The sequence below is a fragment of the Nitrospira sp. CR1.1 genome, from assembly GCA_014055465.1.
Taxonomy (GTDB): domain Bacteria; phylum Nitrospirota; class Nitrospiria; order Nitrospirales; family Nitrospiraceae; genus Nitrospira_A.
Genome location: WIAF01000001.1, coordinates 227412 through 282993, shown reverse-complemented (window position 1 = coordinate 282993; position 55582 = coordinate 227412). Strand labels below are relative to the sequence as shown.

Genomic DNA, 55582 nt, shown 5'->3' with positions numbered 1-55582 from the left:
GCCTGCGCGCCTGCGCTGGCGCAGTGCGTTGAACAGCCTTCGGCTCGACGGGGTCAATGCCCTGCCGATTACCGGGCTGCTGACGTTTCTGATCGGGGTCGTGATCGCCTACCAGGGTGCCGAGCAATTACGGAAGTTCGGCACCAATATTTTTATCGTGGATCTGGTGGGGATTTCGTTGCTGCGCGAAATTGCGCCGCTGATCGCAGCCATTTTGATCGCCGGACGGTCAGGGTCGGCCTATGCGGCACACATCGGCACGATGAAGGTGACGGAAGAGCTGGACGCGTTGCGCACGTTCGGGTTGTCGCCCACCGAACTGCTGGTCTTGCCGCGGATGCTCGCGTTGGTCGTGGCGTTGCCGTTGCTGACCGTCTATGCCGATGTGCTGGGTGTGTTCGGCGGCATGTTGATCGCGTCGAATCAGCTGAACGTGAGCTTCACGGCGTTTCTTGAACGGTTCGAGGAGGCGGTGGCCTTGCGGCATTTTCTGATCGGCATCGGCAAGGCGCCGTTTTTTGCCGTCATCATTGCGATGGCCGGCTGTTATCAGGGCTTTCAGATCCGAGGCGGCGTGGATGATGTGGGGCGGCATACGACGATCAGCGTGGTGCAGAGCATTTTTCTGGTGATCATTTTCGACGCGATGTGCAGCATTTTGCTGAACTGGTGGAACCTGTAGCCCGGACCACTCATGAATACCTGCTGCGGCATCCGATACTTTCGTCCGGCAGGGCGTTTCTCGTTCGGCCTCCTCAACGTATCGCGGATACGCCTGCGTCGGCCTCGCTTGCGAGACGCCCTGGCGGACTTCGGTCTCGGATGCCTCGCGACGGCATTCATGAGTAGTCCGGGCTACCAAGATGTTGAAATCCGTTCTCCGGCCCGACCTAATCTTGGGGAGTGACAGGTGTCATGTCTGTAGCTGTGCAAACTGAGGCTCCCGTGATCGAGGTCAGCCATGTCTCGACGCAATTCGGGCCGGCGGTTGTGCATCAGGATGTGAGCCTCACCGTTGTGAAAGGCGAGGTCTTCGCCATTGCGGGCGGCAACGGTTGCGGAAAATCCACGCTCTTGCGCGAAATCATCGGACTGCTGACTCCTGCTGCCGGAACGATCAGCCTGCTGGGCTGCGACAGCCGCGAGCTTCAACAGATCGACGGGGGCTCCTTGCATCGCCGCTTCGGCGTGATGTTCCAACATGGGGCGTTGTTCAGTTCCATGACGTTGGCGGACAACGTTGCCGTGCCCTTACGGGAGCACACGTCGCTGAGTGCCGGGCTCATCCGGGAGATCGTGGCCTTAAAAATCGCCCTGGTCGGCTTAACGCCTGACAGTGCCGCGAAATTCCCGCGCGAACTCAGCGGCGGCATGAGGCGGCGCGCCGCGTTGGCCCGCGCTATTGTCATGGACCCTGAGCTGTTGTTCCTCGACGAACCCACGGCCGGGTTGGATCCGATGATCGCCGCCGGCTTTGATGAGTTGGTGCTTGACCTGAAGCGATTGTTAGGGCTGACCGTCGTGATGGTCACCCATGATCTTGATTCGTTGTGGCGCATCGCGGATCGAGTGGCGGTGCTGGGAGAGGGGCATGTGCTGGGTATGGGGACCATGGAGCATCTGGCGGCCTCGGACGACCCGGCCGTCCGGAATTATTTTCACGGTCCGCGGGGGCGCGCCGCGAATCTGAACCACAACGGGAGGGCGCTGCCTCGCGAATGAGAGGTGCCGGATGGAACCGAAGGTCAACTATATCGTCGTCGGCGCATTCGTCCTCTTGCTGGGCGCCACGGTGCTCGGCGCGGTTCTCTGGCTGGGAAAGACGGATTACCGCGGCGTCTATGACCGGTATGTTGTCTATACGAGGGAATCCGTCGCCGGACTCGGCGTCGATTCGACCGTGAAGTATCGCGGAGTGGACGTCGGGCGGGTGAAGGAAGTCATTCTCAATCCCGAGAATTCCGAAGAGGTTCGAATTCTACTGGACATTGTCGGCGGCACGCCTGTCAAAACGGATACCCAAGCAGTTCTGGTGACGCAAGGACTCACGGGATTGGTCACGCTCAATCTGACAGGAGGAACGAGAGACGCGCCGCCGTTGATGCCCGTTGCGGGACAGATGCATCCGGTCATCCAGAGCGTTCCCTCCTTGTTCGGCCGTCTGGACGGGGCGCTGGCCAAACTCTTGGCGGACCAGGGACTGGCGAATCTGGCGGCCAATTTGAATGGCCTCGCACAGAATGCGTCTCTCGTCTTGGATGAAGAGAATCGCGCGCGCTTCGGGCAGATCCTGAAAGACGTGGCAGAGGTCACGAAGGTGCTGGCGGCCCGGAGCGGTCAGGTGGACCGCGGAGCGCAGCACGCAGCGGAGGCGGCCGAGCGGACCGCACGCCTGACGGAGCACCTGGGAACACAGGTGCCGGCGCTCCTGGATCGCATGGGCAAAAGCGCCGCCGCGCTGCAACAGATGACGGCGGAGGTGGCGCGAACGAGCCGTGAAGTCGGGGAGACGGTCGTTGCCAGCAAGCCGGGTATTGAGCAATTCTCCCGGGAGACGCTGGCAGACGCAGGGCTTCTGGTCAGTGAATTACGGCAACTCACGGCCACGATGAATCGAGTGGCGCAACAAGTCGAACGTCAGCCGAATGTGTTGGTGCTCGGCCGACAGGGGCAGCGCAAGGGACCTGGCGAATAGAGGACACGTCGTGCGCCTTCGTCGCGTGGTGGCATGGTTGGGCATGGTGATGGCGGCCTGCGCAGCCAGCGCCTGTGTGCTGCCGGGGTCGGAAGACAAACCGGTCCGCACCTTTGTGTTGATGAAAGAGGCGGTGGATCGGGAAGCGGCCTCACGCGGCGCACAGACCGGCATTCATGGGGTGTTGGTCGTCGGGGTGCCGCAGGCAGCGGCCGGATTCGAGCAGCCGCGCATCGCCTATCTGCGGCAGCCGTCTGAAGTGAGTTACTACGCCACCCATGTGTGGGTCGACACGCTCTCACGCATGGTGATGCCCCTGGTGGTTCGGTCCCTGGAAAGCACGGGCTTCTGGCGGGTCGTGGCGCCGATGCCCACCGGGATCAGGGGCGACTATCACCTGGATCTCTCCGGTCTGCTCGTGCAGCAGGAGTTTCTGCAGCAGCCCAGCCGGAGTCGGGTGCAGTTGCGGGCACAGTTACTGGATGTCAAAGCGCAGCGTGTCCTGGGCGCCAGGAATTTTGAGGCAGTCGAGCCGGCCCCGACCGAGGATGCCTATGGCGGGGTGCTGGCAGCAGATCGTGCGGTGGCAACTGTGTTGGCCACGGTGAACGAATGGGTAACGTCCTGTCTCCGAGGATCGGGGCGAGAACCCTGTTGATCGCCCCGCCGCCGGCAGGACATGGTGATGGAGCCGTATAGACAGAACGGGTCTCGGGTATGCGCACCGCGCTGAGGGTTGGATTCAGCTTCGGACTGACCTCCGGTGTGATCACCACGCTCGGCTTGATGGTCGGGCTGCACGCGGGCACCCGTTCCATGCCTGCGGTGTTGGGCGGGATTCTCACCATCGCGCTGGCCGATGCCATGTCCGACGCATTGGGTATCCATGTGGCGGAAGAATCCAAAAACCATGGGAACACGCAGGACATCTGGGCGTCGACGGTGGCGACGTTTGTGGCCAAGTTCATCATCGCCGCGACCTTCGCCGTTCCCGTGCTGCTCATGCCGTTGGATCTTGCCGTTGCGGCCAGCCTTCTCTGGGGGCTGACGCTCTTGGCGGTGCTCAGTTATGTCCTGGCGCGCGCGCAACGGGTGCCTCCCTGGAAAGTGATTGGAGAGCATGTGGTCATCGGCCTCGCGGTCGTGGCCATGACGCATTATCTCGGTGTTTGGGTCCGGTTGACGTTCGGGTGAGGCCTGATCATGAAGGGGATTCGGTCAGCATGGACATGGAGACGCCATGGCCTAAAGCGGGAATCGACCGCCGTTGCGGTGCGATCGAAGCCAACCTCGGCGGCTACCGCAGTCTCATGACCGGCGAGGCGTATGAGGAATTGGCCTCGCTGGCACAACGGTGACAGGCAGGCGGACGGTATGGTTCGGGAAAGACCAGGCAGGACCTGTATCTGAAGGTCAATGAATGCTGTGCCAAGGCGCTGGGCAGCGAGTGCGTCATCTGCTCCGCCACCCCGGCGAGCGCGGGGAGTTCGCCGGGCCGGACGCGACCAGGTGCGCCGGCATGTTCTGATGGCCCGCCGATGCGCGATGAACTGCGGTTGATCACACAGGTCCTGAACGCCCGATGATCCATTCACACAGCCATACGCGGGTGGTCTATTTTTCGATGGAGATCGGCCTCAGTCCCGTCATGCCCACCTATGCCGGAGGATTGGGCGTGCTGGCAGGCGACACGATCCGCAGCGCCGCCGACCTGGGCGTGCCGATGGTCGGAGTGACGCTGTTGCATCGGCGCGGATATTTCTACCAACGTCTCGATCGAGCGGGATGGCAGTCGGAAGAGCCGGTGGCCTGGACGATCAATGATTTTGCCGAGCCGTTGGAACCGCGCGTGTCCGTCGAGATCGAGGGGCGAGTGGTGCAAATCCGTGCCTGGCGCTATCCCGTCACCGGCATGTCCTGCCATACCGTTCCCGTCTACTTGCTCGACACGGATCTTCCGGACAACAGCCCCTGGGACAGGACCATCACGGATTCGCTCTACGGGGGCGATGCGCACTATCGATTGTGTCAGGAAATGGTGCTCGGGTTCGGCGGGTTTGCGATGTTGCAAGCTCTGGGGCACGACCACGTCGATCGCTACCACCTCAACGAAGGGCATGCAGCCTTGCTGGTACTGGCCTTGATCGAAGCCGAGATCGGCGCCCAGCCGCGAAACGGAGAAGTGCCTCCGGAAGTGATCGAGAAAGTGCGGGAGCGCTGCGTGTTCACTACCCATACGCCGGTGCCGGCCGGCCACGATCAATTCTCCGCCGAGCTGGCGCGCCGGATATTGGGGCAACGCCGCTGCGACCTGCTCCAGGCCTGCCAACATCAAAGCGCGTTGAACATGACGTTGCTGGCCCTGCGCGGCTCGCGATATATCAACGGCGTGGCCATGCGGCATGGCGAGGTGTCCCATTCCCTGTATCCCGGCTACCCGATCCATTCGATTACGAACGGAGTGCATGCCGTCGCCTGGGCGGCCCCGGCTTTTCAGAATCTGTACGACCGCCACCTGCCTGACTGGCGGTACGACCACCTCTCGCTTCGTTACGCCATCAGTATTTCCGAGACGGAAATTTGGAGCGCCCATCGGGAGGCCAAACTGGCGTTGGTCGATGAGGTCAATCGCGAGACCAACGCCGGTTTCGATCGGGATGTGTTCACGATCGGCTTCGCTCGGCGGGCCACCGCGTACAAGCGGGGGATGTTGTTGTTTCGCGATGTCGAACGGTTGCAGCGCTTGGGAAAACAGGTGGGCCCGATCCAATTCGTCTTCGCGGGCAAGGCGCATCCGCAGGACCAGGACGGGAAGGAGATGATCCGGCGCATTCATGCCATGCGCGGGCAACTCTCGGTGGCGTATCTGGCCAATTACGATATGACATTGGCCAGGTTGTTGTGCGCGGGCGTCGACGTGTGGCTGAACACGCCGCTCCCGCCGATGGAAGCGTCAGGCACCAGCGGAATGAAGGCGGCGATGAACGGCGTTCCGAGCCTGAGTGTTCTGGATGGCTGGTGGGTCGAGGGGCATATCGAAGGGGTGACCGGCTGGTCGATCGGGGAGAAAGTCGAAACCTGCGCCTCCCCGCCGGAACAGATGGAGGCCTGCCATGCCGCCGCTCTGTATGACAAACTCGAACAGCACGTCCTGCCCTGCTTCTACAAGGATCGGGACAGATTCATCGACATCATGAAGCACGCGATTGCGATCAACGGGGCGTTTTTCAACACGCAGCGCATGGTCGGACAATACCTGCGCAATGCCTATCGATTGGTGGATCAGGCCGGCAGTGGAGCATAGCCGCATGGCTCAGAATCACGACACCATGCAGTCCGACTACAATCATCTCTTGACGCTCTGGACCTCCGGCGTGCGGGATTACCACACCATGTTGTCGGATTATCTGACGGCCAATTCCATTTTTGTCGCCGTCATCGGGTTACTCGTGTCGCGTGAATCCCTGGCCTTGCCCTTCACGCTGGTCATTGTGTTGCTGAGCACCATCGGCATTCTTATGAGCGCGCAGATGGCGATTGTCCTGGGCCGGTTTTCCGGGCAGAACGCCTTGTGGGAATGGCAACTGCGGGGCATTGAATCCATGCCGGACTGGCAGGACCGGAAACCGGTCAGCAGTCTCTACCGGCTGCGCGAACATCGTGAAACGATTGTGGATGAAACGAATGAGCCGCGCACGTTCGCGCCCTCCTGGGCGTTCCGTCAACATCGCCAGTGGTGGGCGCATCGGGCGATCAGCTTCCCCTGGTTTTTCGGCACGGTCTATGGCCTCTTTCTGTTGTGGGGCGTGACACAGATGGCGAGGTCGAGCATGACATTCTGGTAATCCCCCGCCTTGCGTCCGGTCGTGTGTGCGGCCTCCTCCCGTTCTGCCGCGGCAGTCGTCATCGCCCGCCTCCTCGATCGGATCCGCACATGAGATATGGATGAAGACCACATGAAGAAGTCTTCATGAAGGCGAAACCGCCGCTTGCTCCCTGATATGATGGCGCTATTGCGCGGGACGAGGGTCCCTGTTCGGGCCGGAGGGATGCGCAGGACACGAGGCATGCATGCGAATTCTGGTCATCGAAGACGACGCCGATCTGGCGCAATTCCTTCGTAAGGGACTGGAAGAGGAGCGGCATACGGTGGAGATGGCCGCCGACGGCGAAACAGGATTCATGTTGGCCGCGGATGACAGTTACGATCTGTTGATCGTGGACGTGATGTTGCCCAAGGTGGACGGGTTGGCCCTGTGCCGGCGACTTCGTGAACGCGGGAACCGTTGTCCGATTCTTTTGCTGACCGCGCGCGATTCGGTGGAGGATAAGGTCGCCGGCCTGGATGCCGGTGCGGATGATTATTTGACGAAACCGTTTGCGTTTACGGAGCTGGTCGCACGCATCAGAGCTCTGCTGCGGCGAGGGGGGCCGCATATCGGCAGCCGTCTGAAGGCTCACGATCTCGAGATGGACCCGGCCTCCCGACGGGTGTGGCGGGGCGGGAAGGAAATTGCGCTCACGAGCAAAGAATTTTCCCTGTTGGAATTTCTTCTGCGGAACCGCGATATCGTGCTCACCCGCACGGCGATTCTGGAGCGTGTGTGGGGATTGAACTATGATCCGATGACGAATGTGGTGGATGTGTACATCCGCTCCTTGCGCGTCAAGATCGACCGGGATTTCGCCCTGCCGTTGATCGCCACGGTGCGCGGGGTGGGCTACAAGCTGGAGGCGAGTGAATGAGCAGCTTTCGCGCCCAGTTCCGGTTGTATACGGTGGCCTTGATCGCGGCCTTGCTGGGCGGATTCAACGTGGCCGTCTACACAGGATTTCATAGTCTGCTGCAGCAATACGTGGACGGCCGATTGTTCGGCTTCGCTGATACCCTGGCCGAGTTGATCGAGCAACGACCGGAACTTCTGACGCGGTCTGACCATGAGATCGTGGTCCCGCGCGGCGCGCAAGTGGCCGACGACCGGATGAAGGAACTCCGCGAGGTCTCGCACTCCGTCCATATCCTGGGCCTCGATGGCACGGTCGTCTGGCAGGGCAGCGCCGTGGTGCCAAGACCGTCGGTGGAGGAGGGGGTGCTGGCGCGGGGCAAACGGGGCGAAGTGGTGTATGAGACGGTCGAGATGGACTCGGGGGCGTTGGTGCGACGGGTGTTTGTTCCGATCCGGCAGCAGGCCGATGTGCGATACCTGCTGCAGGCCGAAGAATCCCTGGCGTTTTTTCGCAGAACCCATCGGAGTCTTATGGGGTTGCTCATGCTCGGATCGGTCGCCGTCCTGGTCACATCCTGGTTCGGCAGCGGTTGGCTGGCCCGGAAAGTGCTCGGTCCGGTGGAAGCCTTGAGTCGCACCGCTGAGAGTATTTCCGTGTCGGCCCTGCGCTCGCGAGTCAATCTGAATGCGCCGTTTGAAGAATTCGAGCGGCTGGCCCAGGCATTTAATGCCATGCTGGACCGGTTGCAGCGGGCCTCCGAGAGCCAGCGACGCTTTACCGATTATGCCGCGCATGAGATGAAAACCCCGCTGACAGTGATGCAGGGCAACCTCGAAGTTGCGTTGCAGCGCTCGCGATCGGCCGACGACTATCGTGACGTACTGGTTTCGAATCTCGAACAAGTGCAACGCCTCATCGTCCTGACCCGTTCGCTGCTGACGCTCGCCCGATTTGCCGGCGAGCGGCCGCCGGTAGAGCTGTCGGTCCTGACGCTCCAGCCGCTGCTGAAAGAATTGATCGATGACCTCACTCCGGTCGCGGAGGATCGGCGGCTGACATTGGTGCTGGAAGAAGAACCGGTGCAGCCGGTGTTGGGTGATGCCGAACGGCTCAAGCAGGTCTTCATCAATCTGCTGGATAACGCCTTGCGGTACACCGATCCGGGAGGCACCGTGGCGTTATGCCTCAGCGGCGCGCAAAATCACGTGCATGTCGCGATTCGAGACACCGGGCAGGGAATTGCCCGCGAACACCTGCCGCATCTCTTTGAACCTTTTTACCGGACCGACCCGGCTCGCGCCAGGGATTCAGGCGGGCATGGTCTCGGCCTCCCCCTCGTGAAAGAAATTGTGGAGGCTCACCATGGCGCCATCGCCGTGGAGAGCGAAGTGGGCAAGGGGTCGGTCTTCATGTTGACGTTCCCCGCCATCCACGCATAGCCGTTCATCCGGACTGGTCGTCTTCTGCGTTCTCGCGCCCTGTCTGATTCCTCTATTCCCCTCGTCCATCGGCGCCGCGCTTCAGCATGAAGAATTCTTCATGCTCTGTTCATCAGCCATTCATCTTGTCCGGCTAAAGTATGGTGACGGAATGGAATTGGTGTGGCTCCACGAAAGACCACCTACAGAAAGGAGGATGCGATGAAACAGATCCTCACCTTGGCGCCGGCTCTGTTGCTGATGGTGGTCGTCATGGCCGCGATTGGGAGCATGGTCTTCTGGGGCCTGTCCCTGCTCGATTTATCCGAGTAAGCCATCTCATTGATCGGGAGTGACATGGGCCGCGCCCGTCAGGTCCTTTGTGTGGCAGACAGGAACAATCCGGGCTGCGAACGATCGGTTTGGAGACCGGCAGGAGGTCATCATGCGAGAGGGAAGGGATCAACTCGGACGGCGGTGGTCGATCGTACTTGCGGGAGGAGACGGAGTCCGGATGCAGCCGGCCGTGAAGAGGTGGGTAGGCCGGACGATTCCGAACCACTATTGTCGATTTTTGGGGACGAGGTCTGTCTTCCAGCATACGCTCGACCGTACGTTCAGCGTCACGAGCCCTGCCCGCACGCTGGTGGTGGTCGGGCGCGGTCATCAGGAGGCCTGGCCGCAAATCGGCGAACGGAATCCGGGCATGGTCCTGGTGCAGCCGCGCAATGCCGGCACAGCGGCCGGATTATTCCTGCCCTTGACCTATATCCGCGCGCGCGATCCGGAGGGGACGGTGCTGATTGCTCCGGCCAATCAGTTTGTCTACCCCGAGGAACGGTTTCTCGGGGAGACACTGTATGCGATCCGTGCAGCCGAGAAGCTGCCGGAGAAAGTGGTCGTGCTCGCCGCGCGCCCGGATGCACCGGACACAGAGTATGGCTGGATCACCTCCGGTCAGGAATTGGTCAGGCTCGGCCTCCGCTCAGTCCGGGCGGTCAACACGTTCTTGCACAACCCGGAGCCTCAATTGGCGCGGCTGGCCTATGCGTCGGGGGCAGTGTGGAGCACCTGCGTCATGGCCGGACATGTCGAACTGTTGTGGCGCCTGGGGCATCGAGTCCTGCCGGAGATGATGACACTCTTCGAACGGCTCGCCCAGGTGATCAATACGCCGAAGGAGCCGCAAGTCCTTCGCGACATTTACGAGCGCATGCCGGTCCGTAGCCTCGCGCGCGATCTCCTGGCTCCCGCGCCCGCTTCGGCCGCGGTGATGGAAATGCGGGGGGTGTGGTGGAGCGAGTGGAGCGGTCCGGATCGAGTCATGAAGACACTCGCGCGTCTGGGTCGGGATACAGCGTCGGTCACGCAGTATCTGAATGCTGCAGCGGCTGAATTCCAGTCGGCGCGTTCCCTCGATGTCGCCATGGCGCAACATGGGATGGGCGGCCGCTGAGGGCGCCCCCGTGTTCGGGCGAATGGACGGCCGACCGGAGGCCAGGCCTCCTCTCCGTCACAGCGGGGTGTATCGCCTCACCAGGCAAGGAGGTGTTGCTGCAAATGGCAACAATGAAACAGGATCGCGGCCGGACAACCTCGTAGAAACGCAGCCTCGATTGCGGACTTCCGTTGACCTGTGACTGGAAAAGACGTGGCACCTATCTTGCGTGAACAACCACATCAATCGTTCACGATCGTCTCTCTTAGTGCCATGAGCCCCGCGCTCCGTTCGTCTCTTGCCCGGCGTCTCCTCCGCGGGAAACCGCCGGGCGTCCCAAACAATCGTCCAACTGTCTGAAGGAGCAGCCATGACGACGCCACTATTGAAGCGCATCTTGTTCGCCACGGACTTTTCGGCGGATGCCCGCCGCGCTCAGGAGTATGCGATTCACCTCGCCGGCGCCTGGGATGCGGAGTTGGAGATCTTGCATGTGATCGAGATGCCTCACGAGTTACGGGCGGATATGGAGTCTTTCGCCACGGTGGGGCGGTCGCGGACAGCCGCAGCGCGACAGTTGGAAGAGGTGCGGGACGACCTGGCACGCCGGGGTATTCCAGCCAGGGTCCGGCTGCTGCTGGGGAACGCGGGCGAGCACATTCACCAGGCCGCCAGGGAAAAAGATATGGACCTCATTGTGGTGGGCGCACAGGGACGGCACAACCTGCTCTACGGGCTGATCGGCACGACGGCTGAGCAATTGGTCCATGAAGGGCCCTGTCCGGTTCTCGCGGTCCCAGGGGTGCGGAAAGAAGCCGTCGAATCTCTGCTGGCCGACCGGCCTGCCGTGATTCAGCGTATTCTGGCGCCAGTGGATTTTTCGGCCCCTTCCTTGGATGCGGTCGAGTATGGTGTTCACCTGGCCCAAGGTGTCGGCGCTGCCGTGACGCTGGTGCACGTGCTGGAGCCGGCCGGGTATGACCTGGACTGCGGTCTCGGGGTGATTGAAGACGAGTCGTCGAAGCGGGACTACTGGAATCGGCAGTTGATGGAACTCCGGGACGTCGTCACTGCCTTCGGACTTCCGGCAGAGGTGGAAATCTGCGGCGGCCTGCCTTCCGATGCCATTCTGGCCTGCGCATTGCGGCGTCACACCGACGTTATCGTGATGGGGACGCATGGGCGTCGCGGAAGGTCGTCGGAGCGATGCGGGAGTGTTGCAGAGGCGGTGTTGCGCCGGGCGACCTGTCCAGTGTTGACCGTGAACAGGGCGAGGTTCGAACCGGGCCATCGCCGGGTGGTTCCGAGCGTGCTGGATCGACAAGTTATCAAAGGAGAGGAGGCATGAATTCCCAGAGTATTGCTATGACTGCCCTCGACCTGTCTCGCCTGAGAGATGTGCTGAAGGCCCGCACGAGCATCGGTCGGGATCGGGACCATTTGGCGAGCCTGGCGCATGAGCTTGATCGTGCGCATATCGTGGACCCGTCCGCCATTCCTCATGACGTGGTGACCATGAATTCACAAGTCAGGATCGAGGATGTGGATACCGGCCAGGAAAGCGTTTATACGGTGGTGTTTCCTTCGGATGCCAGCCTCCCTGAGAAGAAAATTTCGGTGCTCGCGCCGATCGGAACCGCCTTGTTGGGTTCGCGGGCAGGTGAGATGGTCGATTGGCCGGTGCCGGCGGGCAGGCGAACCGTGCGCATCAAGGATGTCCTGTACCAACCCGAGGCTGCAGGCGACTACCATCTGTAGCAAGCTGCGAAAAAAGTCCGCCAGCGGCGTTCTCGCGGCGCTCAGAGCCTCGCCGTACTGCGCGAGTACGATTCGCCTCTTCGCTTGCTGCGGCCTTGCTGGACAGTCTTTTAGCGCAGCCTGCTAGGGCCGGCGATGAAGGCTCGGGCTTGCTCATCCGCTGAGTAGAACTGAAGATGTTCGGGTATCCTTCGTGGCTCCAGGCGAGGAGAGTTGCGGCGAGTCGTCACTCAAACATGCATTACCCCAATGTCGGAGGGATCAATGGAAGCTCGCAGTAAGGTGTATACGTATCGAACGGCGGTCAAATGGACTGAGCAGAAGAAAGGGACGATCACCAGCGAGGGCAAGCCTGAGATTCAGGTCGCGACACCTCCTGAATTCAAAGGGCATGCAGGAATCTGGTCGCCGGAGGATTTGTACGTGGCGGCGGCCAACATCTGCCTCATGACCACGTTTCTGGCCGTTGCGGAGCGCGGCGGCCTGGCGTTCACCGCATATCACTGTGACGCGGAAGGTCGCCTGGAACTCGTGGATGGAAAGTTTCAGGTCACGGTGATTACTTTGCGACCCCACATCACACTTTCCTCAGGAGGTGATGCCGCAAGAGCCAGGGAACTGATCGAAAAAGCGGAAGCCAACTGCCTGATCTCCAATTCGATGAAAACACGCATCACCCTGGAGCCCACGATCGTGTGACGTTTGTGGCTGTGGCATCTTGCGCCAGGACGCCGCGTACGATGGGGTGATTCTCTCCAGCCTCCTGCGAGCTGCCCTGTATCTGTGTGCGGTAACCCGGCGTCTCTCGCGGCTGTTCTCGTCCGTTTTTCGACACGTGTGATTGGCACGAGGATCGCATTCTCCCTGGCATTGCTCTGCGACCTTTCCGATGGCGGGCGCCGAGAAAGGAGCAACCCATGAATCTACGAGCCGGAGTGATTGGTGTTTTGCCACTGCTCCTCTTCTCGGCGATGGCGGGCGGCGTGTATGCGGGCAACGGGGGTGCCAGCAAAGGGAAGATGCTCTATGCCAATCTCTGCATCCGTTGCCATGGTGTGGAAGGGAAAGGGAACGGCGCGATGACGTTCACGCCGCCTGTTGCTGATCTCACCGCTCCCTCCGCGCAAGCCAAGTTGGATGCGACCTTGTTAAAAACGATTCACGATGGGCGCAGGGACACGGCAATGGGGGCCTGGAAGTTTGTGTTATCCGAAGAGGAAATGCGCGAGGTGACGGCCTATCTGCGGCAGTTGGGCAGTGGGGCTGGCCGGGGGGCTCCCTAACCCGCCTGATTCATGAGTACGCCTGCTGCACTCGCCGATTCACCGCTGCGACGGGCCTTCGGCCGGCGGGTTTGCCCCTCGGCCCTTCAACCTTCTGCACGAGTAGGCCACGGGTCCTGCCGGCTCCGCGCGCCGGTCTCGCACCGTGACCCGGCGAATGCACGAGGACCCGTCATGAATAGGGCGAGCTAAATGAATGGGAGCCGTCATCTTATGAATTGGCGCATCTTTGGTTGGGGAATTGCGGCGCTGTGGATACTGACGATCGGCATCATGTCGACGTTTCTCGTGCAAGGCCATACCAGACCGGGGAGTGACGGCCGCACAGAGATTATCCTTGCGCCGTCGGAAAGAGAGATGGTGTTGGCGGAAATGCGAGGTTTACTGAAGGCCGTGCACGGTGTCGTTACAGTGCTGGGGACCACGGATCAACCGCTCAAGGCGGCTGAAGACTCAGCCCGCGCGGCCGGCATGGCGATGGCGGCGGACGTCAACCCGGCCATCATGTTGAAACTTCCCCTGGCGTTTAAGCAAATGGGGATGTCGATTCACAAAGACATGGATCATCTGGCGGACGGCATCGCGCAGGGTGAATCTTCGGTTCAAATCCTCCATCGCCTTTCGAGCATGACGGCTCGGTGCACCACCTGCCACGATATGTATCGTTTTGCGACAGATAAGTAAGCGTCAGCCGGCTCTTGAGCCTGCCGACGGGCGCGTCTTCCAGAGAAGATGAATCCATTTCGACGTCGAGGACTCACATAGGTAACGGGCTTGACTGAGTGGCCGCCCGTGGAGCAAGAGTAGAAAGCTGATGCGTCACGGCGAGTCGCGCGGTCGCAACGAAGGAGGTGCAGTGATGGCCTGCAATGTCGGTGGTATTGAGCGGCCGGTCCGGATTGTCCTGGGTGTCCTGTTGATCGGTATTGGAGCCGTTGCCGGGCTTCCGCCTATTGGTACGGGAGTGACCCTGGCGGTAGGAACCATCGCGTTGGTGACGGGAGCGATCGGATATTGTCCGGTGTGGACGCTGTTCGGCGTCAACACCTGCCACATCGAAGCGGGCAAAAAACTCTGACTCGTTCGGCGGGGGAGCCGGGTTCGTTCCTGAACGGGCAGAACGAGGTCCCGTTGGAGTGAAGCGGTGCGGTCTGTGGCTTGAAGACCGTCTGCGAAGTGCCAGTGACAATTCCGTCACTGGAATATCGCGAAGGAGGCAATGATGCCCAAGATGGTGAGAGAGGGTATACCGGCAGGCGGTTTTAAGACTGTCGGACAGATTGTGGGAACGAACCAAACACTCGTGAATCGTAACCAAAACGCGATGGAAGTCGCGGCTGATTTGCTGGCGACTCATACGCCCGGGGCGCCTGTGGTCGATGACGCGGGGCAATATGTCGGGTTCATCAGTGAATTCGATTTTTTGAAAGCGCTCGACTCGAATGTGGATCTGAATCAGGTGACCGTGGACCAGATCATGATCAAGCAGCGGATCATCGTGACGGCGAATACCTCGATTGATGAGGCGGTTCGGATCATGGAAGAAAAGCACCTGCTCAATCTTCCCGTCGAACGGGACGGCGCCATCGTCTATACGCTGACCCGGCACGATTTGCTGCGCGCCAGAATTGGTCTGGGATTGGACATCGAGAGCTAGATGGTCTGAGGGAGTGTCTCAGCGTTGGTGATGTCAGAGGACACGGGAGTGGATCTACTCCCGTGTCCCCGCCCCTCCGAGAGCAGCCCTTACGACGGAAAGTGAACGTGAGTCATTCAGACGAAAACACGAGCAGTGGCGGGGAAGGATTTTCGACGCCGGTTGGGTCGCGTCGGACATTTTTTCAATGGGTGACCGCGGCGGCGGCGGCCGTGGTGGCCGTAGGGTTGGCCGTTCCGCTCCTTGGCTCGTTGGTGTCCCCAGCGTTCATGCGGAGACGACAGGAATGGGTCGACATCGGTCCGATCGATGCCTTGTCGGCTGGACGCCCCACGCAATTGGACCATGTGACGACCGTGCGCGATGGCTGGCTGGAAGCGAAATCCGAGAAGGCGGTGTGGGCGGTCAAACAGTCGCAGGGCGACATCAAGGTATTTTCGCCGATCTGTACCCATTTGGGCTGCGGGTATCGCTGGGACGAGACAGAACGCAAGTTCCTGTGTCCGTGTCACGGGAGCTCCTACGACATCAATGGTCTCGTCCTCGGAGGGCCGGCGCCGCGTCCGTTGGATGTCTTGCCGTCGAAGGTGCAGGATGGCCGCCTCCTGGTTATGTATAAAGACTTCAAATCGGGACTTTCACGCAGCGTAGAAGTGTAACTACCCGCGGGGACCAGGCGTGAATGATCACACGTCTGAACCGGCGTGACGGTGCACGATTCACGTCCGACAAGGCCTATGTCTTCTCGCCTCTACAATTGGCTCGATCGCCGCCTGAATCTGAAACCGGTTCAGCGCACCTTGCTGGATGAGCCGATTCCGGGCGGGGCCAGCTGGATCTATGTGTTCGGTTCGGTGACGCTGTTCCTGTTCGTCCTCCAAGCCGCCACAGGTATGTTCCTCGCGCTGTATTATGCGCCCACCCCCGACCACGCCTACGACAGCGTTCGATTTATCGAAACCGAGATCTTCCTGGGATGGTTGGTGCGTGGCCTTCACCATTGGGGCGCATCGTCGATGGTCGTCGCGATCGGTCTCCACATGCTCCAAACCTTTCTCTATGGCGCTTATAAAGCCCCGCGTGAAGTCATGTGGATGGTTGGGGTGATCCTCTTTCTGATCGTGATGACCTTCGCGTTCACCGGCTACCTCCTGCCGTGGGATCAAACGGCTTATTGGGCCACCCAGATCGGGATTAATATGGTGGGCACCGTTCCCCTCATCGGGGACTTTGCCTCTCGTGTTCTGCGCGGCGGCGAAATCCTGGGCGCGCTGACGCTCTCGCGATTTTTTGCGATTCATGTGCTGTTCCTGCCCGCGATCCTCATCGCGGGGATTGCCGCGCACCTGTTCGTCCTGCGGCGAGTAGGGCCGGCAGGGCCCTGGACCGACGATCGAGCGTCATTGGGCGCCGAGACCTTTGCCCCGCGGCAGGTCTACATGGACGCCGTCGTGATCGCCGGCGTATTTCTGGTTGTTGTGGCACTGGCGTTCAGCATTCCCTTACCCCTCACCGACAAGGCGAACCCCTCCGACACGAGTTTTGTGCCGGTTCCCGAATGGTACTTTCTGTTTTATTACGAATTGCTCAAGTATGTGCATGGACCGTTGGAACCGGTGGCGACCTGGGTGCTGCCGCTCTGTGTGATCCTGATCATGTTGTTCTGGCCGTTTATCGATCGGAATCCGGTGCGAAATCCCATTCGGCGGCCTGTGGCGCTCGCGAGCGGCCTGCTGTTCCTCCTTGTCGTCTTCGGGCTGCTGGGCATTTCGATCACACATCTGTATGCGGTACCGAGAACCAATCCGGCTGTGGCGCAGGGCCGTGCCGTCTATGCGCAGTTTGGTTGTGCTGGCTGCCATCGGATTCATGGAGAGGGAGGGGCCGTGGCGCCTGACCTGTCTACGGTAGGGGATACGAGGCCTGATCGGGACTGGCACCTGAAACATTTTCGGGACCCGAAGTCCGTGTCGCCCGGGTCGTTTATGCCGAAGTTCCCTCTGACCGATCAGCAGCTCAATGACCTGACGAGTTACATGTTGAGTTTGAAACGTGCGACCTGATGCCGCCGTTTCTCCAAACTTCACCGTGGGGAACCGTTATGCGAACAATGGCCTATCCGGGCGTCATGATGTGGGTGGTGCTGGGAGTGATCCCGATCAGTCTGGCTGCTTCCGGCAAGGGGAATCCAGCAACGGGGCAGAAGCTGTATCGCGAGAGTTGTCAGAATTGTCATGGACCGGGGGGAAAAGGCGATAGTGACATGGCCGCCTACCTCTCGCCGGCGCCGGCCAATCTCACAGCCAAGGCGACACAGGAGAAAACGGATGCGCAATTGCGCAAGGTCATTCAGGAGGGACGTCCAGGGACGGCCATGACTGGTTATGCCGCGGCCTTCGACGAGGACAAGTTGAACGATATGATTGCCTACATTCGCTCGCTCAAGCCATGATCGAACCAAGATGAACGGGCGACGGAGTCTTCCCACGAATCCTTTTCCTCACACCTGGCCCTAATCAACACATTCCAAGACCGTCATGCATGAGCGTACGCTGTAGCACGATGCCGCAGGCGGGAGGGAGGGACTGTGGCTTTTGTCGCCAAGGATACGGGCACGCAACTGCGGTATTCCTTCGTCACGCATGCCCGAAGCCGATTCCTTTCAGCGCATTCGCGTCCCTGTGGTATGTAGTTTGCGAGTCTATCTACGTATGCGATATCTGTTCGTCAGCCTCATGTTGCTCGCCGGGTTGAGTGCAGGCTGCGTCGAGTCGAAGGACGCACGAGGCGGCGCGCCAGCGGCTACGACTCACCCCGAACCAGCCGGGCTCGATGCCCTGTTCAGCCATCCTTCCCCCGATTCCATTCCCGGCGGACAGCGCGGCGAACAAATCCGCTTGGGATATGAACTGGTCGTTCATACGCAGCAATTCGCCGCACCCTACGTTGGCAACGGGCTCACCTGCGCCAATTGCCATTTGGATGCGGGGCTCGACCCGAATTCGGCCTCCTACGTCGGCCTCTCGCGGGTTTATCCGGAATACCGGGCCAGGGCCGGGAGAGTCCTGACGCTGGCGGACCGTATCAACGAATGTTTTGAGCGGAATTTGAACGGGAAAGCGATTCCGCAGGAGAGCCACAAACTCCAGGCGATTGTCGCGTACATCGAATGGTTGTCGAAGGATGTGCCGTCGGGGAGCCGGATGGCGTGGCGCGGGATTCCGTCTTTGCCGTCGACCAAACCGCCTGATCCCCTGAATGGAGGGAAGGTATTCGCCTCGCGCTGCGCGTTCTGTCACGGCGTCGGCGGTCAGGGCACCATGGCGGCGCCTCCCGTCTGGGGCGCAAACTCGTACAGTATCGGCTCGGAAATGGTCCGTGTGCCGGTGGCCGCCTCCTTCATCAAATCGAACATGCCACGCACTCGAGGGTGGGCGCTGTCGGATCAAGATGCCTACGATGTTGCCGCCTACATCAACTCGCAACCGCGGCCGGATTTCGCAGGGAGGGGCAGCGATTGGCCTACGGGAGACAAGCCGGCAGATGCGCCTTAAGCCAGATAGAGGAGATCGAGGATGAAGCTGAGTGTGGCCTATCAAGGAGGAACCCGCTATGACATCCTCAGCGATCGCCACCGGGTCGTCACCGATCAACCGGCGGACGGAGGGGGGGCGGATGCAGGGATGACGCCGGTCGAATTGTTCGTTGGATCGGTCGCCAGCTGCGTGGGCTATTTTGTCGGCCAATTCTGCGCGCGGCACGATATTTCCCGTGAAGGGTTGAAGATCGACGCAGAGTGGACAATTGCCGAAGGGCCGCATCGTGTCGGACAGATTCAGCTGGCGATTCGTCTGCCGCACCGCGTGACGCCTGAGCAGAAAGAGCGGCTGTTGAAGATGGCCCACGCCTGTACCGTGCATCAATCGATCGTCATGCCGGCTGATATTGTCATCGATCTGAATCCGCACGGCCATGCCGCTCCGGCCGGGGGAATGTAGGATGGGGAACCTGTCGCGTCGCGCCTGGTTCACGACATTGGTCAAGGGAATGGGGGCCGGCATTGTCCTGGGGCATCGGGCATCGGCGGACGCAGTCGCTCAACAGGCAGAGGCGGCCGCATCCGGCCCGCTGACGGTTCGGGTCACGCGGCCATTCGACGCCGAAACGCCGGTGCGCGAGTTCGCATCCTGGTTGACCCCCAACGAACGGTTTTTCGTCCGGAGTCATTTCGGCCCGCCTCCGGCCGAGGCGCTCCAACCGGACGCCTGGCGGTTGGCGGTAAAGGGCCTGGTCAAGGAAGGGCTGAGCCTCACGCTCAAGGACCTGCAACAATTCGAACCGGTTTCGCTGACCGCCGTGCTGCAATGTAGCGGCAACGGACGCGCCCATCATCGCCCCAAAGTGCCGGGTGTGCAGTGGGAGCGCGGCGCGGTCGGCAATGCGCAGTGGACCGGCGTGCGGTTGCGCGATGTTCTGGAGCGGGCCGGAGTGAAGCCGCAGGGCTTACATGTGCAAATGCAAGGCGCCGATCGTCCGGCTCTGCCGACCGTGCCGTTGTTCACCCGCAGCATCCCCCTTGCCAAAGCGCTCCATCCGGATACGCTCCTCGCCTATGAAATGAACGGCCGTCCGTTACCGCTCCTGCATGGCGCGCCGCTGCGCGTGATCACGCCCGGCTGGATGGCGGAATCCTGCATGAAATGGCTGACCGAAGTCACGGTACGGGCCGAAGAGGCGCCCGGTTATTACATGCAACAGGCCTACCGTATGCCGGAGACGTCGATTCAGCCGGGTTCGGGGTTGCCCGGAAGTGTGATGGTGCCGGTCGAGCAGATGCCGGTGAAGTCGCTCATTGCCGCGCCCGGCGAAGGAGATACCCTGAAGACCGGGCCGGTGACCATTCAAGGAGTGGCGTGGGCCGGTGAATCGCCCGTGGCGAAGGTGGAAGTCTCTTGCGATGACGGAACAACCTGGGAATTGGCTCGCCTGCTTGGCGAGGAACAGCCCTATGCCTGGCGGCACTGGCAATATGTCTGGCATGCCAAAAAAGTCGGGCCTGCCGCGATTGTGTGCCGGGCCACGGATGCGGGAGGAGACCAACAGCCGCCAACCAGCCCTTGGAATCCAGGCGGGTTCTTGTGGAGCGGATGGGATCGATTGACCGTGATGGTGGCGGCATGAGCGTGCCGCAGCGGGTGTCCTCCCTTACCCTCGCCACACTGCTGTGCATGACACTGGGCTTGGTCGTCGTCACCGTTGCTCAGGAAGAGGATCGAGCGTCCTTGAGTCCTGCACTGGCTCGCCGGGCTGCGACCTTGATCATGGCTCGGTGCGCGGTCTGCCATACCACCGACCTCATCTCCCAGCAACGGTTGCCGGAAGATCGCTGGACCGCCACAGTCGAGAAGATGGTGCATTGGGGCGCGGACTTGTCGAAGGATGAAGCGGCGTTGGTCCTGCGCTATCTGGTTGCTCGGAACCATCAGGGCGCGGAAGACAATCTGCCGACCATCGAGCAGGAATTGGCGATGAGTCAACCGGCTTCCAATCAGAGCGCGGCTGCCGAGGGTCCGCTGACCGGTCTCCCCGCGAGGGGGGCTGGGTTGTATGCACATAACTGCCAGGCCTGTCATGGAGAAGGCGCGGCGGGCGGCGTCGGGCCGACATTGGCGCGCAATATGATTTTAAAGAATGAGGGCGCGTTTTGGGAAACGGTGCTTCATGGGCGCGGTCCCATGCCGGCCTGGGGCGCGGTGCTGAGTCATCAGGACATCGCGGACATTCATGCCTGGCTCGCCACGCGGTAAGCGGGCCTCACGAGCGGAGTGAACGAAAGGGGGGCCTCATGGGTCGAAGACGGTTGGTGATGGTCGGGTGCGCCTTGGTCATCATGTCGGGATTGATGTCGTTTCCGCGCCTGCTCCTGGGCAGTGACCAGAGCCATGTGAAACAGCTGATCCAGGCCAATTGCGCCGGATGCCATCGATTGGAGGGCAAGCCGGATTCCCGCTTCAACCTGAAAGCGCCCGATTTGATCTGGGCCGGGAGTAAGTATCAACGCAGTTGGTTGCTCCGGTATCTCACAGGAAAAGAAGCGCCGCTCTATCCCAAGGGGTATCGGTGGGACCTGGCTGAAGGGCCGATACGGCATCCGGTGGTGAGCGAAGACGATGCGACGGCAATGGCGGAGTATTTTGCCCAGCACAACAAGGATCCGCGGGTGACCGTTGGAGCGTTTGACCTCTCGAAGGTCAGTAAGTTCGATGCCGCGTTCGGCGGCATGGCCTACAAAGCCCACGCCTGTCTCGGCTGTCACCTGATCGAGGAGAACGGTCAACTCATTGGCGGGCCGCAGAGCGCCTCGCTCGCGGCGGCCGGTCAACGGTACGACAAGGACTGGCTGTTCCGGTTCGGGTTGAATCCGCAGGATTTCACGCCCCACAGCGGGGAGTTCCTGGCCGATGCGACGGAGCCGCAGCTACGGGCAGTCATCGGGTTCCTCATGGGCCAGGGAGTGAAGGACTTTAAGTATTATGAACCCTGGACCGCTCCGGAGTTCGGGACGGCGAGTGTCGACCGCGGCAAAGTGATCTACAAGGAATATTGCTCGCAATGTCACGGCGCCCATGGCAAGGGCGACGGGCCGGCCGCTTCCGGACTCACTCCCAAGCCGGCGATTCATGCCAACATTCCCTTCGACAAGGTGCCGACGGAGTATCTGTACAACGTGATCAATCACGGCGGCGCGGCGATGGGCAAATCGCCGAACATGCCGTATTGGGGCCTGACCATCGGGCAACAGGGTGTCGCGGACGTGATGGCCTACTTGAGAGCCACCTTCAAAGGCGGCGCCGACGTGGCGCCGGCGGCTGGCGGCGGTGACGGCCCCAGCGGCGTGTGTCCGCAGCCGCGAAAAACGGCGAAGGCGCCGTCGGATTTCCTGTCCAAGACCAGTCCGTTGCCGCACTCGGACGCCACGATTCAAGCAGGCAAGACGCTGTTTTTACAGACGGCCCAGCCGCTAGCCTGCGCGATGTGCCATGGCGAGAAGGGCAATGGCCAGGGGTTCATGGGCGCGGCGCTGGTTCCGCCGCCGCGAAATTTCACCTGCGGGTCGATGATGAAGGAGTTGCCCGACGGCCAGTTGTTCTGGATTATCAAGAACGGGTCGCCCGGCACCGGGATGATGTCCTTTGCCGGGTTGCCGGACGAGCAGGTGTGGCAGTTGATTGCATATGTGAGAAGTTTGGCAAAATGAAGTACGCACAGGGCGCAGATGGCCGCCGCGCAGGGCACGGGGAAGTGATCTGCCACGGTTGCTTCACGCTCGGCCATACGCGATCTGCCATCCGCTCTTATCTTCACGGACGAAAGACGCTTCACGAACGACGATTCACGGGGGGATTGACCAATGGCGACGTTTATCATTTCCGGCAGCCGGGGTACGGACGATCCGACGATGGCAACCCTGCCGTTCATGGCGGCCAAGACCGCCAAGGAACAGGGGCATGATGTGGTGCTCTGGTTGTGGAACGAGGCCGTGACGCTGGGGCGCAAGGGCACGGCCGATCATGTGACCGGCGTGAACCTCACGCCGTTGAAAGATCTGGTGGCCGCGGTGCAGGCGGCGCAGATTCCCATCTGGGTGTGCGGGGCCTGCGCGGTTGCTCGGCAGATTGGCGCGGCGGATCTCGCGGCAGGCGCGGTGATCAAGGGCATGCCCGATTACATCAAGGCCGTCGCCGAACGTGATCGGAACGTCACTTTTTGATGCAGATCTGGGGAGGGCATGCGAATGGCAGCAGACGGGCAGTCGAACGGGAAATCAAAGGGCAGGAAAGATCGCGCGGGGGCGGAACCGGTGGAGGCGTTGGCGAACAACGGCCTGCCGGAAGATGAGTTGGAGATTATTCCCACCGCTGTGCCGAGACAAGGAGACGGGTACCACGCTGCCGAACCTTCCAGCGGCGGGGTGGTAGCCGGCTCGATTGGTGAGGCGGGGAGAATGCTCACCGAAGAGGATCTCCGGCGGATCAATACGCCGAGGGGCCTCATCCAACTGATCAAAAGTAAGAATGTCGATCTGGAAGAGGTGCGCAAGACGCTGCTCTATGAGCAGGAGTTGCGGCAGTTGCAGGTGGAACTGGTCCGCCTGCAACGCTGGGTGCAGGCCGATGGTCAGCGGATTGCGATTCTCGTCGAAGGGCGGGATGCGGCCGGGAAGGGCGGTACCATTCGCCGCTTCACCGAACATTTGAATCCGCGGGCCATGCGGGTGGTGGCTTTACCCAAGCCGACGGATGACGAGCGTGGACAGTGGTACTTCCAACGGTATATCCGGCAACTGCCCAACAAGGGTGAAATCGTCTTTTTCGACCGGAGTTGGTACAACCGCGCGGTGGTGGAACCGGTGATGGGATTTTGCAGTAAGAAGGAGCATCAGCGGTTCTTGCAGCAGGTCACGGAGTTCGAACATATGCTGTATGAGGACGGGGTGACCATCATTAAGTTCTGGTTTTCGATTTCCAAAGAGGAGCAAGCGAAACGTTTTGAGGCGCGCCGGCAGAATCCGCTCAAACAATGGAAGTTGAGCCCCGTCGATGAAAAAGCGCAAGAGCTGTGGGATTCCTATACGCGGTTCAAGGAGGAAATGTTCAGCAAGACGCACACAACCTTCAGCCCATGGATCATCGTCAAAGCGAACGATAAACAGGCGGCACGGTTGGAAAGTCTGCGCTATGTCTTGAACCTGCTTCCCTACAAGGGGAAAGATGAGGCGCAAATCCGGCTGACCCCCGATCCCAACGTGATCACCCGCTTCCATCGCAAGATGGCGGAGCTGGACTTTTGACTGTGGCGGGAGGCCAGTCGGGCTGAGGCGCGTTTCGGAGGGCGTGGCCATGGCGGAACAGAGACGAAGCCGGGCGGTGTCAGCGACGCTCCTCGTGGCGTTACTCTGCGGCTCATCCGGTACGTGGGCGGCCGGTCACGATGTGATGCGGCCACGCGTACCGGCGGATCAGATGGCCGAGGCGAGGCAACTGCGAAACCCCCTGCCGGACTCATCCGAGACAATTGAGCGGGGGAAAGCCCTGTATGCCGGCAAGGGTGCCTGCGTCAATTGTCACGGCCCGCTCGGTGACGGGAACGGGCCGGCGGCGGCCCAATTGAACCCTGCTCCCCGGAGCTTCCAGCATCACGGTTTCTGGCGTCATCGCACGGAAGGAGAAATTTTCTGGGTCATCAAGCATGGATCGGCGGGCACCGGCATGATCGGCTTTGCCGGCCAGTTGACGGACGAAGACATATGGGCGCTGGTCCGGTATGAACGGACCTTCGCAAGAGGACATGGTCACGGTCGAGGCATGGGACATCGAAGGATGAGAGGCAGAGAGGGAAGCTGTGAAGGCGAACAGTGCGATCGGTAATGGCGCAGCACCTTGCCGGAAGCAGGTCCTGCGGTGACGGAGACGCTTCACCTAGGGTGCCCGCATTGCCGGAGTGCCAATCGTGTGCCGGCGGCTCGTTTGGCGCAGCAGTGAATCGGCGAGTGCAGCAGAGGTGCTCGTGATTAAGGCGGGCTAAGACGTTCAATTCCAAGGCTCCGGTAGCTGGCGCGTTTTGCGACAGTGTTGGCTCCCGCCCGGTTCTGTAATTCCCCAGATGGAACTCCTGCTCAACTGCTGCATCTTGTTGCGCATGTAAAACCCTTGTCAAAATTGTGACTTCGCTGCGTTCTCGCCGCCGTCTCCTGGCACGTCCTCTGCTTTCTCCCAAGATAGATGTTCTTTGAGGCTGGCCAGGGACCAAAAACTGACGGTCGGGAAGGAGACGGCATCATGGCGGATCACGATCATCATTGTTCGGGACTGGGCGTGTCGATTGCGTTTGTCAGCGGGGCGATGCTCGGGGCGATGGCGGCCATCCTGTATGCGCCCCATTCGGGCGACGAAACTCGTCGAGCGATTAAAGGGTATGCGCAACGGACGGAAGAGGATGTGTTGGAAAAGGCCAAGGAGATCCGCGCGGACCTTTCACGCACGATGGAAGAGGCCAAACGGTACCTGAAAGACACGGAAGCCATGATTGCCGCTGCGCTGGCGGCGGGAAAGGAAGCCTTCAAGAAGGAGAAGGCGGATCGAGCCTAAGATGGTGGCGGTACGATTTCACGGACGCGGCGGCCAAGGCGCAAAAACCGCCAGCCGCATTCTCGGAACCGCGGCTTATGCGAGCGGGTATCTGGCGCAAGACTCCCCGATCTACGGCGCGGAACGAAGAGGGGCGCCGGTTGCCTCGTTCACGCGCTTCAGTCGAGAGCCGATCCGGGAGCGGGGGGCGATTGCGTATCCTGATGTCATTGTGGTGGCCGACGCCTCGTTGCTGGAAGATCCGGCGGCGCATGTGTTGGACGGAATGACCGGGGAGACGGCCCTGTTCGTGAATTCGTCGTTGCGTACGGATGCGTTGCGAGTCCATCTGTCCCTGCCTGAGCAGGTGACGACGCGGGATGTGACGGGGATTGCTCTGCAACAGTTGGGGCAAGGTGAGGCGATCAGTGCGCTGCTCGGCGCTGTCGCGGCGCGGTTGGCGGGGCTGGGGTGGGAGCCTGTTCGGTCGGCGATCAGTCGGGAACTCGATGATCTTGGCGTGGCTGAGCCGGTGATCGAGCGCAATCTGACGGTGGCGCGGCAGTGCTACGACTCGGTTGAGCCGGCCAGGTTGCCCCAGGGCACGGGCCGGGCGGGCCGCGCCGCGTCGTTGCACAGTCCAACCTATGAACCGCCGACGAAAGGCACAGCCAGGATTGGCGCGGCCGGAAACTCCGTGTTGCGTGAAACGGGCGGGTGGCGAACCTTTCGCCCGGTGTTGGTCGCAGACAAGTGCAACGGCTGCTGGTTGTGTTTCGTCTATTGTCCGGACGGAGTGATTGCAATGAACCGGGAGGAGCAGCCGGTCGTAGACTATGCCCATTGCAAAGGATGTCAGATTTGCGTGCGCGAATGTCCGACTCACGCCTTGATCGCGGAGCGGGAGAAGGAAGGCGAGGCGGCATGGACAGCCGAATGATGACCGGGAACCTTGCGGCTGCCTGGGGCGCCCGGTTGGCCGAGGTGGATTATATCCCGGCGTTTCCCATTACTCCGCAGACCGAAATCGTGGACGCTCTGGCCAAGTGGTGCGAAGGCGGGGAGCTGGCCGCGCGATTCGTGAACATGGACTCTGAGCACTCGATGATGACGGCGGCCGGCGCCGCGGAAGTCACCGGCGCGCGAGTCTTTACCGCCACCTCCAGCCAAGGGTTGCTCCATGCATTTGAACTGCTCTATTCCATTTCCGGTTGGCGCGCACCGCTCGTGCTGGTCAATGTCTCACGGGCCTTGGCTGCTCCGATTACGCTGGAGTCGGATCACAATGACGTGTTGGCCGCGCGCGACGCCGGGTTTCTGCAGATTCATGCCGAGACCTGCCAGGAGGTGTTGGATTCAATTCTGATGGCCTACCGGATCGCGGAAGATGAACGCGTGATGTTGCCGGTGATCGTGAATCTGGACGGGTTTACGCTGTCGTTCACCCGTGAGCCGGTCACAGTGCCCGATGTGGAAACGGTCAGACGGTTTCTTCCGCCATTCCGGCCGTCTCATCTCGGGTTCACGGCGTCGTCGCCGCACGCGTTGGGTGTGGCGGTGATCGGCGGAACCCCCTATGCCTATTTCCGGCATCAGGCGCATCTGGCGGCTCAGAATGCGCTCGAAGTACATCGGGAGGCGGCGGAATCGTTTCATGCCTTGTTTGGCCGGCGGTATGACCTGGTCGAGGGGTACCGGTTGGATGATGCGGAAGATGTGCTTGTGATGACCAACGCGGGCGCAAGTGCAGGCAAGGCGGCGGTCGACGCAGCCAGGGCGCAAGGGAAGCGGGTGGGACTGCTTCGGTTGCGAGTGATTCGCCCCTGGCCGGCTGAGGCCATTCGACAGGCCTTGTGCGGGCGACGGGCCGTGGCCGTGCTGGATCAGAACCTGGCTCCGGGGCAGGGCGGGATTCTCTATCAAGAAATCGCCGCCTGTTTGTATCATGAGGCAACGCGGCCTCGCGCTCTCTGTTCTTTCGTCGGCGGATTGGGAGGCCAGCATCTCACCGAAGGCGAATTTCAGGCCGTCTTTGAGCAGACGGCGGAGGCCGGAGTCGCCGGAACGGGTCGCGGGCCGGTGTTGTTGTACAGCGCCGAGGAACATCGGGAGATGACGCGGTTGCACACGCTGGCGGCGGGAACCGTGAACGGTGAAACCGAAAACGTGAAAAGTCAAACGTGACGTGTGAAACGCAAGACGCAAGACGTGAAACGGACAACGTGAACCACGCGAGACGCTTCACGAGAGACAAGAGACGCCATGTGGCAGCGGGAGACGTTCAAGAAGATCAAACAGATTCCACGGGAAGAGCATGTGCTGCCGGGCACGGCCTTGTGCGCCGGGTGCGGGGGCCTCGAAGCCTTGCGGCTCGCGGCGAAGGTGTTGGGTGATCATGTCGTCTATGTGAATGCCGCCGGTTGCTTTACTATGTTGGCGGCCTATCCCTACACCTCATTCAAGGGGTCGTGGTTGTATACGACCATGGGCTCGGCGCCGGCCGGCGCGCAGGGAATTCGCGATGCCTTGGATGTGCTGATTGCCAAGGGGAGACTGCCGAAGAGCGAAGATCTCAAAGTCGTCGTGCTGGGAGGGGATGGCTCCACGTACGATATGGCCTTGTCATCAACCTCCGGGGCCATGAATCGCCGGCTCGACTTTTATTACATCTGTTACGACAACGAAGCCTACGGCAACACCGGCATGCAGTTGTCCCCCGCCACCCCCTACGCCGCGCGAACGGCCACGTCGCCCTGCAGTCTGCAGCATCCCGCCGCAACGACTCAGGAGAAGAAAGACCTCTTCGAGATTTGGCGCGCGCATCGGCCGCCCTACCTCGCGACGGTCTCCCCACGGTATCCGTTGGATTTGGAGGAGAAGTTCGCACGGGCGGCCACGTTCGCCGGCCCGAAAATGTTTCTCGCCCTCTCTGCTTGCCCGACCGGCTGGTTGTACGATCCGGGGGCCACGCCGGAGGTCGCCAGGTTGGCCGTGGAGACCGGCCTCTGGCCGCTGAAGGAGGCCGTCAACGGGGTGGTCACCCACACGTATATTCCAAAGCGCAAACCAGTGGAGGCCTATCTGCAACTGCAGGGACGTTTTCGACATCTATTCGAGCCGATGCCGCAAACGAACGCCATTCGTCACATCCAAGAACGGGTGGATGCCTATTGGCGCCAGGCGGCACAGGAGCAGATATGAATTGCGAGCGAATGAGGTTGCGGGCGGGGCTGTCCTGCCTGTTCGTGACGCTGTGTTTCGTGACCGGGTGCGTGGAGCAGAAGCCCGTATCTGCGACGGGAGTGACGCCCGTGCACCTGCCGGACGTGCGAACGCCGATTCCGCTGGGGGACGCCGCGCGGCTGGAGCATCGCGCCGTCATGCACCAGCATTTGGAAACGGTTCAGGCGATTGTCGCGGCGCTGGCCGAGGAAGACTATCGATTGGCGCAGGGCCTGACGGAATCGCATCTGGGGTTCTTTATGCACCGGTACGCCATGGCGCGGCAGGAACCGGCTGATGTTCCGCCGGCCTATCACGATCTCGCGATGGCGCACCATGCGGCTGCCGAGAAGTTGGCCGATGTGATGCCGACGAAAGATCTGAAGCAGATCCTGCCCGAGTTCAACAATGTGCTCAAAGCCTGTGTCGCCTGTCACTTGGAATATAAACTCCGTCATTCATAACGAAGGAGCACGGCATGTCGGATGCAAAAATCAGTGTCACGTTTGAGCAGGATCATGACCGGTTGGATGCGCTCTTCAGCGCGTTCCAGCAATTGAAGCGCACAAACTTTGCCAAGGCCAAGGAAGCCTTTGTCGAGTTCAAGTTCGGCCTGCAGCGGCATATTGTCTGGGAGGAAGATGTGTTGTTTCCCAAGTGGGAGGAGAACTCCGGCATGGCGGAAGGCGGTCCGACGCAGGTCATGCGCACTGAGCATCAGATGATCGGCCAATGTTTGGAGGCCATTCATGACAAGGTGCAGGCACAGAATCCCGACAGCGACCGGGAAGAGCAGCGGTTGCTGGAGATCCTGAAATCGCACAACATGAAGGAGGAGCGGATTCTCTATCCCTCGATCGATCAGGTGATCAGCGAGGCGGAGCGGGCGGAGTTATACCAGGCCATGAAGGAAATTCCGGAAGAGCGGTACCGAACCTGTTGCGGAAGCGGGCGGTCATGACTGGTCATGGCCTCCTCGCGCTGGGTGGTCTGCTGGGGCTGCTCTGCGTGGCCGCTACGCCGGGAGGAACCTCATCGTCTGAGGGAGCGCCATCAGTTTTGACAGTCGCCGATTCCGGGGGGATGGCCGCGAATCCACACAGCGATTTGATTTTTCGCGCGACCGGCGCCACGAAGTGCCTGGATTGTCATCGTGCCGGAAAAGACGGCCTGATGGTCACGCAGGTGCAGGACAACCAGATTGTGCAAGAGCTCAAGGCCAAGGCGAAGGGCGTTCACGGGCCCGGCCGGTTCGCGGACTGTTTGCGCTGTCACGCCGGCGGCCACAAGGGGGTTGAAAAGTACCGGAAGTAACCACTGGCCGATGAAGAACGGAAGGCGGATATGACGGGCGTGCGGTCGCGCCTCATCGCGGTCGTTGTGGCGACGGTTGGTGCGGTGGTGATGGCGCTGGCCGTTGAGGCGTTGCTCAGCCTCGACAAGGTGACGCCTTTCGGCCATACGGAGTACGGCCATGTCGTCGGCTGGGCCGGGCTGGCTTTCACTCTGCTGGTCTTTGTCTATCCGTTTCGAAAACGCGTCGGCCCCTCGCGTCGATGGCCGCGCGGGTGGTTTCGAGTGCACATGGTGGCGGGCGTCCTCGGCCCCCTGCTGATTTTTCTTCACTCCGGCGCGCACTACCATGCGGTCGTGCCGATCCTGGCCATGGGTTCCATGGTGATCGTGGTCGTCAGTGGGATCGTGGGACAGTTGGTGCATGCCGCGAGTCTGAGGGCGCTCAACGAGCACCGTCACCAGCTTCAGCACCAAGGACTATCCGAGCGTGAGGTCGAGACGAGGTTGCACGGCATGGCCTCCCAGGAAGAGGCGTTTCGTCTCTGGCAAGCGATCCATGCGCCGATGACACTGATGTTCCTGGCCTTCACCGTCCTGCATGTGGCGGGAGCGTTGTTCTTTGCAGGAATCTCGTAAGTCATGCGGTACCTTCCCCTTCCGCGAACGGCGATCCCCGCGGTGGTATTGGCAACCCTGCTGTTGATGATGTGGGTGGGATGGGGAACGGTGCGGAGTCCCGCCGCCTTCTGGGCTCCGGGCGACCTCAGCCGGTACCACGTGTATCAAGGCGGGTGCACGCAATGCCATGAGCCGTTTCAAGGGCCCAGTCCCGCACGCTGCGTAGCCTGCCATTCCGAACGGTATGTTGAGGCCCGGTCTACGCCTGCCGTCATGACCTGGCATCGCGAACTGGTGGTGCAACGAACGACCTGCACCGGATGCCATACGGAACACCGCGGGGCCTTGGCTCACATTACTGAACCGACAAGGATGAATCCCCACGGCGAACTGGTGTTTCGCGCGACGGGGGCCAGCTCTTGCACCGCCTGCCATGAGTTCGGCACGAGGGTGGCGACCAGGCCGACGCTGAGAGATGAGCCGATTGTGCGGCTCTTGTATGAGAAGGGGCGAGGCGCGCATCGCCCGGGCCATATGCGAGAATGTCTCGCTTGTCATGGAGGGGAAGGGCAATGAGCGGAGGGACACTCTGAGGTCAGAGGATCGTTTCTATTGCTTCGGGGAAGTCCAGGGTGGCATTTTGACCGTCCGGTTTACCTATCGGCGTTCGGCTATTCGAATCATCGGCGCCGGCTATGGGCGAAAGGGAAAAGCCGTCTATGAGCGCGAAAATAAAATATCGGGATGAACCCCTGGGTACGATTCGTGTCATTCCAGATTTTCTGCCCTCTCCCGCCGAATTGGCATTTCGCGATGAAGGAGTCAAGGTGACGTTGGCTTTGAGCAAGAAAAGCGCGGAGTTGTTCAAGGCCGAGGCATCCCGGCACCACACACAATACCAGCGCATGATTCGCCGCTTGCTCGATGCCGGTGTCGAAAGGCAGCCTCAGGCTCTTCCTTCGCGTTCATCACGGGCCGCTCGCCCGCGTGCAGTTCGTAAGCGCAGCGCTGCGTGAGTCACGAATCACGTGCCCGCTAGCCTGATCCTCGCATCGACGATGCTGCAGCCCTCCCCCGGAGCAAGGGCGAAAATCGGGTTCAAATCGAGCTCCACGATTTCGGGCACCTCTTCGACCAGCCGCGAGAGCCGGAGTAGCAAGTCTTGAATCGCATCCACGTCGCCCGGCGGATGGCCGCGATACCCCTGCAGCAGGCGATACCCCTTAATACTGCGAATCAAGTCGGCCGCGTCCAGCTCCGTCAAAGGTGTGATGCGGAAGCGCACGTCCCCGAGAATTTCGACATGGATCCCGCCGAGACCGAATCCGATCAAGGGGCCGAAGGAGGGATCCTGCACCATTCCGGCCATGACCTCGACCCCGCTCGTGACCATCGACTGAACCAGCACCCCTTCCATGGCCGCCAAGGTATGATCCTGCGCGAGCCGCGCGGCGATCTCGTCATACGCGCGACGCACCTCCGTCTTACTGGACAGGTTGAGATGCACGCCGCCGATTTCGCTCTTATGGACCAGCGTATGCGAGGCCAGTTTGACGGCGACCGGAAATCCTATTTGCGCGGCGAGGGTGGCCGCTTCCTCGGCGGAGGTTGCCAGGCCGCCGGGCGGCAAAGGGATCGCCATGCCCGTCAGGACTCGGCGGGTTTCGGTGACCGTTAACCAGCCGCTGCCCCGTGCGGCGAGGGCCTCACGACAGACGGTTCTGACCGCCGATAGATCCAGATCGTCAAAGTCCGGCACCATGCCGATCGGGCGATCGCGCCACTGTACGTAGCCGGCGATTTTGCCTAGGACGCGCGCGGGAAGTTCGGGCAGGCCATAGGTGGGAATGGTTTCCTGCGGAAGCGAAAATCTGCGGTCTCGATCCGTTTCCACCATCCATCCGATAGCGACCGGTTTGCTGATCAGCTGCCTCGCCCGCGCCGCCGCGATCCCTCGCGCAATGCCGTCGGCGATAGGGTCGACGTCAGTGGCCGTCACCGCGATATATAAAATGATGAGAGCATCGATATCGTCGGAGCCCAGCAGTGTGACGATCGCTTGCTCGTATTGCTCCGGACTGGCTGAGGCGATCAAGTCGACCGGGTTGCGCAAGGATGCTGAGGCAGGCAAGAAGGGCGAGAGCTGCGTGATCGTCGCCTGAGACAACTCGGGCACCTCCAGGCCGGCCGCTTCACAGGCATCCGCGCAGAGAATGGCGGGCCCGCCGGCGTTGGTCAGGATGCCGACGCGGTTGCCTTTCGGCAATGGTTGATCAGATAGGCCTGCCGCCAGAGCAAACATTTCTTCCAACGTGTCGGCGCGTAGGATGCCGGTTTGTTGAAAGAGGGCGTCCACCGCTACATCATTGGCGGCCAGCGCGGCGGTGTGGGACCCGGCGGCTCGTTTGCCCGATGAGGTCCGCCCCGCTTTGAGTACGACGATCGGCTTGTTGCGGCCGACCCGCCTGGCGATCTGCGCAAATCGCCTGGGGTTGCCGAACGATTCGACGTACAGCAGGATCACGTTCGTGGCGGAGTCGCTTTCCCAGTACTGCAGGAGATCGTTGACGGAGACATCGGCTTTGTTGCCGACGCTGACGAAGGTGGACAGCCCCAGGTGTAATCGGTTGGAGGCGGCGACTAGGGCGAGTCCCAAGGCGCCGCTTTGCGAGGACATGGCGATCGATCCGGCGCGAGGAAACGTCGGCGTGAACGTGGCGTTCAACCGCACCGCGGGGTCGGTGTTCAGGATGCCGAAGCAATTGGGCCCCACCATACGCATCCCATGCTGCCGAACCTTCTCCAGTAACTGGTCCTGCAACCGCCGGCCCTCCTCTCCCACCTCCGCAAAGCCGGCGGTGATGACCACCAGCGCGCGGACTCCGATGGCGGCGCACTCGTCCACCACGGGCAACACGGCTTCTTTGGGAACGGCGATGACGGCGAGATCCACCGGTTCGGGCAGGTGGCGCAAGGACGGATACGCGTCGACTCCGGCGATGGCGGAGGCATGCGGGTTGACGGCATAACAGCGGCCCTCAAACCGGTTGTCGTGGAGGGCCTCGAGTAACCGGTAGCCGATACTTCTGGGCGCGCGCGAGGCGCCGATCACAGCGACGGCGCGTGGATGAAACAGCGGATGAAGCGAGGCGATGGTGGCGACTCGCTCACGCCATTCGGATTGCCGTACGCTGCGGTCGGTCGGTATCAGCGACAGCTCGACCTCCATGTCGCCGCCTTCGACATGCTCTTCCGTAGTGAAGCCAGAGGTGGCAAACACTTCGCGCATCGCCAGGTTGTCGGCATGGGTGATGGCCCAGAGTTTTGTGAAGCCCTGCCGGATGGCCAGCAGGGCCAGTCGTTCGAGGAGAATGGTGCCGAGGCCGTGTCCATGGAGTTGATCGTCCACGGCCATCGCTACCTCTGCCTCGTGCGGGGCCCGCGCATGATAGGAGCCCGAAGCGATGATACGCAGCGTATCGTCATGCCGACGGAGGACGATCACGGTCAGGCTGCGTTCAGGATGCGACGCGTCACACAGCGAGCGAATGACCTCGCCGGGCGGGGCCGATTCCGAAAAAAACCGATGCCGCGTCGCGGCCGGCGCCAGGCGTGTGAAGAAGCGCTGCAGTTCATCGGCATCGACCGGTTGGGCAATGCGTAGGAGGGCGGTTGTTCCATCGCGTAGGATGGTGTGGGCCGAATCGGGCCCTTCCTCTCGCAGGGGCGGCATGTGGCGGGGACGAATACGTTGCATGGGCTATCAGAGCGCAAACGCACAGTCGCGATCAGTAGTACGCCGACGCTGATCATGACTGCGCACAGTCACTGGTGCAAGCCGCTGATGCTGAATTCCGCTCCCGCGGCCCACGCGGAATGTCTCCGCGCATTGTCCATCGATGATGCGGGCCGGTTAGCTCACGAAGTCAGGCGCGGCGACCGATCGGATATAGGACAAGACATCCAGCATCTGCTGGTCCGTCAGTTTCCCACGATAGCCGTGCATGGGGCTGAACAGCGCGCCGTTTGCAATGGTGATCAACAATTCCCAGTCGGTCTTGGCGCGCGAGTTCACAGATTGAAAATTCGCCGGGCGTACAATGAGATACTGGCCGTCCGGCCCGTTGCCATCCAATCTGTCACCATGGCACCGCAGGCAGTATTTTTCGTAGATGGCCTGGCCCTCGCGCGGATTGCCGCGGTTGATTTGGCCGGCGGCCCATGAACTGCCGAGCATCACAAGGCTGAGGGCACAGAGAATGCTGAAGGTTTTCATGCGCTGGCTCCTTTATGGTTTAACGTCTCGCCGCCGGACGACCGGGAGGTTATCGCACCAACAACACTGGACAAGGGACCCGGTGCAAGAGCGCATGGGAAATGCTGCCCAGCAGGAACCGCTCAAGTCCCTTCCGTCCGTGAGACCCGATGATCAACAGGTCCGCCGAACGGGCACGCTCCGTCAGGATATCAGTCGGGTCGCCCACCGCGACCTGTGTGCCGACCGAATACCGATGATTCATGACCGACGCCGCCAGATTTTTGACGAGATCCTCCGCCGATCGCACGGCGATGCCGGTCCAATCCTGGAGGGGGAACAGGCTGAAGGGGTCGGTGGCCGGGATCGGTCGCACGACGCTCGCGATCGTCAAATCGACAGGATTCTTGAAGGGATGAGCGAGCAACCAGGATTTGATGCGCGCGGCATCCTCGTGTCCTTCAATGGCAACGGTGACGCGTTTCACCGGTCCCTCCCGTTCCTTCACGATCAGGGTCGTGCACTCCGCGTGCAGCGCGACACGATGCGACACGCTGCCCAGGACGAATTCGCCGACGCGGCCTCTTCCGCGCGCCCCGATCACGATTAACTCCGGCCGCATGTCTCGCGCCTTGTCCAAAATCAGCGATGCCGGTTTGCCGAATTCACAGACTCGCGTGACCGACAGGCCCTGGGGCGGCAGGAGCGTGGCGGTATGATCCAACAGTTGTTGGCCGGCCCGTTCCATGGCCTGGCGGAATTCGTCGTAGCCTTGCATGTTGCTGACTTCCGCGACGATCGGATATTGAAACATGCCCAGATCGATCCCATGTACCAGAACGACCTCCTGCAGGTCATACAGATACGAGACTTCTCGAACGGCTGCGAACGCCTGTTCCGACCAATCGAGTGCGATCAGGACGCGCATAGGACTCCTTTCACTAGCCCGCATGGTTCATGAGCACTTCTGCCGCAATCGCCGACTCACCGCTGCGTCGGGCCTTCGGCCGGCGGGCTCGCCCCTCGGGTCCTCAACGTACTACAAGCGTACGCCTCGGCCCCTCCCGTCTCCTCGCGCCGGTGCCCCAACGTGACTCGGCGATTTCGCGACGAATCGTCATGACCATGGGGGCTAAAACAACGGATGCGGTGACGTGCCGAAGGGCATGAGCCGAGGTGAATCGCCGACATTGCCTCGGATTCGCCACTGTCCGTCCTCCCACGTCATATAGTGGATTTCCTCATACCAACTGTCGATCGGCACGCGTAAGCCGCCGGTTTTCGACAGGCCTGTCAGGCTGCCCGTGCAGGTTACCTCAATAATGGTGTTGGAGCCTGAGCCGATTTTGCTCATGCGGGAGAAGTGATGAACGTCGGCGAGATCCTGGAATTCATCCAACAGATTCACCCAGACTTTGTGCATGTCGTGTTTCTTCAGTCCGTGATAGTTGTACTGATCGGAATATATCGCCATCACGCCATCCACATGACGCGCCCGAAGCGCGTCATCCGCTTGCTGAAAGGTCTTCATCACTCCGTTCATCGTCGCCTGATCGAGATCGGCCGCCGCGCCTGGCAGGAGTTGCACCTCGGCCGTTGCTGCCGGCAACATGGCTGCCATGACCAGGATTCCACCGATCAGAAGCCCGCTTCCTTGAGTCCATCTCCGACGCCGCGCACCCATGACCACCTCGTTTCAATCGGGTCCGATCGTGAAGGTCTCCCTGCGCACGCTGTCCGGCCCTGATGCCTAGCCGGTCCATGTGATTCGGATGAAATCCTCGTCCCGGTCGTACTGAATGTCCAACTCGCCATGGTGCGAATGTTTCAATGCTTCGCCGATACGCCGGGGCAAGTGGGCATCGGTAGTGAGGACGACCAGACCCTCATCCCGGTCTTCGATCGTCATAATACGAGCCAGGGGATAGGTTTTCTTTTCCTGCGCCTCGGTATTATGGATGAGCCCCATCACCTGATCGCGATGCTGCGCCTTGTACGGTCCTTTCAGGGTCACGAATCCTTTGGGATTTTTGTCCTGGATGCGGAGGCACGCCGGACAGATGATCTGCTCGGCGGCCGCCGGCCTGGTGTCCCAGGTCCAGCGACCTTTATGGTAGAGGGCGCCGCATGTCTTGCAGACGGTCGGTTCCTTCAACTTGCCCGGCATCTTGTACGAATCGTGTTTATATTCCTCAACGAATCGATCGCGGCGCGCGCTGTGGCCGCCTTCGGGGTGGTTGTTCATCGCGTACAGTTCCTTTCTTCGCCGGTGTGGCGGTCGTCGGAAACCATTCCTGAGTTACGATTTGGAGATGAACGCTTCTTCAGCCAGGTTGAGATACTGCAACACGTCCCGGTCTTCGACCTGCTCGAAGTCCCGGTAAAAATTCCCGACGGCATAAAAGGGTTCCGGAACCCGCAGCACCACTAGTTGATCGACCAGGCTGCGGGCTTCCTGCACGGTGCTGCGAGGGCCGACCGGGATCGCACCGATGATGCGGCGCGGATGGGCCTGCCGCGCGGTCTCGACCGAGGCAAAGAAAGTGGCGCCGGTTGCCAAACCGTCGTCCACAATAATGACGGTCCGGTCTTTCAGGTTCGGGAAGGGCCGTCCCTGCCGGTACAACGCCACCCGCCGGGAGACTTCCTTTTGTTGCGCCTGTACGGCGGCAGCGCGTTCACGTTCCGAAAGCGCAAGGTCGGATAGAGCGTCCTGATTCCAGTAGACCGCTCCTGTTTCACTGACAGCGCCCAGCGCATATTCCGGATTTCCCGGCGCGCCGATTTTGCGGGTGATGAGCACGTCGAGCGGAAGGTGCAGAGCCAGGCTCACTTGATAGGCCACCGTCACCCCTCCGCGCGGAAGCGCGAGCAGGATGGCATCAGGGTCGTTGCGAAAGGCGACCAGTTCCTGCGCCAGGAGTTCGCCGGCTTCTTCACGGTTTTTGAACATGCCCTTCCGCTCCTCTACGCGCTTCCCGGTTTGCAGCGATGCCGTGAGTCGAATTACCACAATCCGCTCGTCACCCCTACACCGATGAGGAACAGCGCCGCGACGATCATGAGCAGTATCAGCCGCCAGTGGTGACCGGGCGCATTGTCCGGGTGCCAATGCATTTCCCAGGGAATATCCAGATAGCGAGGATGTTTGAACACGGGCGCTCCTTTCGGTTAGGAGACCTTCACCTCGATCGATTTCGCTTTGACCTGTTCCGATTTCGGCAGATGCACTTTGAGGATGCCTTCTTTGTATTCCGCGGCGACCTTGCTGCCGTCGGCATCTTCCGGGAGCGTGAAGCTCCGCAGGAAACTCCCGTACGCGCGCTCGACGCGATGATACTTCTTGCCCTTCTCTTCCTTCTCGTATTTGCGCTCGCCGGAGATGGCTAGCACATTGTCCTGCACCGTCAGTTTCACGTCTTCTTTTTTGATCTCCGGCAACTCCGCCTTAATCAGGTATTCCTTCTCGTCTTCGGTGATGTCGACCAGGGGAGACCATTCCGCGACTGCAATGGCTTCCTGCTGGCCGTCTGCCTTCGCCGGCGTCCGGCCCCACATGGCGGAGAGGCGTTTCTCGACATCTTCCAACTCTCTCCAGGGATTGAACTGTGTGCGAAATGGTTCCCAGCGGGTGAGTCCACTCATGGTCGTCTCTCCTTTCTCTGTTCTGCAGGTGTCCTCTCAGGGTTCAGCCGGCTGCGTGCCTGTTTCGAAGTATTGCAGGCTCGATGCCAGGAAACATCGTGGAACGTCTTGTCCTCTGGAGCCGCGAAGTTCATTCGCCTGGCGGAGAGGCGTGTCGGATCGTCATCTCAGTGGGGCGATACGGGGCAGCGTGGTGGTGCGGCATTGGTGCCAATTACCTCATTGATTTCAAGCCGGCCGTGCTTACTCGATACATGAAGGGAGGTGGAGCCGGGATAAGGTCGACATCCCCGCTTCCGTGCAGCGAAGAGTTGGTTCGGGGGTTGCGCCTGTGGCGGTTTCGGGATCAGTTCTGAAGGGACGCGCTTCCATCTCGGTGCCAGTATGAGGCACGGCTCTAAGGGAGCCCGATGAACGGGAGGCGCGGGACATCCGGTGTGAGCGTTGTGCCGGGGTGTCCGGATGGATCTCGCTCGGTCGGCAGGTCTGATCTCCACACGGAAGCGGGTTTTTTCTTGTCGTGTCGCCGGCTAGAAAAGAAAAGCCTTCCGCAGTTTAAGCAGAAAGGCATCGGCGAGATCCGGGCGCGCCTGTTGTGTACAGGTGCGAAGGCGGCGTGCGGCTTCCTCGCTCCAATATTCTCCGAGATCGATGACCTCGCCGGGGCGGTACTGTCCGGCTTTGATCCGACGGACTGCTTCACCCACGGGGGTTTCCGAGATCCTGATGCTGAAGCTGCCCCGTTCCAGTAATTCACAGAGGTTAAACAGTACCCGCACGTAGGCGGCGGCGTATTTCGCCGGCCGGCCATCTTTTTTCTCCAGCATCTTCTTGCGCTGGTTCTCGCAGTAGTTGAGAAACGACTCATAGGCGGTGTCTGCGGACCAGAGACGGGGGAAGAGCCCCCGCAGCTCTGTGCCCCAATCATCCATTGTCACCACCGGCGCGACCAGCGTCTCCAGCACCAACGGGTGGCCCTGTAACGCGAGTTGGAGAAAGTGCCCGATTTCCCAGGCGGTCTCGTCGTCTTCCTCCTTCATCATCCTCGTGCCTTGGTATTTGAAACCGACTCGGAATAATTCGGCGGTAGGCAGCACGAAGACGCTGCGAAAATCCTTGTCGCTGTCCGGTCCGGCCAGGCCGTGCGCGTGCGAGCCGACGACGACTTTCAAAATGCAGGAATCGGCTGGCGACGGTCGTGCGTCTGTCATGATCGGGCGGCTGAGAGTTGAGCGAGACAGCCGTTCAAGGTCATGTATTTGGGATAATCGGTTTCAGGGATCTCAAGGTGGAATGCCTTGTGGATGGCCACCACGAAGTTGAGGAAGTCCATCGAGTCGAGGTCGAGCTGGTCTCGAAAACTGACCTCGGGGTTGATCGAGGCCAGATCGGCTTCGGGGGCAATCTCGCCCAGGAGGCGTAGGATCTGTTCTCGATTGTCAGCGTCCGATGGGGTGGTCGTCATAGCGATTGGGGCTCCTGTAATAGGCGATCGATTTCCGCCAGAAACAATCCTCCGCGATGGCCGTCGCTGACACGATGGTCGGCGGACAAGGAGGCGGTCACGACCGGCCGCGGGACGATCCGCCCGTCGGCCACCCACGGCCGTTCAACCACCTTGCCGAATCCCACCAAGGCCACCTGCGGAGGATAAATGACTCCGAACACGGTTTCCACTCCTTGTTCGCCCAGGCTGGTGACGGTGATGGTCGGGTCCGACAGTTCTGAACTCCGTAACGAACCGGCGCGGGCCCGTTTCACGAGGTCCTGGAACCGTTGCATCAAGTCGCCGAGACTCGCGCGGTCGGCGTCGTGCAAGGCCGGCGCAACGAGGCCACCCTGGCGCAGGGAAATGGCCGTGCCGATATGAATCCGGTTAGTCCTGCCTGCGTCGCCGTCCTTCCACAGCGCATTTAACTCGGGAACCTGACGCAGCGCGAGGGCCACCGCTTTGATCAACAGGACGCCATAGAGGAGACGTTCCGTCACTGGACGTTGTTCATTTGCCTGCTTCAGCCACGCGAGCGCGCGGCCCATGTCGATCGTTGTGCTCAGATAATAATGGGGAATCTCGCGTTTGGAGCGAGCCATGGCTGCCGCGATGGTCTGCCGCATACGCGCCTGGCGATCGGCGGGACTGACTGGTTTTACGATGTCCGATGTGACGGCGGTGGCTCGTTCGATATCCTCCAGCGTAACGGCCCTCTCCGGACCGGTTCCCTGCAGGCCTGTCGGATCAAACCCTCGCTCGGTGGCCAGCTTTCGGGCTGCGGGAGAGATGCGCAGGCGGCTGCCAGGAGACGGTGAGGGCGCGGCCTTGGCGCCGGGCGGGAGAACTGGCTGAGGGGCCGCCGGCTGCGGCGCGATCTGTTGTGGTTGTGATACTGCGGCCGCAGCCTGCCCTTCTTCACGAATCACCGCCATGACCGTGCCGACTGGTACTTGGTCTCCGGGCTTGGTCAGCAACTGTTCGATGATCCCGTTGGCATGGCATTCGACCTCGATAGCGGCCTTTTCCGTATCGACCTCCGCGATGATGTCTCCCTTCGTGATCCGGTCTCCGATCTGTTTTTTCCACTGCACCAAGGTCCCCTCGGTCATGTCCGCGCCAAGGGTGGGCATGACGAATTCAGCCATGAGCAAGCCTCCGTGAAACGTGAAGCGCGAAGGGTGAAATGTGAAAGGGAACAGGCGGTGAGTGATGAAGAAACAGCCAAGCCATCGATTATCCCAGCAGCCTGCGAACCGCCTGCACGATTTTCTCCACCGTCGGCAGCGCCGCCTCCTCCAGATGTTTCGGATAGGGAATCGGAACCTCCTCGCTGCACACCCGCGCGACCGGCGCGTCCAAGTCGTAAAAGGCTTGTTCCATGATCACGGCGGAGACTTCCGCGGCGAAACTTCCGGTGCGCCAGGCTTCGTCGATCACGACGGCCCGGTGCGTTTTGCGGACCGATGTCAGAAGGCCGTTACGATCGAGCGGGCGCAAGACCCGTAGATCTACCACCTCGGCGTCGATGCCATCCTGCGCCAGTTGTGTTGCGGCTGCCAACGCCTTCCAGAGGCTGCCGCCGAAGGTGAGCAGACTGACATCTTTGCCGACTCGACGGATTGCCGCATGCGAGATCTCCACCGCAAGCGGTCCCTCTTCCACAGGCCCTTCCATGGGATACAGATAGGCGTGTTCGAAGATGAAGACCGGATCCGGTTGTTCGAGAGCGGTGAGCAGCATTCCGCGCGCATCGGTGACGGTTGCGGGTGTCAGGACAGTAATGCCGGGAATATGCGCGTACCAACCTTCCAGGCTATGCGAATGTTGCGCGGCCACTTGGCGGCCGGCGCCGGTGGCCATGCGGACGACGAGCGGCACGCTGAATTGTCCGCCCGACATATGCCGGAGCGTGGCGGCATTGTTCATGATTTGATCCAGCGCCAGCAGGCTGAAGTTGACGGTCATGACCTCCACGATCGGGCGCATGCCGCCGAGCGCCGCGCCGATGCCCGCGCCGACGAAGGTGCTCTCTGACAGCGGCGTGTCTCGAATCCGTTCAGGGCCGAACTCATCGAGAAACCCTTTGCTGCAGGCATAGGTGCCGCCGTACTTGCCGACGTCTTCCCCCATGAGGAATACGCGAGGATCGCGCTGCAAGGCCTCCCGCATGCCGCTCCGTACCGCTTCCCTGTAGGTGATAGTCATGACATCCAACGATAGACGCACAGTATTCAGCGATCAGCAGTTAGCCATCAGCCAGAAGGTGAACGCTGATCGTCGAGCATAGGGCTGTACACATCCTTGGTGAGATCTTCGAGCGGCTCCCATGGTCCGGCCTCCGCGAAGGCCACGGCGTCGGCGACCTCGGCGGCAATCGACGCGTCCAGGTTGTCCCAATCCTCATCGTGCAAAAGCTTGGCGGCGCGTAGTGATTGTTGGAATGTGACAATCGGGTCGCGCTGTTTCCATTCGCTCACTTCGTCCTTGGTGCGATAGAGTTCGGCGTCATACATGGAATGGGCGCGGAAGCGGTAGGTGCGGCACTCCAGAAAGTAGGGGCCATGGCCTTGTCGCACGAACTCGACCGCGAGGCGTGTGGCCACGTCGACGGCCAGGACATCCATGCCGTCGACGGTGTGAGCCGTCAGCGCATAAGCTCTCGCTTTTTCCGCGATGTCCGGTTGCGATTGGTGGCGGGCCAGCGCGGTGCCCATGGCGTACAGATTATTCTCGCAAACGAACAGCACCGGCAGGTTCCATAGGGCGGCGAGGTTCAAGGATTCGTGAAATTCGCCTTCGGCCACGGCGCCGTCGCCGAAATAGCAGGCGGTGACGCGTGCGCGGCCTTGCAGCTTGTCGGCGAGCGCCAACCCCACCGCCACCGGCAACCCGCCGCCGACGATCGCGAGCCCGCCGTAGAAGCGGCGTGAGGCGTCGAAGAAGTGCATGGAACCTCCGCGCCCGCGCGCGCAGCCTGTCGTCTTGCCGAACAACTCGGCCATCAACGATCTCATCGAGGCGCCGCGGACGAGCGCGTGGCCATGTTCACGATAGGTGGCGACGATGGCATCTTCGCTCGCCAGGGCGGGAATGGAGCCGGCGGCCACAGCTTCTTCCCCGATGTACAGGTGAAGAAACCCGTGGATCTTTCCGAGTTGGTAGAGTTCCGCCGCCCGCTCTTCGAACCGGCGGATTCGCACCATCTGCCGGAGCAACTCCAAACCCTGTTCGCGAGTCATCGACACCGTCATGAGCCGCTCTCCAGCGTCGAGGTGTCTCCTTCCGGCAAGCCGAGTTCGCGCGCCTTCAAGAGCCGCCGCATAATCTTGCCGCTTCGCGTTTTCGGCAGGGTCGGCAGAAACGCGATCTCTTTCGGGGCTACCACCGCGCCGAGGCGGGCTCGCGCAAAGCCGAGCAATTCGCGTCTGAGCGCCTCGTCCGGCTCGTAGCCGTCTTTCAGCGAGACAAAGGCTTTCACGAGTTCCATGGCGACGGGGTCCGGTTTGCCGATCACCGCGGCTTCCGCCACGGCCTTGTGCTCGATGAGCACACTTTCCACTTCAAAGGGACCGATGAGATGCCCCGAGGTCTTGATCACGTCATCCGCGCGGCCCACGAACCAGAAATAGCCGTCCTTATCCTGCCTGGCGACGTCGCCGGTCAAATACCAGCCGCCAGTAAAACATTTGCGGTACCGTTCCGGTTCATTCCAATAGCCGCGGAACATCGAAGGCCAACCGGGCCGCAGCGCCAGTTCCCCCTGTTGGCCAGGCTCAGTGATCGGCTCCACCTCTCCCGAATCGGTTGTTCTCACGATGCCGGCTTCGATGCCTGGCAAGGGACGACCCATGGAACCGGGGCGAACATCCATGGCCGCATAGTTGGCGATCATGATGCCGCCGGTTTCGGTCTGCCACCAGTTGTCGTGAAACGGGCGGCCGAACGCCTGTTCTCCCCACACGACCGCTTCGGGGTTCAGGGGTTCTCCCACGCTGGCGAGAAAGCGCAGTGTTCCCACGTGATACTGTCTGGCGAGGGACAAGCCGGTTTTCATCATCATGCGAATGGCGGTCGGCGCCGTATACCAGACCGTGACAGCCTGGTCTTGCACAATTCCGTACCACCGTTCGGCGTCGAACTCGGCTTCGTCTACGATGCTGGTCAAGCCGTTGGTGAGGGGCGCGATGATGCCGTAGGAGGTGCCGGTAACCCAGCCGGGGTCCGCCGTGCACCAGAAGATGTCGCCGGGATGAAAGTCGAGGGCTAGCTTCCCTGTGATGTGGTGAGCCACCACCGCTCCATGCACGTGAATTGCGCCTTTGGGTGTTCCAGTTGTCCCGCTGGTGAAATGCAGGAGCGCCGGATCTTCGGGATCGGTCGTTCCGATCCGATAGTTGCCCGAGGCCTGCTGAATAAGCTGATGGAAGTTGTGCGTGCCTGCCCGCGGCATCGCCGGCTGCTCGTCGCCGATCAGCAATACATGTTCAAGGTTGGGCAGGGCCTCTCGAATGGCAGCCACTTTTCGTTGATAGAGCGATGCCGTGGTCACGAGCACCTTGGCCTGTCCGATGGTCAGCCTCGCGCGAATCGGTTCCGGCCCGAAGGCGGAGAAGAGCGGGCAGAAGATCGCACGGTGTTTCAGGGCGCCCAGTGCGGTGATGTACAGCTCAGGGATGCGTCCGGCGAGCGCAAAGACCCGGTCGCCTTTGACGATGCCGATCGCCTGGAGCACGTTGGCGAAGCGGTTCGTCAGATCCTCTAGTCGCCGGTAAGAATAGTCGTCGACCGTTCCGTCTTTTCCCAACCACCGGATGGCCGTCCGTTGCGCCAGTGGTCCGGCCGCATGACGGGTGACGGCTTCATGGGCGATGTTCAGGCCCTGTTCCGCCGGAAGCCCATCCAGCTCGGCCCGTGCCTGGTCCCATGAAAAGGTTCTGCGCACAGCCTCATAATCGTGGAGATTGGGGATGACGTCCCAATCTCGTCTCGACTTGATAATCGGGTTCCAGGGCATTGGACGGCTCACATTCGAGCAGATGTTCTGCAAGGCATAGACCACTATGAAAGCGAAGGGAAAGAAGAATGCGCGGCTGGATGGGATGGTCTCCCTGCCGTCGATGACGAATGGACGAGCCGGTAGCTGTAGCATTTGTCGTCAGTGACAGGAGGAGAGCCGTGGACAATCGCGCCAAGCCAAGCAAGGACTTGCCGGAAACGGCCGTGCTCGGATTGATCAAGCAGGAAACAGCCAGAATTCTTTTTCGTACGTCCGACTCACATGAGGGCAGACAGCATGACCATTTCACGGACAGGTTGATGCTATAGGGTGACGTGCTCCACGGGTGTTGGTCGAGATCAATGCCCTCGTTGCGGAGGGTTTCATGGTGCCTGATGAGATTCGCGAAGTCAGGCAAATGGGATGGCGCTGCGTCATGTACGGCGAGCACATCGATCCGCTCATTCTCGAATATCGGCGGAAGATGCGCACGCCGGAAGGGGCTCGGGAGGTCATGGCGAAGAGTGAAACGGCCGGGTTGAATTCGTCTGGTGTGTGCAGCGCCCGGCACTCCATCCATCCGGAGATCCTCATCCGTCACTCTCCGCACTGATACCGCTCGGGCCTGCTCATTGCTTACGGCATACAGATTGTCGGACCCGAGCGTCCTGGTCACACCTGCAAAGGCCTGGGAACATGACGGTGCACAATGCCGATGTCGCGGCGATCTTTGAGGAGATGGCCGACCTGCTTGAAATCGAAGGCGCGAATCCGTTCCGTGTCCGGGCCTACCGTTTTGCTGCCAGAACGATCCGCGATCTGTCCGGCGAGGTGGCGGACATGGTGGCGCAGGGTGAAGACCTCACCGGCCTCCCCGGCATCGGCGACGATTTGGCGGGAAAAATCCAAGAAATCGTCAAGACCGGCACGGCGTCCGCCCTGGAGGCGCAACGCAAAAAGATTCCAGCCACACTGACGGAGTTATTGCGCATTCCCGGGCTTGGCCCCAAACGCGTTCAGGCGCTTGCCCGCCATCTCCACATACGCAGCCTGTCCGATTTACAGCGGGCGGCGCAGGAGGGGCGTGTGCGTACCCTCTCTGGATTCGGGGAGAAAACCGAGCGGCATATCCTCGATGCCCTGGCCGCGCGGACGGGAGAAGAATCCCGCATGCAACTGGCCGTCGCCATGCGCTATGCCGAGGCGCTGTTGGCGTATCTGCGACTGTCTCCCGGCGTGGGTCGCGTCATGGTGGCTGGGAGTTATCGGCGCGCGAGGGAAACCATCGGCGATCTTGATCTCCTCGTGACGGCGCGCGCAGGGCGGGGCATCACGGATCGGTTTGTCCGCTACCCGGAAGTTCAGGAGGTGCTGGCCCAGGGTGAGACGAAGGCCAGTGTCCGCCTTCAGAGTCACTTGCAGGTGGATGTGCGGGTGGTCCCCGAAGAGAGTTATGGCGCGGCCTTGCTGTATTTCACTGGCAGCAAACATCACAACGTTGTGCTGCGGCAGTTGGCCCAGGAGCGCGGCTTAAAGCTGAATGAATATGGCGTGTTTCGTGGAGACCAGCGTGTCGCCGGAGAGACGGAGGAATCGGTCTATGCCGCCCTCGGTCTCCCCTGGATTCCCCCGGAGCTACGAGAGAACCGGGGTGAGTTCGAAGCGGCAAAAGAAGGCCGCCTTCCGAAGCTCGTGGAACTGAGCGATCTGGTGGGGGACCTGCACGCCCATACGACCGCGACGGATGGCCGGCACAGTCTCAAAGAAATGGCGGAGGCCGCCCGGCTCCGTGGACTGCAGTATCTGGCCATCACCGACCATTCCCGCCGGTTAACGATGGCCAGGGGGCTCGATTCTACACGGTTGTTGGCACAGATCGACGAAATCGACAGGCTGAACGAAAGTCTCACCGGAATTCGATTGGTGAAGGGAATTGAGGTGGACATCCTCGATGACGGCGCGCTCGATTTACCGGACGAGGTGCTCGGCCGCCTGGACCTGGTGGTCGGCGCAGTCCATAGCCGCTTCAATCTCTCCCGGCAGAAGCAAACCGACCGTATCCTGAAAGCCATGGGCCATTCGCATTTTTCCATTCTGGCCCATCCCAGCGGCCGCCTCATTGGCCGCCGTGATCCCTATGACGTGGACATGTCGCGCATCATCCGGAAAGCCCGGGAGCGCGGTTGCTTCCTTGAGGTGAACGCCCATCCTGAGCGGTTGGACCTGACGGACATCCATTGCCAGATGGCGCGAGAAGAGGGCGTGCTGCTGGCCGTGAGCAGCGATGCGCATAGCACGGCGGATCTCGAAAACGGCAGATACGGTATCGCGCAGGCCCGGCGGGGCTGGCTTCGAAAGGCCGACGTGGTCAATACGAGATCCTATGCGGAGGTAAAAAAGCTGTTGAAGCGGACCATGGAACCTTGAAGACGAGCCGGTCGCTGTTGGCCTGTTGATCGTGCGGTAGGGATGAGGCTGGAGGAGGAAGACGATGACAGAGCGAGCCGAACTGTTGGCGAAGGCGTCGAAACCGGCGGAAGAGGCGTTGCGCCTGCACGCCTACTACAAGGGGAAGATGCAGACGATGCCCAAGTGCGCCATCCGAAGCCTGGAGGATTTTTCCGTCTGGTACACGCCCGGGGTGGCGGCGCCGTGCAAGGCCATTCAGGCCGACCCGGATCTGATCTATGAGTATACGAACAAGGGGAACATGATCGCTGTGGTGTCTGATGGGACGCGTGTCCTGGGGCTGGGCGACATCGGCCCGGGAGCCGGATTGCCGGTCATGGAAGGCAAGGCGATGTTGTTCAAATATCTGGGCGGGGTCGATGCCGTCCCGATCTGTCTCGACACGAAAGATCCCGAAGAATTGATCCGGACCGTCCGTTTGCTCAGTCCGTCGTTCGGCGCCATTAACCTGGAAGATATTGCGATGCCCAAGTGTTTCCGGATTCTGCGCGAGCTGCAAGCCACCAGCACAATTCCCGTCTGGCACGATGACCAGCAGGGAACAGGAACGGTTCTGCTGGCTGCCATGATCAATGCGCTGACGGTTGTCGGGAAAGAGATGGCCCGGGTGCGGATCGCTATGATCGGCATGGGGGCGGCCAATGTTCCGACCTATCGATTCCTGACCGCCTCTGGGGCCGATCCCGCCCGTATCGTGGCCTGTGATGCGGGAGGGATTCTTGGGACTTTCCGCCGCGAGTACGAGCTGGATCCGGCCTTCAGTGAACAATGGAAGGTCTGTGAGCAGACCAATCCCGATGGCCTGCGCGGCGGGATCGCGGAGGCCTTGCGGGGAGCGGATGTCGGCGTGGCCTTTTCGGCGGGCGGCATTATCAAGCCGGAATGGGTGCAGGGCATGGCGCGGGATGCGGTTGTGTTCGCCTGCGCCAATCCGGTCCCCGAGATCTGGCCCTGGGAGGCGAAAGAAGCAGGGGCGCGTATCGTCGCGACGGGGCGGAGCGATTTTCCCAACCAGGTGAATAACTCGCTCGTGTTCCCCGGCATCTTTCGCGGCGTGCTCGATGTGCGGGCACAGGCCATTACCGATGAGATGGCGATTGCGGCTGCCCATGAACTGGCGCTCTGCGCCAGGGAGCGCGGCATCCATGAGGAAAGTATTCTGCCGACGATGGAGGAGTGGCAGGTGCCGATACGGGTGGCGGTGGCCACCGCCACCAAGGCGCAGGAACAGGGGCTGGCGAGAGTGGGACGAACCCGCGATCAGGTTCATATCCTGGCGGAGTCGAAAGTGCGCGCGGCGCATGACGCGATGCGCGTGTTGCTCCGCGAGGGGCTCATCGTGGCTCCCTCGGCCGTGGCTCCGGGTAATCGGTTATGAAAACACTTCTGCGGCTAGTACCGCCCGGGGAAATAGGGCGGGAACAAAACAGCAGAGCGGAGGTTGGTTCAGAGAGCGTCCGTCAACTCTGGAGGTCTTGGAGGAGCTTCAGGCTTCCCACTTCGCACCTGCGGGCCTGCTCACCACCCCTGCGCTCGACCTCGGTATCCGCCGCTGTTCCTCTCACCGAAGCCTCCGCTCACTTTCAAGATAACGTCGGTTCAGCAGTGGTCAAGCGGTTCATCCCTCAAGGCGCAGGGCCAGGCGAGAGAAGAAATCCTGCTCTGTAGCGGAATAGGGCAGCGGCATATCCGCGAGCGGGCGCCCGGTTTTTCTCTCCGGTTGCAAACCCCTTGTTTCCTCGTCTGTTCTTCATGTCTGTAAGTCACCTCGTCTCTCCCTCTGCGATGCCGATCCTGGCACAGCCTATGCTGCATTCCTTGGATGGCAGGCAACACCCAGGCTCCCGATCGGCGAGCGCCGGTGATGCGATGGGGGTTGCTCGCGATGAATCCGGGTCCTCGGAGCAAGCCGGAGAAAGCTGAAGGAGGTTGTTGACTTTGGGGCCGACGCGAGGGGGAGATCATGCGAATCATTGAAGGTATGAAGTGGATGGCGGCATCGTTCGTGTTGCTGACGATCGTCACCATCATGCCCGGCGTTGTTCGTGTCGCCGGTGCTGGAGAGCATGATTGGCTCGATGCGATGATGCAGGCGGTACTGGTTGAGCAGGCGAAGGAGGAGGGAGAGGGAGACCGCTTTACACCCTATGTCGTGCAGCTGTCGACTGTGCGCACGCACTTGCGCAACGGCGAGGGCGAAGCGGTGTACCAGACTATGAACCGGTTCATGGAGATGCTCCAGGCGCGAGAGGCGGGCATTTCGCAGGAGGCGGCGGATCGGCTGTTCGACTACTGTTACGTGGTGACGCCGGCCCGGTATCACGATGTGTCCCGGCATCTTCATCGGCTGAGTTGACTCAGGCCGCGGAACCCGCCGGCCAGGGCAGCTGCTGCCGCTGGGGGGAATGGTCATGTGGATTCTCTGTGCCTGAAGGGATGAGAGGAGGCGGCTGCTCAGTTCTTGGCCGTATCTTTCGTGGGGCGCTCCCGCAGGCGGCGCAGCAGGTCCTGAAACGACGACTCCGCCATGATTTTTGTGAACTGACTGCGGTAGTTCATGACGAGACTGACCCCATCGACGATGACGTCATAGGCATACCAGGCGCCGGCCTTGTTGGTAAGACGGTAGTCCATCGGGAAGTCGAGTTTGTCGGACACCAGCCTGGTGCGGACTTCCGCATACCCGTTGGCCGTTCGCTCGGAGAGATAGACGACCCGCTCGCCGGCATACCCTTCGATCCGTGCCGCATATTGATCCGAGAGAAATGCCTTGAAGAGTTGCACGAATTCCTGCCGGTCTTGATCGTTGAGCGCCTTCCACCGGGCGGCCAGAGTCCGTTTGGACATCTCTTCGTAATCGAACCGCTCCGCGATCACCTGTTCAAGCAGGCGACGCCGTTGTTTCGCTTGTGTCGCCGGTTTCAATAGTGGATCGTCGACAATATGAAACACGGCATCGAGCGTGGCGCGCACGACAGCCGTGGGAGACTCCTGTCCGGTGGCCGGAGATGCTGCGCCCGGAAAGAGCAGTCCGGCCGGCAGCAGGACATAAGCCGTGATGATCCGGAGCCAATGCAGTGTGCGTCGCACCCTCTACCTCGCCTGCGGGAATAGCAGCCACGCTTCGCTCATCGCGTCGGATCCCTCCTCAGCGCTCTGGTGAGAGGCCCCGGATACCACGCTCACCTCGGCTCCAGTCACTCCTGTCAACAGCAAGTCGCATACCTTCGGACAGCGCTAGCCTGCGCTATCGTGGTGCAAGCCCGCTCATCGATGGGACAGTTCCACCCGTGGGGCACTAGCAGGCTGCGGGAAAACTCATTTTTGCACGCTACGCCGCGATCAGCTCAGGTGTGTTGGTATCAGGATAGTACGCAGGATGCGCAAAAAGGCCATCCAGCAAGGCCGCAGCGAGTGAAGCGGCGAATCGTACTCTTGTCGTACGTTGAGCCGCTGAACGATGCGAGAACGCCGCTGGTGGACTTTTTCCGCATCCTGCTAGAGACCTTGAGGCGGATGCCCCACTGACGCGGATCTGCTGGTGCGAATAGGGGCAACAGGAGCGGCGTCATTCGCTGAGTCGTCCCGCTGCCAGCTGCCCTTGTGTCGTGTAAGCAATGGCTGGTCCTGTCCTACTCCGTGCGGGCTGCGGAAATCCGCTACAAGCCTGTTGGTAGTGATGCTGCGAAAGGGCACAGGCAAGAATCGCCAGGCAGTGGGCCCGCCTCGAGCTGTCGCGCATCCTAATCGTCACTCTCCTTCCGATATCAGTGAGTTTATTCGGGAAACTGCCGGACGGGTTCCTCGCAACCCGGGCATGACGGGCAGGCATTGCGATTGCTCCATCAGTGGGATCGCTTGCGTGAAGTCGAGTCGGAGGAATCGCGCGTGGTCGCACGGACAAAGCGGCATGGTGAGGAAGGTCTGCTGCTTGGTGTGGTGGGATTCGGGCGGGTGGGCAGGGCCTGTGCGGACGCCGTGCTCGACGCGAAGGATCTGAGCTTAGCGGCGATCGTGCGACAGATCGACCATGTCGCGCAGCCGTTGCCTGGGGCCTACAGCAAGGCGCCGGTAATTTCTCACACTGCGCAGGCGCCAGGAATGGATGGCGCGCTCCTTTGCGTGCCGACCGCGCAGGTGTTCGAGGCCGCGCATGACTGCCTGCAGCATGGAGTCCCTATCGTCGAATCGTCCATCCTGCACGGAGAGGCGGTTCAGGCTCACCGCGAGGCGATTCATCGGCTCGCCGTTCGATTTGATGTACCGGCCATTGTCGGCGCCGGGTGGGATCCGGGGGCGTTGTCTCTCGTCCGTTCCCTATTTGGTTTGTTGGTGCCGGAAGGGGAACTGGAGACCAGGCATCGTGTCGCGGCCAGCCTGCATCATACGGCGATGGCGCGTCAGGTGACGGGTGTGACGGAAGCGCTCTGTACGGAGCAGGTCGCCGCTGACGGAACGAGGCAGCGGTATGTCTATGTCCAAGTGGAGCCGGGCGTGGACATGGCGCACGTGGCCGCGGCCATTCGGGCCGATCCGCTCTTTCTCCACGACGAGACGTTGGTCTTTCCGGTCGACCGTGTTGCTGCGTTGGAGCAGGAAGGCCGTGGCGTCGTGCTGGAGCGACGGAGCGGGCCGGGGAGCAAGGGGCATCAGCGGCTGTTGTTCGAAGCGCGGTTTGACGAGGCGATAATGACGGCGCGCCTCATGGTGGCGGCTGCTCGGGCATTACCGGGCCTGAGTTCCGGGGCCCATGCGCTCCTGGATCTGCCGTTGAGTGCCTTGTGGGGAGAGCAGGCATTCGATGCGGAACGGACCTGGGCATAATCCGCTACGTCGCCATCTCCTGCTGAGAAGAACGGTGAAATGGAGGAGCGACCATGCCGCCGTTTGAACTGACCGCGGGAACGTTCAGGGAAGGGGAGTCGATTCCGAAACAGCACACCTGCGAGGGCGAGGATCGTTCGCCGCCGTTGCGCTGGGACCATCCGCCAGCGGGTACCCGCAGCTTTGTCCTCATCGCGGACGATCCCGACGCGCCAGGCGGCATCTGGGTGCATTGGGTCCTCTTCAACATTCCTATCGATGTGCGCGGGCTGGCCGAGGGACTGCCCTTGCAGGAGAGGTTGCCGAATGATGCGCATCAGGGCCTGAACGACTTCCATCGGGTTGGCTATGGCGGACCCTGTCCGCCACCCGGAACACCTCACCGCTATTATTTCACGCTGTATGCGCTGGATCGTGAATTGCCGCTCAAACCAAAAGCGACAAAGGCTCAGGTTGTGGAGGCGATGAAGGGGCATGTGCTGGCTGAAGCTCAATTGATGGGGCGGTTCGCGCGGTAGCAGGATGCGGAAAAAGTCCGCGGCCGGCGTTCTGGTGGTACTCAGAGGCTCACCGTACGGTGTGAAATACGATTCGCCTCTTCGCTTGCTGCGGCCTTTCTGCGCATCCTGCGGATGACTGCTAAACCAGTACGGTACAGGAGTGAGTGTAGCGTATTGCGCAACAATTGAGTTTTTCCGCAGCATGTGAGGCCAAGGGCCGATCCGGCGACGGCCTCCGCGACCGTGGGGATGCGAGCGATCGAGCTAGAGGAACGATGCAAGTTGCACTAACCGGCGATGTCATGCTCGGACGCCTGGTGAATGACTTAGTGATTGAGAACCGCACGGTGCGTCCCGAGGCCCTGTGGGGCGACATGCTCCCTGTAATGCGGCGTGCTGACTGCCGCCTGATCAATTTGGAATGTGTGATCAGTGATCGGGGTGCGCCGTGGCACCCGGCGACAAAAGCCTTTCATTTTCGCGCCAGGCCTCGGGCGGTGGACGTCTTGCGAGCAGCCGGGATTGACGGGGTCATGCTGGCCAACAACCATGTGCTTGATTATGGTCAGGAGGCGTTTCTGGATTGCCTGAGGCGGCTCGATGAAGCCGGTCTCACCCGCGCAGGGGCCGGGGCGAGTTTGGAAGAGGCGCTTGCTCCGGCGGTGTTCAGTCTTGGGGAACGGTCCATGGCCCTTGTGGCGTTGACGGACAATGAGCCGGAGTGGGAAGCGACGCACAATAAGCCCGGCATCAATTATGTCGCCTACAATGATCGCGGCGTACTGCCCAACTACCGGGCTCGCATGGCGCGGGCGCTTTCCTTGGCGCGAAGGCAGGCGGACCTGGTGCTGGTCAGCGCGCATGTGGGACCCAATTGGGGGGCGCCGTCACGCGCGATGCGGGCGCTGGCGCATGAATTGATCGAGATGGGCGCGGACCTCTACTGGGGACATTCCAATCACACCCCGCAAGGAATCGAATGGTATCAAGGCAAAGCCATTCTCTATTCGACCGGCGACTTCGTTGATGACTACATGGTGGACAGCGCTGAGCGCAACGATCTGTCCTTCCTGTTTCTCCTGGAGGTCGAGCGGACCCGTATCCGGCAGATCCTTCTCCTCCCGGTCCGGATCGAGCATTGTCGAGTCAGGCGGGCCAATGAACGGGAGCAGACCGTTCTTGCGCGGACGATGCAGGCCAAGTGCGCGACATTCGGGACAGCTGTTTTGTTTCGAGAAGGGATCGGCACGGTGACGATTGAATGATGAAGAGCGATACCGCAAGCCTGTTGAAGCTGGAGCTGACCAGCGCGAGCGGTGCGGGTGACGCGACGGAGAGAATGGTCAGTACGGGCTCTTGCCGGGAGCCGTGGCGCTCTGCCTGAGGGCTGCAAGATAGGCAACGATGTCGGAGATGTCCTGATCGTTCAGGGTCGAATCGGGGAACATGCCGCTCCCCGGATGGCCTTCTCGAATCGCGCGAAACCGAGCCTTGTTGTCTTTCAGCTTCTGCGACGCACGATTGCGGAGATCCGGCGCCGAAGCGGCGTGCTTCGCAATCACCGCCCGGGTGTCGGGTGCGAGAGACGGTTTCTTGTCGATCACTCCATCGATGCCGTGACAATAATGACAAATGCCTTTGCCGTTAAAGAGTCCTTGTCCTCGCGCGGCATCACCCTTCGTTGCGGGGCCTGTGCCGCCCGGGTCAGCCGGAGCCGGGCTTGCCGCTGTCGACAGGAGGAGCGTCAGGATCAATCCAAAAACAAAGCCTCGTGTTCGCATCGCGTGGTGTCCTGAGAAAAGAATCACGGCTAGACCCAGTATGCCGCGGCGAGGTCGGGAACACAATGCCGTTGATTGGCCTACAACTCCCCATGTCCCCGGACGTCTGATCTGTCAGCGTTCATCCTTCGCCGAATGCCCTGGTATAATGGGACACCATCCCGTAGTCCATGTTGGCGCATGTTGATCCTGTTGGTGACGGACCGCAGGACGAACAGGACTCATGAAGAGGAGGAACGACGTGATGAAAACAAGACAAGATGCATCGACGTCCGCCGGGAACGCGAAACGCAACGCGACCGCTAGCCCGTTGGCCCGCAAGGCCTTGGCGGCGAAACAGCGACAGAAGAAAGACGATGTGACGGCAGCGATGGAGTTCTCTCAACGGAAAGGCGCAGGGGAGAGCTCGCCGAAGATTTCTGCCGCGTTGGTTCGGACCGTTGAGGCGGCGAAGCTCCGCCATAAAAAGGCGGCGATTACGGCGGCCATGGAAGAATCGCAGCGCGCTGCCGATATGCCGCGTAAGCCGAGGTCATCGAAGGCCTTGGAGCGAACGGTGGCAGAAAGCGAGCGTCTACGCGCCAAGGCGGCAATCACGGCGGCTCTGAGCGAATCACAGCGCCGTTCTGCGTCCTGACGATGAGAGAAAGACGTCGTTGGCCGGTTGTGTCTGAGGAGACGGTGACGTCGTGAGAGAGGTGGCAGCGGTGAGCGCTCTTCTGTTCGATATGTTCGCCTGCGCCTATTCCGCTGAGACGGCGCGGCCAATCCCATGAGCGGCGCCGTAACAACATTTGTTCAGGGCGGGATCAGCAGCCAGCAGGCCAAACCACAGGCAATGCACAGTCTCTAGCAGGCTGCGGAAAACCTCATTTTTTGCACGCTACGCCGCGATCAGCTCACGTGGCGTGTTGGTATCAGTATAGTCGGCAGGATGCGCAGAAAGGCCATCCAGCAAGGCCGCAGCGAGTGAAGCGGCGAATCGTACTCTTGTCGTACGTTGAGCCGCTGAACGATGCGAGAACGCCGCTGGTGGACTTTTTCCGCATCCTGCTAGATATAGAGGCGCCGAACGCAATGATCCCACGGATTGTGTCAGTAAATGTCTGGCCTGCAGATGCGGGAAATTCGTCGTGTGAAGTCTTGATAAATCTGGTAGGGTTGGGGCGCATTCGCTTGGGTTGTGACATAGTCCGCCGCGATCCGGGGAGGTCTCTATGCGTAGTCCTCAACTTGATCCGACCACGGCACCGACACTCGCCTGCCTCCACAGGCGACTCATCGATCGTATCCGTTCCGAGCACGACGAGGACCCTCCTCGCTACCGATGTCTCGAATGCGGGGCCGTCATTGAAGACGAGGAACCTCAGGCCCGGCCTT

The 55582-nt window shown here is 61.1% G+C and carries 63 protein-coding genes and 1 pseudogene (1 of these 64 running past the window's edge); 48 read left to right on the top strand and 16 right to left on the bottom strand.

The features are described from left to right. The 40 genes and pseudogenes from GDA65_01375 to GDA65_01180 form a co-directional block, all read left to right on the top strand. On the top strand, positions 1 to 682 hold the 3' portion of the coding sequence (locus tag GDA65_01375; GenBank protein MBA5861350.1) for an MlaE family lipid ABC transporter permease subunit. The gene continues 458 nt to the left of window position 1, outside the view; 682 of the gene's 1140 nt are visible here — the last part of the coding sequence; its start codon lies beyond the left edge, outside the window; its stop codon occupies positions 680 to 682. Between the two features lie 233 nt (positions 683 to 915). Next, positions 916 to 1722, top strand: a complete 807-nt coding sequence (locus tag GDA65_01370; GenBank protein MBA5861349.1) for an ATP-binding cassette domain-containing protein — start codon at positions 916 to 918, stop codon at positions 1720 to 1722. 10 nt (positions 1723 to 1732) lie between these two features. Beyond that, complete coding sequence (locus tag GDA65_01365; protein ID MBA5861348.1) at positions 1733 to 2695, top strand: MCE family protein; 963 nt, start codon at positions 1733 to 1735, stop codon at positions 2693 to 2695. Further along, positions 2646 to 3353, top strand: coding sequence for a hypothetical protein (locus GDA65_01360; GenBank protein MBA5861347.1), 708 nt, complete (start codon positions 2646 to 2648; stop codon positions 3351 to 3353). The genes GDA65_01365 and GDA65_01360 overlap by 50 nt, the downstream gene beginning before the upstream one ends. Before the next feature lie 59 nt (positions 3354 to 3412). After that, a complete protein-coding gene (locus GDA65_01355; protein ID MBA5861346.1) occupies positions 3413 to 3889 on the top strand; it encodes a hypothetical protein in 477 nt (158 codons plus the stop codon). A 388-nt stretch (positions 3890 to 4277) separates the two neighbouring features. After that, positions 4278 to 5999, top strand: a complete 1722-nt coding sequence (glgP, locus tag GDA65_01350; GenBank protein ID MBA5861345.1) for an alpha-glucan family phosphorylase — start codon at positions 4278 to 4280, stop codon at positions 5997 to 5999. 4 nt (positions 6000 to 6003) lie between these two features. Next, positions 6004 to 6540 (top strand): hypothetical protein, encoded by a 537-nt coding sequence (locus GDA65_01345; protein MBA5861344.1) that lies wholly within the window; start codon positions 6004 to 6006, stop codon positions 6538 to 6540. A 226-nt stretch (positions 6541 to 6766) separates the two neighbouring features. Next, entirely contained in the window at positions 6767 to 7441 is a 675-nt protein-coding gene (locus GDA65_01340) for a response regulator (GenBank protein ID MBA5861343.1), read from the top strand. Then, the gene (locus GDA65_01335) at positions 7438 to 8862 is read left to right on the top strand and encodes a HAMP domain-containing protein (protein ID MBA5861342.1); all 1425 of its coding nucleotides are present in this window, start codon (positions 7438 to 7440) and stop codon (positions 8860 to 8862) included. The genes GDA65_01340 and GDA65_01335 overlap by 4 nt, the downstream gene beginning before the upstream one ends. Before the next feature lie 424 nt (positions 8863 to 9286). Then, positions 9287 to 10297, top strand: a complete 1011-nt coding sequence (locus GDA65_01330; protein ID MBA5861341.1) for a hypothetical protein — start codon at positions 9287 to 9289, stop codon at positions 10295 to 10297. A gap of 352 nt (positions 10298 to 10649) precedes the next feature. Then, positions 10650 to 11627 carry a hypothetical protein gene (locus tag GDA65_01325; GenBank protein MBA5861340.1) on the top strand — a complete coding sequence of 326 codons (978 nt, stop codon included), beginning with the start codon at positions 10650 to 10652 and terminating at the stop codon, positions 11625 to 11627. Further along, positions 11624 to 12037: a nucleoside diphosphate kinase regulator gene (locus GDA65_01320; GenBank protein ID MBA5861339.1), complete on the top strand. Its 414-nt coding sequence runs from the start codon at positions 11624 to 11626 to the stop codon at positions 12035 to 12037. Before GDA65_01325 ends, GDA65_01320 begins: the two co-directional genes overlap by 4 nt. Before the next feature lie 264 nt (positions 12038 to 12301). Further along, a complete protein-coding gene (locus tag GDA65_01315; GenBank protein ID MBA5861338.1) occupies positions 12302 to 12736 on the top strand; it encodes an OsmC family peroxiredoxin in 435 nt (144 codons plus the stop codon). A 218-nt stretch (positions 12737 to 12954) separates the two neighbouring features. Further along, positions 12955 to 13320 carry a c-type cytochrome gene (locus tag GDA65_01310; GenBank protein ID MBA5861337.1) on the top strand — a complete coding sequence of 122 codons (366 nt, stop codon included), beginning with the start codon at positions 12955 to 12957 and terminating at the stop codon, positions 13318 to 13320. A gap of 213 nt (positions 13321 to 13533) precedes the next feature. After that, positions 13534 to 14004, top strand: a complete 471-nt coding sequence (locus GDA65_01305; protein MBA5861336.1) for a hypothetical protein — start codon at positions 13534 to 13536, stop codon at positions 14002 to 14004. A gap of 175 nt (positions 14005 to 14179) precedes the next feature. Continuing rightward, positions 14180 to 14398: a DUF2892 domain-containing protein gene (locus tag GDA65_01300; GenBank protein MBA5861335.1), complete on the top strand. Its 219-nt coding sequence runs from the start codon at positions 14180 to 14182 to the stop codon at positions 14396 to 14398. A gap of 141 nt (positions 14399 to 14539) precedes the next feature. After that, positions 14540 to 14977, top strand: coding sequence for a CBS domain-containing protein (locus GDA65_01295; protein ID MBA5861334.1), 438 nt, complete (start codon positions 14540 to 14542; stop codon positions 14975 to 14977). Between the two features lie 107 nt (positions 14978 to 15084). Next, positions 15085 to 15636, top strand: a complete 552-nt coding sequence (locus GDA65_01290) for a Rieske 2Fe-2S domain-containing protein (GenBank protein ID MBA5861333.1) — start codon at positions 15085 to 15087, stop codon at positions 15634 to 15636. Positions 15637 to 15714: 78 nt separating this feature from the next. Continuing rightward, positions 15715 to 17040 carry a c-type cytochrome gene (locus tag GDA65_01285; GenBank protein ID MBA5861332.1) on the top strand — a complete coding sequence of 442 codons (1326 nt, stop codon included), beginning with the start codon at positions 15715 to 15717 and terminating at the stop codon, positions 17038 to 17040. After that, complete coding sequence (locus GDA65_01280) at positions 17040 to 17429, top strand: c-type cytochrome (GenBank protein ID MBA5861331.1); 390 nt, start codon at positions 17040 to 17042, stop codon at positions 17427 to 17429. Before GDA65_01285 ends, GDA65_01280 begins: the two co-directional genes overlap by 1 nt. 229 nt (positions 17430 to 17658) lie before the next feature. Next, a complete protein-coding gene (locus GDA65_01275; protein ID MBA5861330.1) occupies positions 17659 to 18531 on the top strand; it encodes a c-type cytochrome in 873 nt (290 codons plus the stop codon). A gap of 21 nt (positions 18532 to 18552) precedes the next feature. After that, entirely contained in the window at positions 18553 to 18975 is a 423-nt protein-coding gene (locus GDA65_01270) for an OsmC family peroxiredoxin (GenBank protein MBA5861329.1), read from the top strand. Further along, on the top strand, positions 18950 to 20158 hold the full coding sequence (locus GDA65_01265) for a molybdopterin-dependent oxidoreductase (protein ID MBA5861328.1): 1209 nt from the start codon (positions 18950 to 18952) through the stop codon (positions 20156 to 20158). Before GDA65_01270 ends, GDA65_01265 begins: the two co-directional genes overlap by 26 nt. Next, complete coding sequence (locus GDA65_01260; protein ID MBA5861327.1) at positions 20125 to 20784, top strand: c-type cytochrome; 660 nt, start codon at positions 20125 to 20127, stop codon at positions 20782 to 20784. Before GDA65_01265 ends, GDA65_01260 begins: the two co-directional genes overlap by 34 nt. Before the next feature lie 38 nt (positions 20785 to 20822). Beyond that, on the top strand, positions 20823 to 22235 hold the full coding sequence (locus GDA65_01255) for a c-type cytochrome (GenBank protein ID MBA5861326.1): 1413 nt from the start codon (positions 20823 to 20825) through the stop codon (positions 22233 to 22235). A 153-nt stretch (positions 22236 to 22388) separates the two neighbouring features. Beyond that, on the top strand, positions 22389 to 22748 hold the full coding sequence (locus GDA65_01250) for a sulfur reduction protein DsrE (protein ID MBA5861325.1): 360 nt from the start codon (positions 22389 to 22391) through the stop codon (positions 22746 to 22748). 234 nt (positions 22749 to 22982) lie between these two features. Then, positions 22983 to 23828 carry a polyphosphate kinase 2 gene (ppk2, locus tag GDA65_01245; protein ID MBA5861324.1) on the top strand — a complete coding sequence of 282 codons (846 nt, stop codon included), beginning with the start codon at positions 22983 to 22985 and terminating at the stop codon, positions 23826 to 23828. 49 nt (positions 23829 to 23877) lie between these two features. Further along, complete coding sequence (locus tag GDA65_01240; protein ID MBA5861323.1) at positions 23878 to 24405, top strand: c-type cytochrome; 528 nt, start codon at positions 23878 to 23880, stop codon at positions 24403 to 24405. A gap of 33 nt (positions 24406 to 24438) precedes the next feature. Next, a pseudogene (locus GDA65_01235) lies at positions 24439 to 24516 on the top strand (thiol reductase thioredoxin). A gap of 243 nt (positions 24517 to 24759) precedes the next feature. Beyond that, positions 24760 to 25125, top strand: a complete 366-nt coding sequence (locus tag GDA65_01230; protein ID MBA5861322.1) for a hypothetical protein — start codon at positions 24760 to 24762, stop codon at positions 25123 to 25125. 1 nt (position 25126) lies between these two features. Then, a complete protein-coding gene (locus tag GDA65_01225) occupies positions 25127 to 26044 on the top strand; it encodes a hypothetical protein (protein MBA5861321.1) in 918 nt (305 codons plus the stop codon). After that, complete coding sequence (locus GDA65_01220) at positions 26029 to 27288, top strand: pyruvate synthase (GenBank protein ID MBA5861320.1); 1260 nt, start codon at positions 26029 to 26031, stop codon at positions 27286 to 27288. The genes GDA65_01225 and GDA65_01220 overlap by 16 nt, the downstream gene beginning before the upstream one ends. 78 nt (positions 27289 to 27366) lie before the next feature. Next, on the top strand, positions 27367 to 28305 hold the full coding sequence (locus GDA65_01215) for a pyruvate synthase (protein ID MBA5861319.1): 939 nt from the start codon (positions 27367 to 27369) through the stop codon (positions 28303 to 28305). Next, positions 28302 to 28790 carry a hypothetical protein gene (locus GDA65_01210; GenBank protein ID MBA5861318.1) on the top strand — a complete coding sequence of 163 codons (489 nt, stop codon included), beginning with the start codon at positions 28302 to 28304 and terminating at the stop codon, positions 28788 to 28790. Before GDA65_01215 ends, GDA65_01210 begins: the two co-directional genes overlap by 4 nt. Before the next feature lie 14 nt (positions 28791 to 28804). Next, positions 28805 to 29287: a hypothetical protein gene (locus GDA65_01205; protein ID MBA5861317.1), complete on the top strand. Its 483-nt coding sequence runs from the start codon at positions 28805 to 28807 to the stop codon at positions 29285 to 29287. Next, on the top strand, positions 29284 to 29640 hold the full coding sequence (locus tag GDA65_01200) for a hypothetical protein (protein MBA5861316.1): 357 nt from the start codon (positions 29284 to 29286) through the stop codon (positions 29638 to 29640). Before GDA65_01205 ends, GDA65_01200 begins: the two co-directional genes overlap by 4 nt. A 30-nt stretch (positions 29641 to 29670) precedes the next feature. Further along, positions 29671 to 30258: a hypothetical protein gene (locus GDA65_01195; protein MBA5861315.1), complete on the top strand. Its 588-nt coding sequence runs from the start codon at positions 29671 to 29673 to the stop codon at positions 30256 to 30258. Between the two features lie 3 nt (positions 30259 to 30261). Next, on the top strand, positions 30262 to 30816 hold the full coding sequence (locus GDA65_01190) for a hypothetical protein (protein MBA5861314.1): 555 nt from the start codon (positions 30262 to 30264) through the stop codon (positions 30814 to 30816). After that, positions 30716 to 30988, top strand: coding sequence for a hypothetical protein (locus GDA65_01185; GenBank protein MBA5861313.1), 273 nt, complete (start codon positions 30716 to 30718; stop codon positions 30986 to 30988). Before GDA65_01190 ends, GDA65_01185 begins: the two co-directional genes overlap by 101 nt. Next, positions 30960 to 31256: a hypothetical protein gene (locus GDA65_01180; protein ID MBA5861312.1), complete on the top strand. Its 297-nt coding sequence runs from the start codon at positions 30960 to 30962 to the stop codon at positions 31254 to 31256. The genes GDA65_01185 and GDA65_01180 overlap by 29 nt, the downstream gene beginning before the upstream one ends. 8 nt (positions 31257 to 31264) lie before the next feature. On the opposite strand, the gene GDA65_01175 is transcribed toward GDA65_01180, so the two are convergent. From GDA65_01175 to acsA, 13 genes are all read right to left on the bottom strand, one after another. After that, positions 31265 to 33997, bottom strand: a complete 2733-nt coding sequence (locus GDA65_01175; protein MBA5861311.1) for a GNAT family N-acetyltransferase — start codon at positions 33995 to 33997, stop codon at positions 31265 to 31267. 156 nt (positions 33998 to 34153) lie between these two features. Next, positions 34154 to 34516: a c-type cytochrome gene (locus GDA65_01170; protein ID MBA5861310.1), complete on the bottom strand. Its 363-nt coding sequence runs from the start codon at positions 34514 to 34516 to the stop codon at positions 34154 to 34156. Positions 34517 to 34565: 49 nt separating this feature from the next. After that, positions 34566 to 35447: a hypothetical protein gene (locus tag GDA65_01165; GenBank protein MBA5861309.1), complete on the bottom strand. Its 882-nt coding sequence runs from the start codon at positions 35445 to 35447 to the stop codon at positions 34566 to 34568. Positions 35448 to 35627: 180 nt separating this feature from the next. Beyond that, positions 35628 to 36179, bottom strand: coding sequence for a hypothetical protein (locus GDA65_01160; GenBank protein MBA5861308.1), 552 nt, complete (start codon positions 36177 to 36179; stop codon positions 35628 to 35630). A gap of 66 nt (positions 36180 to 36245) precedes the next feature. Then, on the bottom strand, positions 36246 to 36740 hold the full coding sequence (locus tag GDA65_01155; protein ID MBA5861307.1) for an ATPase: 495 nt from the start codon (positions 36738 to 36740) through the stop codon (positions 36246 to 36248). A gap of 54 nt (positions 36741 to 36794) precedes the next feature. Continuing rightward, a complete protein-coding gene (locus tag GDA65_01150; protein MBA5861306.1) occupies positions 36795 to 37448 on the bottom strand; it encodes a phosphoribosyltransferase in 654 nt (217 codons plus the stop codon). Positions 37449 to 37666: 218 nt separating this feature from the next. Further along, positions 37667 to 38140, bottom strand: a complete 474-nt coding sequence (locus tag GDA65_01145; GenBank protein ID MBA5861305.1) for an Hsp20 family protein — start codon at positions 38138 to 38140, stop codon at positions 37667 to 37669. 530 nt (positions 38141 to 38670) lie between these two features. Then, a complete protein-coding gene (locus tag GDA65_01140; GenBank protein MBA5861304.1) occupies positions 38671 to 39351 on the bottom strand; it encodes a hypothetical protein in 681 nt (226 codons plus the stop codon). After that, positions 39348 to 39605, bottom strand: a complete 258-nt coding sequence (locus GDA65_01135) for an acyl carrier protein (GenBank protein ID MBA5861303.1) — start codon at positions 39603 to 39605, stop codon at positions 39348 to 39350. The genes GDA65_01140 and GDA65_01135 overlap by 4 nt, the downstream gene beginning before the upstream one ends. Further along, a complete protein-coding gene (locus GDA65_01130) occupies positions 39602 to 40777 on the bottom strand; it encodes a 2-oxo acid dehydrogenase subunit E2 (protein ID MBA5861302.1) in 1176 nt (391 codons plus the stop codon). The genes GDA65_01135 and GDA65_01130 overlap by 4 nt, the downstream gene beginning before the upstream one ends. Positions 40778 to 40865: 88 nt before the next feature. Then, positions 40866 to 41837, bottom strand: a complete 972-nt coding sequence (locus GDA65_01125) for an alpha-ketoacid dehydrogenase subunit beta (GenBank protein MBA5861301.1) — start codon at positions 41835 to 41837, stop codon at positions 40866 to 40868. Positions 41838 to 41884: 47 nt separating this feature from the next. Continuing rightward, positions 41885 to 42883 carry a pyruvate dehydrogenase (acetyl-transferring) E1 component subunit alpha gene (gene pdhA, locus GDA65_01120; GenBank protein MBA5861300.1) on the bottom strand — a complete coding sequence of 333 codons (999 nt, stop codon included), beginning with the start codon at positions 42881 to 42883 and terminating at the stop codon, positions 41885 to 41887. Further along, positions 42880 to 44646 (bottom strand): acetate--CoA ligase, encoded by a 1767-nt coding sequence (gene acsA, locus GDA65_01115; protein MBA5861299.1) that lies wholly within the window; start codon positions 44644 to 44646, stop codon positions 42880 to 42882. Before acsA ends, pdhA begins: the two co-directional genes overlap by 4 nt. A gap of 367 nt (positions 44647 to 45013) precedes the next feature. Here acsA and GDA65_01110 point away from each other — a divergent pair, with 367 nt between their 5' ends. The 4 genes from GDA65_01110 to GDA65_01095 all read left to right on the top strand — a co-directional run bounded on the left by GDA65_01110 (position 45014) and on the right by GDA65_01095 (position 49453). Further along, the gene (locus GDA65_01110) at positions 45014 to 45241 is read left to right on the top strand and encodes a hypothetical protein (protein ID MBA5861298.1); all 228 of its coding nucleotides are present in this window, start codon (positions 45014 to 45016) and stop codon (positions 45239 to 45241) included. Positions 45242 to 45324: 83 nt separating this feature from the next. Next, positions 45325 to 47055 (top strand): DNA polymerase/3'-5' exonuclease PolX, encoded by a 1731-nt coding sequence (gene polX, locus GDA65_01105; protein MBA5861297.1) that lies wholly within the window; start codon positions 45325 to 45327, stop codon positions 47053 to 47055. A gap of 64 nt (positions 47056 to 47119) precedes the next feature. Beyond that, a complete protein-coding gene (locus tag GDA65_01100; GenBank protein ID MBA5861296.1) occupies positions 47120 to 48475 on the top strand; it encodes a malate dehydrogenase in 1356 nt (451 codons plus the stop codon). Positions 48476 to 49060: 585 nt separating this feature from the next. Next, complete coding sequence (locus tag GDA65_01095) at positions 49061 to 49453, top strand: hypothetical protein (protein ID MBA5861295.1); 393 nt, start codon at positions 49061 to 49063, stop codon at positions 49451 to 49453. A gap of 98 nt (positions 49454 to 49551) precedes the next feature. On the opposite strand, the gene GDA65_01090 is transcribed toward GDA65_01095, so the two are convergent. Beyond that, positions 49552 to 50175, bottom strand: a complete 624-nt coding sequence (locus GDA65_01090; GenBank protein ID MBA5861294.1) for an ABC transporter substrate-binding protein — start codon at positions 50173 to 50175, stop codon at positions 49552 to 49554. A gap of 810 nt (positions 50176 to 50985) precedes the next feature. Here GDA65_01090 and GDA65_01085 point away from each other — a divergent pair. The 3 genes from GDA65_01085 to GDA65_01075 all read left to right on the top strand — a co-directional run bounded on the left by GDA65_01085 (position 50986) and on the right by GDA65_01075 (position 53686). After that, complete coding sequence (locus GDA65_01085) at positions 50986 to 51921, top strand: diaminopimelate dehydrogenase (GenBank protein ID MBA5861293.1); 936 nt, start codon at positions 50986 to 50988, stop codon at positions 51919 to 51921. Positions 51922 to 51974: 53 nt separating this feature from the next. Next, positions 51975 to 52439 (top strand): YbhB/YbcL family Raf kinase inhibitor-like protein, encoded by a 465-nt coding sequence (locus tag GDA65_01080; GenBank protein MBA5861292.1) that lies wholly within the window; start codon positions 51975 to 51977, stop codon positions 52437 to 52439. 257 nt (positions 52440 to 52696) lie between these two features. After that, complete coding sequence (locus GDA65_01075) at positions 52697 to 53686, top strand: CapA family protein (GenBank protein ID MBA5861291.1); 990 nt, start codon at positions 52697 to 52699, stop codon at positions 53684 to 53686. A gap of 78 nt (positions 53687 to 53764) precedes the next feature. Here GDA65_01075 and GDA65_01070 read toward each other — a convergent pair whose 3' ends face one another. After that, on the bottom strand, positions 53765 to 54202 hold the full coding sequence (locus GDA65_01070; GenBank protein ID MBA5861290.1) for a c-type cytochrome: 438 nt from the start codon (positions 54200 to 54202) through the stop codon (positions 53765 to 53767). A 241-nt stretch (positions 54203 to 54443) separates the two neighbouring features. Between GDA65_01070 and GDA65_01065 the strand changes: the two genes are divergently transcribed. Further along, entirely contained in the window at positions 54444 to 54839 is a 396-nt protein-coding gene (locus GDA65_01065; GenBank protein ID MBA5861289.1) for a hypothetical protein, read from the top strand. Positions 54840 to 55119: 280 nt separating this feature from the next. Here GDA65_01065 and GDA65_01060 read toward each other — a convergent pair whose 3' ends face one another. After that, positions 55120 to 55392 carry a hypothetical protein gene (locus tag GDA65_01060; GenBank protein MBA5861288.1) on the bottom strand — a complete coding sequence of 91 codons (273 nt, stop codon included), beginning with the start codon at positions 55390 to 55392 and terminating at the stop codon, positions 55120 to 55122. Between the last annotated feature and the right edge of the window lie 190 nt (positions 55393 to 55582).

Excerpts from the sequence above, each read along its gene's own strand:
- GDA65_01075 (MBA5861291.1), top strand. The coding sequence starts at position 52,697 with ATGCAAGTTGCACTAACCGGCGATGTCATGCTCGGACGCCTGGTGAAT.
- GDA65_01155 (MBA5861307.1), bottom strand. The coding sequence starts at position 36,740 with ATGAACAACCACCCCGAAGGCGGCCACAGCGCGCGCCGCGATCGATTC.
- GDA65_01195 (MBA5861315.1), top strand. The coding sequence starts at position 29,671 with ATGACGGGCGTGCGGTCGCGCCTCATCGCGGTCGTTGTGGCGACGGTT.
- GDA65_01260 (MBA5861327.1), top strand. The coding sequence starts at position 20,125 with ATGGGATCGATTGACCGTGATGGTGGCGGCATGAGCGTGCCGCAGCGG.
- GDA65_01360 (MBA5861347.1), top strand. The coding sequence starts at position 2,646 with ATGTGTTGGTGCTCGGCCGACAGGGGCAGCGCAAGGGACCTGGCGAAT.
- GDA65_01340 (MBA5861343.1), top strand. The coding sequence starts at position 6,767 with ATGCGAATTCTGGTCATCGAAGACGACGCCGATCTGGCGCAATTCCTT.
- GDA65_01175 (MBA5861311.1), bottom strand. The coding sequence starts at position 33,997 with ATGCAACGTATTCGTCCCCGCCACATGCCGCCCCTGCGAGAGGAAGGG.
- GDA65_01215 (MBA5861319.1), top strand. The coding sequence starts at position 27,367 with ATGTGGCAGCGGGAGACGTTCAAGAAGATCAAACAGATTCCACGGGAA.
- GDA65_01170 (MBA5861310.1), bottom strand. The coding sequence starts at position 34,516 with ATGAAAACCTTCAGCATTCTCTGTGCCCTCAGCCTTGTGATGCTCGGC.
- GDA65_01205 (MBA5861317.1), top strand. The coding sequence starts at position 28,805 with ATGTCGGATGCAAAAATCAGTGTCACGTTTGAGCAGGATCATGACCGG.
- GDA65_01145 (MBA5861305.1), bottom strand. The coding sequence starts at position 38,140 with ATGAGTGGACTCACCCGCTGGGAACCATTTCGCACACAGTTCAATCCC.
- GDA65_01220 (MBA5861320.1), top strand. The coding sequence starts at position 26,029 with ATGGACAGCCGAATGATGACCGGGAACCTTGCGGCTGCCTGGGGCGCC.
- GDA65_01130 (MBA5861302.1), bottom strand. The coding sequence starts at position 40,777 with ATGGCTGAATTCGTCATGCCCACCCTTGGCGCGGACATGACCGAGGGG.
- GDA65_01060 (MBA5861288.1), bottom strand. The coding sequence starts at position 55,392 with ATGTCACAACCCAAGCGAATGCGCCCCAACCCTACCAGATTTATCAAG.
- GDA65_01230 (MBA5861322.1), top strand. The coding sequence starts at position 24,760 with ATGTTCTTTGAGGCTGGCCAGGGACCAAAAACTGACGGTCGGGAAGGA.
- GDA65_01160 (MBA5861308.1), bottom strand. The coding sequence starts at position 36,179 with ATGGGTGCGCGGCGTCGGAGATGGACTCAAGGAAGCGGGCTTCTGATC.
- GDA65_01365 (MBA5861348.1), top strand. The coding sequence starts at position 1,733 with ATGGAACCGAAGGTCAACTATATCGTCGTCGGCGCATTCGTCCTCTTG.
- GDA65_01295 (MBA5861334.1), top strand. The coding sequence starts at position 14,540 with ATGATGCCCAAGATGGTGAGAGAGGGTATACCGGCAGGCGGTTTTAAG.
- ppk2 (MBA5861324.1), top strand. The coding sequence starts at position 22,983 with ATGCTCACCGAAGAGGATCTCCGGCGGATCAATACGCCGAGGGGCCTC.
- GDA65_01200 (MBA5861316.1), top strand. The coding sequence starts at position 29,284 with ATGACTGGTCATGGCCTCCTCGCGCTGGGTGGTCTGCTGGGGCTGCTC.
- GDA65_01320 (MBA5861339.1), top strand. The coding sequence starts at position 11,624 with ATGAATTCCCAGAGTATTGCTATGACTGCCCTCGACCTGTCTCGCCTG.
- GDA65_01210 (MBA5861318.1), top strand. The coding sequence starts at position 28,302 with ATGAATTGCGAGCGAATGAGGTTGCGGGCGGGGCTGTCCTGCCTGTTC.
- GDA65_01140 (MBA5861304.1), bottom strand. The coding sequence starts at position 39,351 with ATGACAGACGCACGACCGTCGCCAGCCGATTCCTGCATTTTGAAAGTC.
- GDA65_01250 (MBA5861325.1), top strand. The coding sequence starts at position 22,389 with ATGGCGACGTTTATCATTTCCGGCAGCCGGGGTACGGACGATCCGACG.
- GDA65_01305 (MBA5861336.1), top strand. The coding sequence starts at position 13,534 with ATGAATTGGCGCATCTTTGGTTGGGGAATTGCGGCGCTGTGGATACTG.
- GDA65_01135 (MBA5861303.1), bottom strand. The coding sequence starts at position 39,605 with ATGACGACCACCCCATCGGACGCTGACAATCGAGAACAGATCCTACGC.
- GDA65_01070 (MBA5861290.1), bottom strand. The coding sequence starts at position 54,202 with ATGCGAACACGAGGCTTTGTTTTTGGATTGATCCTGACGCTCCTCCTG.
- GDA65_01080 (MBA5861292.1), top strand. The coding sequence starts at position 51,975 with ATGCCGCCGTTTGAACTGACCGCGGGAACGTTCAGGGAAGGGGAGTCG.
- GDA65_01310 (MBA5861337.1), top strand. The coding sequence starts at position 12,955 with ATGAATCTACGAGCCGGAGTGATTGGTGTTTTGCCACTGCTCCTCTTC.
- GDA65_01095 (MBA5861295.1), top strand. The coding sequence starts at position 49,061 with ATGCGAATCATTGAAGGTATGAAGTGGATGGCGGCATCGTTCGTGTTG.
- GDA65_01185 (MBA5861313.1), top strand. The coding sequence starts at position 30,716 with ATGAGCCGATTGTGCGGCTCTTGTATGAGAAGGGGCGAGGCGCGCATC.
- GDA65_01225 (MBA5861321.1), top strand. The coding sequence starts at position 25,127 with ATGGTGGCGGTACGATTTCACGGACGCGGCGGCCAAGGCGCAAAAACC.
- GDA65_01325 (MBA5861340.1), top strand. The coding sequence starts at position 10,650 with ATGACGACGCCACTATTGAAGCGCATCTTGTTCGCCACGGACTTTTCG.
- acsA (MBA5861299.1), bottom strand. The coding sequence starts at position 44,646 with ATGCCCTGGAACCCGATTATCAAGTCGAGACGAGATTGGGACGTCATC.
- GDA65_01270 (MBA5861329.1), top strand. The coding sequence starts at position 18,553 with ATGAAGCTGAGTGTGGCCTATCAAGGAGGAACCCGCTATGACATCCTC.
- GDA65_01315 (MBA5861338.1), top strand. The coding sequence starts at position 12,302 with ATGGAAGCTCGCAGTAAGGTGTATACGTATCGAACGGCGGTCAAATGG.
- GDA65_01300 (MBA5861335.1), top strand. The coding sequence starts at position 14,180 with ATGGCCTGCAATGTCGGTGGTATTGAGCGGCCGGTCCGGATTGTCCTG.
- polX (MBA5861297.1), top strand. The coding sequence starts at position 45,325 with ATGACGGTGCACAATGCCGATGTCGCGGCGATCTTTGAGGAGATGGCC.
- GDA65_01255 (MBA5861326.1), top strand. The coding sequence starts at position 20,823 with ATGGGTCGAAGACGGTTGGTGATGGTCGGGTGCGCCTTGGTCATCATG.
- GDA65_01165 (MBA5861309.1), bottom strand. The coding sequence starts at position 35,447 with ATGCGGGCTAGTGAAAGGAGTCCTATGCGCGTCCTGATCGCACTCGAT.
- GDA65_01330 (MBA5861341.1), top strand. The coding sequence starts at position 9,287 with ATGCGAGAGGGAAGGGATCAACTCGGACGGCGGTGGTCGATCGTACTT.
- GDA65_01180 (MBA5861312.1), top strand. The coding sequence starts at position 30,960 with ATGAGCGCGAAAATAAAATATCGGGATGAACCCCTGGGTACGATTCGT.
- GDA65_01280 (MBA5861331.1), top strand. The coding sequence starts at position 17,040 with ATGCCGCCGTTTCTCCAAACTTCACCGTGGGGAACCGTTATGCGAACA.
- GDA65_01345 (MBA5861344.1), top strand. The coding sequence starts at position 6,004 with ATGGCTCAGAATCACGACACCATGCAGTCCGACTACAATCATCTCTTG.
- glgP (MBA5861345.1), top strand. The coding sequence starts at position 4,278 with ATGATCCATTCACACAGCCATACGCGGGTGGTCTATTTTTCGATGGAG.
- GDA65_01355 (MBA5861346.1), top strand. The coding sequence starts at position 3,413 with ATGCGCACCGCGCTGAGGGTTGGATTCAGCTTCGGACTGACCTCCGGT.
- GDA65_01190 (MBA5861314.1), top strand. The coding sequence starts at position 30,262 with ATGCGGTACCTTCCCCTTCCGCGAACGGCGATCCCCGCGGTGGTATTG.
- GDA65_01335 (MBA5861342.1), top strand. The coding sequence starts at position 7,438 with ATGAGCAGCTTTCGCGCCCAGTTCCGGTTGTATACGGTGGCCTTGATC.
- pdhA (MBA5861300.1), bottom strand. The coding sequence starts at position 42,883 with ATGACGGTGTCGATGACTCGCGAACAGGGTTTGGAGTTGCTCCGGCAG.
- GDA65_01240 (MBA5861323.1), top strand. The coding sequence starts at position 23,878 with ATGGCGGAACAGAGACGAAGCCGGGCGGTGTCAGCGACGCTCCTCGTG.
- GDA65_01370 (MBA5861349.1), top strand. The coding sequence starts at position 916 with ATGTCTGTAGCTGTGCAAACTGAGGCTCCCGTGATCGAGGTCAGCCAT.
- GDA65_01285 (MBA5861332.1), top strand. The coding sequence starts at position 15,715 with ATGTCTTCTCGCCTCTACAATTGGCTCGATCGCCGCCTGAATCTGAAA.
- GDA65_01150 (MBA5861306.1), bottom strand. The coding sequence starts at position 37,448 with ATGTTCAAAAACCGTGAAGAAGCCGGCGAACTCCTGGCGCAGGAACTG.
- GDA65_01110 (MBA5861298.1), top strand. The coding sequence starts at position 45,014 with ATGGTGCCTGATGAGATTCGCGAAGTCAGGCAAATGGGATGGCGCTGC.
- GDA65_01125 (MBA5861301.1), bottom strand. The coding sequence starts at position 41,837 with ATGACTATCACCTACAGGGAAGCGGTACGGAGCGGCATGCGGGAGGCC.
- GDA65_01265 (MBA5861328.1), top strand. The coding sequence starts at position 18,950 with ATGCCGCTCCGGCCGGGGGAATGTAGGATGGGGAACCTGTCGCGTCGC.
- GDA65_01100 (MBA5861296.1), top strand. The coding sequence starts at position 47,120 with ATGACAGAGCGAGCCGAACTGTTGGCGAAGGCGTCGAAACCGGCGGAA.